The sequence below is a fragment of the Shewanella sp. MM_2022_3 genome, assembly GCF_022557375.1.
GTDB lineage: Bacteria > Pseudomonadota > Gammaproteobacteria > Enterobacterales > Shewanellaceae > Shewanella > Shewanella xiamenensis.
The window spans coordinates 1-46,599 of sequence record NZ_JAKZGV010000034.1; the positions used below are offsets into that span (position 1 = coordinate 1).

General features: G+C 47.3%; 31 protein-coding genes. 14 read left to right on the forward strand and 17 right to left on the reverse strand.

From position 1 onward, the window contains the following. Window positions 1-315: 315 nt before the first annotated feature. From MMG82_RS15340 to MMG82_RS15370, 7 genes are all read left to right on the forward strand, one after another. Window positions 316-1,959 carry an L-lactate permease gene (locus tag MMG82_RS15340; protein WP_047535865.1) on the forward strand — a complete coding sequence of 548 codons (1,644 nt, stop codon included), beginning with the start codon at window positions 316-318 and terminating at the stop codon, window positions 1,957-1,959. Window positions 1,960-2,025: 66 nt separating this feature from the next. Then, a complete protein-coding gene (locus tag MMG82_RS15345) occupies window positions 2,026-4,830 on the forward strand; it encodes an FAD-binding and (Fe-S)-binding domain-containing protein (protein ID WP_047535868.1) in 2,805 nt (934 codons plus the stop codon). 301 nt (window positions 4,831-5,131) lie between these two features. Next, window positions 5,132-5,875 (forward strand): (Fe-S)-binding protein, encoded by a 744-nt coding sequence (locus tag MMG82_RS15350; RefSeq protein WP_037416062.1) that lies wholly within the window; start codon window positions 5,132-5,134, stop codon window positions 5,873-5,875. Between the two features lie 10 nt (window positions 5,876-5,885). Next, on the forward strand, window positions 5,886-7,280 hold the full coding sequence (locus MMG82_RS15355) for a lactate utilization protein B (RefSeq protein ID WP_047535871.1): 1,395 nt from the start codon (window positions 5,886-5,888) through the stop codon (window positions 7,278-7,280). Window position 7,281: 1 nt separating this feature from the next. After that, complete coding sequence (locus MMG82_RS15360; RefSeq protein ID WP_037425853.1) at window positions 7,282-7,851, forward strand: LUD domain-containing protein; 570 nt, start codon at window positions 7,282-7,284, stop codon at window positions 7,849-7,851. 211 nt (window positions 7,852-8,062) lie between these two features. Then, entirely contained in the window at window positions 8,063-8,233 is a 171-nt protein-coding gene (locus MMG82_RS15365; protein ID WP_169547028.1) for a hypothetical protein, read from the forward strand. Window positions 8,234-8,381: 148 nt separating this feature from the next. Further along, window positions 8,382-9,560, forward strand: coding sequence for an AAA family ATPase (locus MMG82_RS15370; protein WP_047535874.1), 1,179 nt, complete (start codon window positions 8,382-8,384; stop codon window positions 9,558-9,560). 246 nt (window positions 9,561-9,806) lie between these two features. Here MMG82_RS15370 and MMG82_RS15375 read toward each other — a convergent pair whose 3' ends face one another. The 3 genes from MMG82_RS15375 to MMG82_RS15385 form a co-directional block, all read right to left on the reverse strand. Next, complete coding sequence (locus MMG82_RS15375; protein ID WP_047535877.1) at window positions 9,807-10,316, reverse strand: hypothetical protein; 510 nt, start codon at window positions 10,314-10,316, stop codon at window positions 9,807-9,809. A 353-nt stretch (window positions 10,317-10,669) separates the two neighbouring features. Further along, window positions 10,670-12,181: a hypothetical protein gene (locus tag MMG82_RS15380; protein ID WP_037416051.1), complete on the reverse strand. Its 1,512-nt coding sequence runs from the start codon at window positions 12,179-12,181 to the stop codon at window positions 10,670-10,672. A 229-nt stretch (window positions 12,182-12,410) separates the two neighbouring features. After that, window positions 12,411-13,757 carry an MATE family efflux transporter gene (locus tag MMG82_RS15385; protein WP_047535881.1) on the reverse strand — a complete coding sequence of 449 codons (1,347 nt, stop codon included), beginning with the start codon at window positions 13,755-13,757 and terminating at the stop codon, window positions 12,411-12,413. 422 nt (window positions 13,758-14,179) lie between these two features. Here MMG82_RS15385 and MMG82_RS15390 point away from each other — a divergent pair, with 422 nt between their 5' ends. Next, on the forward strand, window positions 14,180-15,724 hold the full coding sequence (locus MMG82_RS15390; protein WP_047535884.1) for an MFS transporter: 1,545 nt from the start codon (window positions 14,180-14,182) through the stop codon (window positions 15,722-15,724). 126 nt (window positions 15,725-15,850) lie between these two features. Here the strand turns inward: MMG82_RS15390 and MMG82_RS15395 are convergent, their stop codons facing one another. Beyond that, window positions 15,851-16,372 (reverse strand): DUF3087 domain-containing protein, encoded by a 522-nt coding sequence (locus MMG82_RS15395; RefSeq protein WP_047535887.1) that lies wholly within the window; start codon window positions 16,370-16,372, stop codon window positions 15,851-15,853. 342 nt (window positions 16,373-16,714) lie between these two features. Here MMG82_RS15395 and MMG82_RS15400 point away from each other — a divergent pair, with 342 nt between their 5' ends. Then, the gene (locus MMG82_RS15400) at window positions 16,715-17,491 is read left to right on the forward strand and encodes a transporter substrate-binding domain-containing protein (RefSeq protein WP_047535890.1); all 777 of its coding nucleotides are present in this window, start codon (window positions 16,715-16,717) and stop codon (window positions 17,489-17,491) included. Between the two features lie 10 nt (window positions 17,492-17,501). Here MMG82_RS15400 and MMG82_RS15405 read toward each other — a convergent pair whose 3' ends face one another. The 9 genes from MMG82_RS15405 to malQ form a co-directional block, all read right to left on the reverse strand. After that, window positions 17,502-18,605 (reverse strand): GTP-binding protein, encoded by a 1,104-nt coding sequence (locus MMG82_RS15405; protein ID WP_047535893.1) that lies wholly within the window; start codon window positions 18,603-18,605, stop codon window positions 17,502-17,504. 106 nt (window positions 18,606-18,711) lie between these two features. Further along, a complete protein-coding gene (locus MMG82_RS15410) occupies window positions 18,712-20,082 on the reverse strand; it encodes a DEAD/DEAH box helicase (RefSeq protein WP_047535896.1) in 1,371 nt (456 codons plus the stop codon). A gap of 201 nt (window positions 20,083-20,283) precedes the next feature. Then, window positions 20,284-23,307, reverse strand: coding sequence for an EAL domain-containing protein (locus MMG82_RS15415; RefSeq protein ID WP_047535899.1), 3,024 nt, complete (start codon window positions 23,305-23,307; stop codon window positions 20,284-20,286). Between the two features lie 109 nt (window positions 23,308-23,416). Beyond that, entirely contained in the window at window positions 23,417-25,006 is a 1,590-nt protein-coding gene (locus MMG82_RS15420) for a glycogen/starch synthase (protein ID WP_047535902.1), read from the reverse strand. Between the two features lie 67 nt (window positions 25,007-25,073). Then, the gene (gene glgC / locus MMG82_RS15425) at window positions 25,074-26,336 is read right to left on the reverse strand and encodes a glucose-1-phosphate adenylyltransferase (RefSeq protein WP_047535906.1); all 1,263 of its coding nucleotides are present in this window, start codon (window positions 26,334-26,336) and stop codon (window positions 25,074-25,076) included. A gap of 118 nt (window positions 26,337-26,454) precedes the next feature. Then, complete coding sequence (locus tag MMG82_RS15430) at window positions 26,455-28,968, reverse strand: glycogen/starch/alpha-glucan phosphorylase (RefSeq protein ID WP_047535909.1); 2,514 nt, start codon at window positions 28,966-28,968, stop codon at window positions 26,455-26,457. 2 nt (window positions 28,969-28,970) lie between these two features. Further along, window positions 28,971-31,229, reverse strand: a complete 2,259-nt coding sequence (gene glgX, locus MMG82_RS15435) for a glycogen debranching protein GlgX (RefSeq protein ID WP_173944706.1) — start codon at window positions 31,227-31,229, stop codon at window positions 28,971-28,973. Next, window positions 31,226-33,463 carry a 1,4-alpha-glucan branching protein GlgB gene (gene glgB, locus MMG82_RS15440; protein ID WP_172590694.1) on the reverse strand — a complete coding sequence of 746 codons (2,238 nt, stop codon included), beginning with the start codon at window positions 33,461-33,463 and terminating at the stop codon, window positions 31,226-31,228. The genes glgX and glgB overlap by 4 nt, the downstream gene beginning before the upstream one ends. A 17-nt stretch (window positions 33,464-33,480) precedes the next feature. Beyond that, entirely contained in the window at window positions 33,481-35,886 is a 2,406-nt protein-coding gene (gene malQ, locus MMG82_RS15445; protein ID WP_047532935.1) for a 4-alpha-glucanotransferase, read from the reverse strand. A 508-nt stretch (window positions 35,887-36,394) separates the two neighbouring features. On the opposite strand from malQ, the gene MMG82_RS15450 reads away from it, so the two are divergent. Next, entirely contained in the window at window positions 36,395-37,027 is a 633-nt protein-coding gene (locus MMG82_RS15450; RefSeq protein ID WP_047532932.1) for a peptidylprolyl isomerase, read from the forward strand. A 68-nt stretch (window positions 37,028-37,095) separates the two neighbouring features. Here the strand turns inward: MMG82_RS15450 and MMG82_RS15455 are convergent, their stop codons facing one another. Further along, window positions 37,096-37,572, reverse strand: coding sequence for a MarR family transcriptional regulator (locus MMG82_RS15455; protein ID WP_037416024.1), 477 nt, complete (start codon window positions 37,570-37,572; stop codon window positions 37,096-37,098). Window positions 37,573-37,899: 327 nt separating this feature from the next. Here MMG82_RS15455 and yiaY point away from each other — a divergent pair, with 327 nt between their 5' ends. The 4 genes from yiaY (at window position 37,900) to MMG82_RS15475 (ending at window position 42,399) form a co-directional block, all read left to right on the forward strand. Next, complete coding sequence (gene yiaY, locus MMG82_RS15460) at window positions 37,900-39,048, forward strand: L-threonine dehydrogenase (protein WP_037416021.1); 1,149 nt, start codon at window positions 37,900-37,902, stop codon at window positions 39,046-39,048. Window positions 39,049-39,733: 685 nt separating this feature from the next. After that, window positions 39,734-40,105: a hypothetical protein gene (locus MMG82_RS15465; protein ID WP_037416019.1), complete on the forward strand. Its 372-nt coding sequence runs from the start codon at window positions 39,734-39,736 to the stop codon at window positions 40,103-40,105. Between the two features lie 708 nt (window positions 40,106-40,813). Beyond that, window positions 40,814-42,112 (forward strand): NAD(P)/FAD-dependent oxidoreductase, encoded by a 1,299-nt coding sequence (locus MMG82_RS15470; RefSeq protein ID WP_037416017.1) that lies wholly within the window; start codon window positions 40,814-40,816, stop codon window positions 42,110-42,112. A gap of 74 nt (window positions 42,113-42,186) precedes the next feature. Further along, complete coding sequence (locus MMG82_RS15475; RefSeq protein ID WP_037425550.1) at window positions 42,187-42,399, forward strand: hypothetical protein; 213 nt, start codon at window positions 42,187-42,189, stop codon at window positions 42,397-42,399. Between the two features lie 37 nt (window positions 42,400-42,436). On the opposite strand, the gene MMG82_RS15480 is transcribed toward MMG82_RS15475, so the two are convergent. The 3 genes from MMG82_RS15480 to aceB all read right to left on the reverse strand — a co-directional run bounded on the left by MMG82_RS15480 (window position 42,437) and on the right by aceB (window position 46,286). Then, window positions 42,437-42,805 (reverse strand): hotdog domain-containing protein, encoded by a 369-nt coding sequence (locus MMG82_RS15480; protein ID WP_007646510.1) that lies wholly within the window; start codon window positions 42,803-42,805, stop codon window positions 42,437-42,439. Between the two features lie 374 nt (window positions 42,806-43,179). Then, on the reverse strand, window positions 43,180-44,502 hold the full coding sequence (gene aceA / locus MMG82_RS15485; RefSeq protein ID WP_037416008.1) for an isocitrate lyase: 1,323 nt from the start codon (window positions 44,500-44,502) through the stop codon (window positions 43,180-43,182). A 134-nt stretch (window positions 44,503-44,636) separates the two neighbouring features. After that, on the reverse strand, window positions 44,637-46,286 hold the full coding sequence (aceB, locus tag MMG82_RS15490; protein ID WP_047538100.1) for a malate synthase A: 1,650 nt from the start codon (window positions 46,284-46,286) through the stop codon (window positions 44,637-44,639). Between the last annotated feature and the right edge of the window lie 313 nt (window positions 46,287-46,599).

Sequence of the window (46,599 nt, forward strand, 5' to 3'; positions counted from 1 at the left end):
AAAAAGCATACAAGTTAAATTAATTACTGAGCATAGGAATATACAAACAACTCTTTAAGTGACATTGGTCACAGTTGGAGAAATCCTATGAGAGAAGCCTCCCGCAGCACTGTAAATTAGCATTTCATACAGCAGTCAAAATGATCTAGATCATATAAGTTCAACCCCGAATAGCGTCTAGTACACACCACAGAATGTCGTAACAGTGATTATTAGTAGTGAATACTGCTGATTTATCCACCATAAGTTCTGATATCGAAGCACCAATAAGATTCCTATAAAAAATAAGACAGACCACTTTATGTAGAGGCAAGCATGACAATACTCCAACTCCTCGCCAGCTTGACGCCAGTGCTCAGTGTAATGATCTTTCTTGTATTACTGAGAATGCCCGCGTCAAAAGCTATGCCCATTTCCATGGTAGTTACGGCCATCGCCGCCGTATTTATTTGGCAAATGGATACCACTCTATTGGCCGCATCCGTTCTTGAAGGACTGCTGTCAGCGATCACGCCATTAACCATCATCTTCGGTGCGGTATTCCTACTTAATACTCTGAAATATTCAGGTGCAATGGATACTATCCGAGCAGGCTTCACTAACATCAGTGCCGATGCCCGTGTACAGGTGATTATTATTTGTTGGTTATTCGGCGCCTTTATCGAAGGTAGTGCTGGCTTTGGTACGCCAGCCGCCATTGGCGCGCCACTGCTGGTATTACTGGGAGTACCTCCTGTCGCCGCCGCCGTAGTCGCCTTAATTGCCGACTCAGCCTGCGTATCATTTGGGGCAATTGGTTTACCCGTGCTCTTTGGGATGGAACAGGGGCTTATCCAAGGTGGTGTAAGTATGGCTGCTGAGCAGTTTGCTGCCCATGGTGGAACCTATGCAGGTTATGCTCGATATATCGTAATGCATATGATCACTATCGACTTAATCACAGGTTCATTAATTCCACTGGTTATGGTGACGATGCTGACCGGGTTCTTTGGCCGCAATAAATCCTTTAAAGAAGGCTTAGCCATTTGGAAATTTGCGATTTTCGCAGGTCTTGCCTTTACTGTCCCCGCCTGGATTATTAACTACCTTGCAGGCCCTGAATTCCCATCGGTTATTGGTGCATTAATCGGTATGGCACTGGTGATCCCTGTTGCGCGTAAGGGCTACCTACTGCCTAAAACACCTTGGAATGATTTCGCAGAGAATGACAACCAAGAAGGTGTGAAGATCGAAGCGAAAGCCCAGTTTTCACAAATTGCCGCCTGGACACCTTATATCATCATGGCTGCGCTGTTAGTGTTATCTCGTACAGTCACGCCACTGAAAGCTTGGTTATCGAGTTTCAACATTAGCTGGACAGGCCTTATGGGTACTGAGCTTAAAGCGAGCTTTGCAACCTTATACGCCCCTGGCGCCTTCTTCGTCGCAGTGTGTATTATCGGTTTCTTCCTGTTCAAAATGAAAAGTCCTGCGATTAAGCAATCCATCGGTGTTTCATGCAAATCAATGTTACCGACGATTATTTCATTAGGTGCTTCAGTACCTATGGTGAAAATCTTCTTAAACTCAGGTGCTAATGGTGCTGGACTAGCCTCTATGCCAGTGGCCTTAGCCGATATGTTGGGCCATTCAATGGGCGCGGTATGGGCATGGATGGCGCCTATCGTGGGGATTTTTGGTGCCTTCCTGTCAGGTTCAGCGACGTTCTCAAACATGATGTTCTCAAGCCTGCAATACAGTGTGGCTGATAATGTTGGCATGAACCATACACTGATATTGGCACTGCAAGGTATCGGTGCAAACGCCGGTAACATGATGTGCGTAATGAACGTGGTTGCCGCAGCAACTGTAGTAGGAATGGCGGGTAGAGAGTCGGAAATTATTCGTAAAACCATGCCTGTTGCCCTTGGCTACGCCTTACTTGCAGGCACTATCGCAACACTTTGGGGTGGCTTCTAATCCATCTTGTTCGAAGTCACGCCGAGTGACTTCGACTTTCTTCTATAAGATAAAGAGAGTGATGTTATGTCGATTAACTACAAAGAGGTCATCAGTGATCTCAGAACACAATTAGGTGATCGTCCGGTGACGGATGATCCCGTCCGTCGTTTTGCTTGGTCTACCGATGCCAGCTACTTCAGAATCGTGCCCGAAGTTGTTGTCCATGCCGAGACCTTAGAACAGGTAAAACTCACCTTAGCCGTTGCCCGCAAGCATAATGCGCCCGTCACATTTAGAGCAGCAGGCACCAGTTTATCTGGCCAAGCGATTGGTGAAGGGATACTACTTATCCTTGGCCATGATGGTTTTAGAAAGATTGAAGTCAGTAGCGATGCAAAACAAATTACCTTAGGTGCCGCCGTTATTGGTTCAGACGCGAATGCTGTGCTAGCGCCACTGAATCGCAAAATCGGCCCCGATCCAGCGACGATTGCTTCGGCAAAAATTGGCGGAATTGTAGCTAACAACGCTTCAGGCATGTGCTGTGGTACTGCTCAAAACAGTTACCAAACCATCGCATCGGCAAAACTGTTGTTTGCCGATGGCACTGAACTCGATACTGGCTGTGAAAAATCTAAGGCTGAGTTTGCTAAGACCCACGGAAAATTACTGCAAGATCTGAGCGAGCTCTCCCATCTGACACGCCATAACACCGTATTGGCCGAGCGCATTCGTAAAAAGTATTCCATCAAAAATACCACTGGCTACGGTATTAACTCCTTAATCGATTTTACCGACCCATTTGACATCATTAACCACTTAATGGTCGGGATGGAAGGTACGTTAGCTTTCATTAACGAAGTCACTTACCACACTGTAAATGAAGCTAAATTTAAAGCCTCAGCCATGGCTGTATTCCATAATATGGAAGATGCTGCACGCGCCATTCCGCTGATTAATGGTGAAAGTGTTTCTGCGGCCGAACTCCTTGACTGGCCATCCATTAAAGCGGTAACAGGCAAGCCAGGCATGCCAGATTGGTTGTCGGAACTGCCTGCGTTATCGGCGATTCTATTGATTGAATCCCGTGCGGATGATGCTCAAACGCTCGAACGCTATACCCAAGATGTCAGTACCAAACTGGCTGGTTTTGACTTCATCCGTCCGATGGAATTCAGTACCAATCCCGCGGTTTACGACAAGTACTGGGCGATGCGTAAAGGGCTTTTCCCCATTGTCGGTGGCGAGCGTCCAAAAGGAACCTCAGTTATCATCGAAGACGTGGCCTTTGAGCTTGAACATCTAGCCGCAGCAGCTCACGATATCACTGAGCTTTTCCATAAACATGGTTACCCTGAAGGCTGTATTTATGGCCACGCGCTGGCAGGTAACTTCCACTTCATTATTACTCCGACCTTCTCCACTCAAGCCGATATCGACCGCTTCCATGCCTTTATGGACGATATTGCCGATATGGTGATTAACAAGTACAACGGCTCCATGAAAGCTGAGCATGGCACTGGCCGCGCTGTGGCACCGTTTGTTGAAAAAGAATGGGGACAAGATGCTTACACTTTGATGAAGAGCATCAAACAACTATTTGATCCTCAGGGTATTCTAAACCCAGGCGTTATTCTTAACGATGATGCGAACGTCCACGTTAAAAATATTAAGCCCTGCCCTGTTGTCGATGATTTTGTTGATAGATGTATCGAATGTGGCTTCTGCGAAAAAACCTGCCCAACATCAGCACTTAACTTCTCGCCACGTCAGCGGATCGCGACTCTGCGTGAAATCGAGCGCTTAGAGCAGTCCGGTGATAAAGCTGCGGCCGCTAAAATGCGCGCCGATGCAAAATACGATGTGATTGATACCTGCGCCGCCTGTCAGCTTTGTACTATCGCCTGTCCAGTCGATAACAGCATGGGTCAGTTAGTCCGTAAACTACGTACACCTTATATCAGCACCACAGAGCAAAAAGTATTGGATTTCCAAGCCAAGCATTTTGGCGCGGTAAACCAAGTGATCAGTACGGGCTTTGATGTACTTGGGGTTATCCATAAAATCACCGGCGATGGCATTACTAATGCGCTGATGAAAACGGGTCGGCTGATTTCTAAAGAAGTGCCTTACTGGAATCCTGACTTCCCCAAAGGCGGCAAACTGCCTAAACCGTCACCCGCCAAAGCAGGCCAAGAAACCGTGGTTTACTTCCCCGCCTGTGGTGGCCGCACCTTTGGTCCAACGCCGAAAGATCCGGATAACCGCACCTTGCCAGAGGTGGTTGTAACCCTACTAGAGCGCGCGGGCTATAACGTTGTCACGCCAGAAAAGACCCGCGATTTATGTTGCGGCCAAATGTGGGAATCAAAGGGCGACTTTAAAAACGCCGACGCCAAACGCCAAGAGCTTATCGATGTGCTTAGCAAGATGAGCAATGGCGGCAAGATCCCAGTGTTAGTCGATGCCTTATCTTGTACTTATCGCACCCTCACGGGTAACCCAAAGGTACAAATAACGGATCTAGTTGAGTTTATGCATGACAAGCTGCTGGACAAGCTGACCATCAACAAAAAGGTCAATGTTGCTTTACACTTAGGTTGTAGTGCTCGCAAGATGAAGTTAGAGCCTAAGATGCAAGCCATTGCCAATGCTTGCTCGGCGCAAGTGCTCAAACCCGCGGGTATTGAATGTTGTGGATACGCCGGTGAAAAAGGTTTATATAAGCCAGAAATCAACGCCAGCGCCCTGCGCAATATTAAGAAGTTAATCCCAGTTGAGGTTAAAGAAGGCTATTACGCCAACCGTATGTGCGAGGTCGGTTTGACCCAACACAGTGGTATTTCCTACCGCCACTTAGCGTATCTGCTCGAAGAGTGCAGTCGCTAACACACTGACCAAACGGGGCTAAAGATAGCCCCGTTTTTCTTTAGAAGAAAACTATTCTCATTTATCGACAACTCCGCAAAGTTAACGAAATAAATCTTAAAATAAAAACCCAATTAACCATTTAAAATCATATTGTTAAAAACTTCTCATTTTTGCAAAAATCTAGTAGATCATTTACTAAATTAGGGCTACTTATTTACTTTAGATAAGCCTATATTGGATCAACTACCTTAGCATTTGTGTGGACTTTGGGGCCACAATGCAAGGCAATGTCGTTCACTAACAAGAAAGAGAAAGCACAATGAAAATCGCCCTTTTCATCCCGTGTCTCGTTAACCAAATGATGCCGGATGTGGCCATTGCCACTCTGGAATTACTGGAAAAACTCGGACACCAAGTGATTCTACCCGCAGGCCAAACTTGCTGTGGCCAACCGATGACTAACTCGGGTTGCTTTGATGCAGCACGCAGTACCACCTTGAAATTACTCAATGCTTTCAAAGGTGTAGAATGCGATGCCATTGTTTGTCCTGCCGCTTCTTGTTTAGTGGCCGCCAAAGAAAATTTCCACGAGTTTGATAGCAGCCCAGAAGCTCAAGCCGTTATCGACAAACTCTATGAACTGACCGAGTTCCTCCACGATATCGCCCCCATTCCCGCCTTCAACAAACCTTTTGCCCATAAGATCAGCCTGCAACTAAGCTGTCACGGCATTCGTATGCTGAGCCTTGCCACGCCAAGCGAGCAAATGGGCCCGCGATTCAACAAAGTTGAAGCCGTGCTTGCCAATATCGCTGGTATCGACATTGTCTATCCAGACCGTCGCGATGAATGCTGTGGCTTTGGTGGTACTTTTGCCGTCGATGAAGGAGCCGTATCCGCCAAGATGGGTAAAGACAAAGCCCAAGCCCACGCGGCAACAGGCGCGCAATATGTGGTTGGCTTCGATCCCTCTTGCCTCTTGCACCTCGATGGCATGATCCGCAGACAACAATTGCCGATTGAAATTCGCCACATAGCGCAAGTGCTTAACGCCGCGCTCTAGGAGACCCACTATGGCATATCAACATAATCACGGGGCCACGGGTTCACAGGTTCACGCTCATAAAGCCGATATTTTCTGCCGCGATGAAACCCGAGTTGACTGGCACTCTAAAGCCCTTTGGGTGCTGCGCGAAAAACGCGATCGCGCCGCTGGCAGCTTACCCGAATGGGAGCAACTGCGTCAGTTAGGTTCTGAAATCAAACTGCATACCTTAACCAACCTTGCACAATACCTTGAAACCTTTGAGCAAAACTGTCTTGCCAACGGCATCAAAGTGCATTGGGCCAAAGATGGCGCCGAGCACAACCGTATCGTGCACGAGATCTTAGCTAGCCATAAAGTGAAGAAGTTAGTTAAGTCCAAATCAATGCTCACCGAGGAATGTCATCTCAACCCTTACTTAGAGCAGCGTGGAATTGAAGTCATCGACACCGACTTAGGTGAGCGCATTATTCAGCTCGCGAAAATGCCGCCTTCGCACATTGTGGTGCCCGCTATCCACATGAAAAAAGAAGAAGTCGGTGATCTCTTCCATGAGAAACTCGGCACTAAAGCGGGGGCAGCCGATCCCTTGTATTTAACCCGTGCCGCCCGCGCGCATTTGCGTGAAAAATTCCTCAGCGCCGATGCCGCCATGACAGGGGTAAACATGGCGATTGCCGATAAGGGCGCCGTGGTCGTTTGTACCAACGAAGGTAACGCCGATATGGGCGCTAACCTACCCAAGTTGCAGTTGCATTCAATGGGGATCGACAAAATTGTCCCCGATATCGACAGCGCCGCCGTGTTACTACGCACCCTCGCACGCAACGCAACTGGCCAACCCGTCACTACTTATAGCGCCTTCTACCGTGGACCACAGGTCGATGGAGAGATGCATGTGATCATCGTCGATAACGGCCGTACCGAGATGATGAAGGATAAAATCCTTGCAGAATCATTGAAATGTATTCGTTGCGGCGGTTGTTTAAATACTTGTCCTGTGTATCGCCGCTCTGGTGGTTACAGCTACAACTACACCATTCCCGGCCCGATTGGGATTGCGGTGGGTGCCAAGCATGACGATACCAACTCCATCGCTTGGGCTTGTACTCTGTGTGGTAGCTGTACCTATGTCTGCCCGACCAAGGTGCCGCTCGATAAGATTATTCACCACCACAGACGCCTTAAGGCCAAAGCCGGACAACTCCCCTACGGCAAAAACGGCTATATGCCATTAGTGGGTAAATTTATGGCAAGCACTACTCTGCTCAATTGCTCAATGGGCGCGGCCCGAACTGCACTGCGCATTCTGCCCGGTAGTCTGCTCAAGCCCTTTAGCGGTGCCTGGGGTAAATACCGTGAACTGCCAGTCGCCCCCAACTCCAGCTTCGAAGCTTGGTTTAAGAAACACAGGAGCCTATAAGATGTCTAGTAAGCACGAAATTCTCAATGCGCTCAAACTGTCGGCTTTAACAAACCATCCTATGCCAAGCATCGATGTCGCCCCAAGGGTTGAAGATCTGGTTGGCCAGTTTGAAACCAATCTGAAAACCGTTGCGGGTACACTTCACCGTGAAGGCGGCCTCGCGGCACTGCAAGCCAAAGTGGATGAGCTTGTCGCCCAAGGCTTACAGGTTATCTCCCTCGTTGAGGGCATCACAGCAAACCGTGATGTGCCACCAACGGCTCACGAGCTCAGGGATATCGATTATGCGGTGATCCCTGGGGATATTGGTGTTGCCGAAAATGGTGCCATTTGGGTAAACAATAAGAACTTAGGCCACAGAGTAACGCCTTTTATCTGTGAAAACCTGATCTTAGCCCTGCCAGCCAATAAGATTGTGCCAAACATGCATCAAGCGGCAAAAGAAATCACGCTAGCCTCAGGTGAGTTTGGGGTGTTTATCGCCGGTCCCTCAAAAACCGCCGATATCGAACAAGCCCTCGTCGTCGGTGCTCACGGCGCCTGCAGCTCGAACGTGTACTTGCTGTAATGCCTCAAGATTTAATGTAACCAAGAAACGCAAAGGTTACGGGACAATCGAAACATGAAAGCCGACCTTTATTGGCGGCTTTCTTATTTAAAATTTAGCATAACAATATTTTAAACATTTGATTTATAAGAGTTATCAACCTACAGATACAGGCTTGCCATGGCATTCGCCGCCGACTCGGTGAATAGAGAAATCTAGGATTTCTAAGCTTATGAACGAGAGCCATGGTCGTTCTCACGTATCCCTGCATTGCACGACATTTAGGCGTCCTGCCTATAAGATGGCGAACGGGCTGTTAAACACGGATGTAGTGCAAGTCAATCAGTGGATGCAAGGCCGCGCCGTTCTGCTCTTTGATGAGCGCCGCAGCCTAAAGCAATAGCTTGTACTAGTGATAAGTAAAGGATCTTTATCAAGTCGCTTTAACCAGATGCGATAGCGCAATACTGAGGATACCTTACGAGTATCCTCGACGCGGCTGGTCGTATTATCGACTATATCTATTAGGCATTTATAGTAAAGGTGAGTAAATGAACGAGGTATTACTACAAATAAAGGCGCTCACCAATAGTGATCCTTTGTTGACGGCAGTCATTGTTGGAGTATTAACATTTACGTTAATTGGATTCGTAGGCTACATGCTAAAAGATGTCCCCGCGAAACTGTTAAGTTGGCTCAGTAGCCTGCTATTTGTGCGGCTCACTATAGACGATAGCCATCAGGCACGCACAGAGATATTCAATAAGCTGTCCTTTTTGATCAGTAATACTACCATTCCGTTTTTTTCACGTTCTATCTCTGAGGCTGTTTACTTTGACTATGGTGTGAATTACGACGGGCGTGTCAGTGTTAAGTCTATCGGCTATGGTATGCATCTGTTTAAATACGGTGGTTGTTTTATGTTGGCAACTCGTACTAAGGTCGATAGTTCGATGGCATACGATTCTATTACTGTAAGAGCACCATGGTGGGCAAAAGATAAACTATATCGTTTTTTAGAAGATACTCGTGGAGACATCTCTAATGAGCCGAAAGTGAATATTTTCGAAGAAACCGAATGGTGTCGCTACGGTACATTGAAATCATCGGGTTTTAGTGACTTAGTGCTAGATGAAGGGTTTAAGCAGGACTTGATGAGGGAAGTTGATAACTTCGCAAGTCGGGGAAAATCGGTTGTCAGTAAGCTAACCATACTGTTACATGGAAAAACGGGTACAGGTAAGACGGGTATAGCGAGAGCCTTAGCGGTTGAGTATCATCGCGATCTATACATATTGAATCTATCGACTGTCAATGATGCCACTATTCATAAAGCAATTAGAAAGGTAGCGCCCGGAGCGATGTTGTTAATAGAGGACTGTGACTGTGTAAAGGCCACGGTATCACGTACTGCTGAAAGCAATGTAGATAACCCACCACTCACTTTAGGTGGCGTTCTAAACGCCTTAGACGGAATCGTCCCTCTTGATGATTGCCTTGTCATAATGACCACAAATCATCTTGATAATCTTGACCCAGCGTTAATACGTAAAGGTCGTGTAGATGTCAGTATGGAAGTACCACTTATCAGTGCAAAGCAAGTTAATGAGGACTACTTTGAGCGTTTTGGCGCAGTGCTGAATAGAACTGAGCCATTGTTAGGTTGTGAAGTCTATGAACTCCATCGCAGAGCGAAGTTAAGATATGGTAGTGTCCATAATTCTGTGTGATTTCAGTAAAAATCTGACTATCCATTTTAGATCAACAACATAAGCACTTTTGGTTTGTCTACAACTTGTACGAGCTAAAGCTGAGACATGAAATTGAGCTAACTCATTAAAATATTGGTGTATTTAAGACATATTAACCCACCCAATAAAACCAATGAGCAGTAATTGGTTTGGTTAAGCAAGGTTACAGTGAGTTGCAGGACATGACATCCCATTTTAGAGATTGGCCAGTCAATAATTGATTTTTTACTTTTTATAAGGGAACAACCAAGTGTTGTTGGGCGTTTTTATATTTGGGTTAACTAACCGCAATGCATCGTATAGTTCGCTTCGCTTATATGGATAGTTAGGGCTCAATAAAACTGATGAACCATTATTCATTTTCACTAAAATAAGGCTAGCGTTTGATCCTATATCTGTGCTGTGCTCAATTTCAATAATGTCTTGCGGATTGACACTGAACGTCCATTCTTTAAAAGTAGGGTGAAATGAGCTGAACTCGGAGTTTGTCAGCTTGATATAAAATTTAGCAGGATGAGTAAGCAACCATGCTGTTAGCGATAACAGAGCAAGCTCAGAAACCACAACAATATATTTTACGTAAAATAAAAATTCGTTATAAAAAGGATCACTTTTTGGAATGAATATCAAAATAAGCCAAAGGATAACGGGCAAAAAAAGCATATTAAAAGCGAGCATTTTGGCTTGTTGTTTTCTGTTTCTTTCATAATAAAAAAATGTGCGTTTAATATTCATATAATTAACGCCTAGATTCAGATCGAAAAGCACCGTAGTTGGTTGACGTTATCACCCGCACCTTCTGCTGGCGATAAAATGTGATTATCACAAATCTGAGCATTCATCAAAAACCCGTATAATTGGGATTGTCTGAAACTCCATCTCAACGACTCCATCACTGAGATAATCAAACAACTGGCGATTTTAAATCAACAACATAATGTACTTTCGGTTTGCCTACAACACGCTCAGATTAAAATGGTTTATTAAACGATCGGTTGGGTAAATTGCGTATATAAAAAATGGCAGAGAACAATTGTTTCTCCGCCATTTTGATGAAAAAGCTCAATCGATGTTTCTACAACAACCTGCTACATAAAGGCTTTCGTAAAGGCTTCCTTCGACTGGCGAATATAATTGCGTGCACTTTGAGCATGTTGTTCCCATACCGCCCTATCGCTTGGATCGGTAAAGGGATTTTGCTCGGCGGCAATCGAGCGCTCAAAGCGGTCATAGAAGGTTAACATCGCTGAAGTAATTTGATTAAAACGTTCTTTAAACTCCTGAAACTCATCCATTTTTTCAGTCGTTTTAATCATGTACTGTACCAGTTCAGCATTACTATTAGAGGCAAGTAAGGCTTCGGCTTTGGCACTGATATTGGCATTCACTTCAGCCATGATTTGCGCCCGAGTCTGCTCATCTTTACTCATCACCTTACTGTAATTTTCGGGCGTACGGGCAATGCTGGCGTGTTGCAGATAGCTACGCAGATGTTTGTCTAAATCCTTGCGGAAATTATCTAAGTTCTTCTGCATACTGACTAAATCATTATCGAGTGCGGTCACCTGTTGCAACTCTTTTTCGATTTCAGACATAAAGCGCTCGGCCTGTTGATAAATCTTAAGGCCGTTTTCCTCGGCAAACTTTTTATCACTGCGACTTAAGTCGCTGTTGTCATAGTTTGAGCGGTCAAAGGTGGCCGCAAGGAAGGATTTAAAAGGTTCAGCAAAGGCTGAGTAGGCGCCAGCACTCACTACATTTAAGGTGGCGGTTGCTAAGTCACCAAAGGGCTTGACCATAGAGCCTAAACGCGCCTGTTGAATCGGCGACGCAATCCGCTTAGCGTCAGTTAACACCGACCTAAAGGTGTTATAACCCAAAGGGTTAGACATTTTATTGCGCTCAGAGGTCGCCAGTACAAAGGTGATACTGGAATAAATCGCATTCGAATACTCAAGGTATTGTCTTTGGCTTTCGAGCTGGGCGGCGTAGTTTTTCCCCAGCGTTCTAAAGGATTCGGCCTGAACCTCGTAGTTTTTGTCTTCTTTAAGTTTATCTAAAATGCCGCCGATAATTTTTTGCTCGTTTTTTTGCAGGGCAATATCTAAGCGAATTTTATCGAGGGTTAAATCATCCAAACTGATAGGGCCATTAATCGCTTCAATATCGAGGCGAACATATTGACGACTCGGATCGTCAATCGACACCCGATGGGCTAAATATTCATTTGTGCCAGGAGTAACATCGATAAGCGCCACATGCTGCCACTGGGCATCCAGTTTTAATACTGGCGATGTGAGCACATTAATCCGATATTGGGTTTGGATATTTTGAGTTTTTACCCAAAACTCTAATAGACCCGCTTCCGATACAGGGTATTTACTGACAATACTGCTATTGCCTTCTGCACATAACAACGCACTCTCGCCACTATGGGGCTCAGCACCCTCAAATTGGCACCCCATGATCCAAGACCAAGGTTGTGATAAGCGGTTACCCTCAAAATCGCTAGCAAACACTAACTCATTATCCTTGGCGCTGGCGTTAACACTGGTTAACACGCCAAACAACAGCATAGAGATGACTGCAGCGGTGCGCATAAGAGCCTCTTAAAACTTAAATAACAAACGAAAAGCCAGACAAAGTGGCCCAGAATTTATCCTATCCACCTGCATTACTGTCAGTCGGTAACGGTATTTTATCGACAACACTCATACTACAGACTGAGCTCATTTTAAGCAGGGTTTAAACCAGCGAAATGTATCAGAGCCCATGCCGACACGCCAGTATTAAGTCGGTTTCAAGACTAAGATAATAACTAAACAAAAATTAGGCTTTAATCTTAAGCCGCTGCATGGCAATGAACATCCAAATGACCAATAGCGTGCTACAGGTCGCGAGCGATATCCACACACCGATCACGCCAAAAGCCCAAGCAAAACAGTAGATAATCGCAGCAATCAGTATGAGTTTTGCGCCAGTTAGAATCGATGCTTGTTTCGAACAATTAATCGCTTGGAAGAAGCTCGCCCCCACTAAAATGAGGCCTTCCATCGGCAAGCCCCAGAAATACCATCGCATGCCTTCAATCGCGACGGGCGTAAGGCTTGGGTTATCACCGGCAAACAGGTACACCAACCATTCAGGGCGGGAATAAATCAACAGTAAGCCAAGTGCGGCGGTGAGTAAGGTCATGCCAAAGGCAATATTGCGTGCCTGTTTAACCCTATCGAAGCGCCCTGCTCCCGCATTAAAGCTATAAATCGGCTGAGTACCGAGGGCAATCCCCTCAAAAATCAGGTAGAAAAACGCTTCGGTATAACTGACCACCCCGTATGCTGCCACATGCAAAGGGCCACCAACCCATAAAAATGCGGTGTTATGCAGAGTCAATACAATCGACAGATACAGATTCATTAAAAAGCTTGGCAAACCAACACGGGCGATGTTGATGCAGTTATCAAGCTTAAGCTTCATCTGCTCTAGGTTGATTTTGAGCTGAGTGCACGCCCCAAAAAAATGCTGCAGGCAGAGCAAGCCAGTCACAGCCTGCGACAACATGGTGGCAATCGCCGCCCCTGCTAAACCGAAGGGAAACACCACAATAAACAGCCAATCTAAAAAGGTGTTCAGCACGCCACCTAAGATCAGCACAAAGGTCACCATGGAGGGGCGACCATCGTTACGCAGCAAGGTGGTAAATGTCATTGAGATAATAGGGAAATGACATAAGGCAAAATACCAAAACAGGTATTCATTAGCATTTTCGAGTATTTCTCCCTCAGCGCCGAGGGCGATTAAAATATCTCGCGAAAAAATCCCGCCGATTAAGGCAAAAAATGCCCCTGCCAGTAAACACAAGCTAAAGGCGTTGCCGAGCAATTTACGCGCCTTGGCGACATTGCCTTGCCCCAAGTTAATCGAGACTAACGCGGCGCTGCCCATGCCAATCATGGCACCGACGGCGTAGAGAATCGCGCCCACGGGATAAGCCAGCATCATGCCAGCAAGCCCGGTTTCACCGAGATAATGTCCGACGAAGATACCATCAATGGTGACATATACCCCAGTCACCAGCATGGAGGCGATTGTTGGAATGGTATAGCGCCAGAAAAGCTTCGAAATCGGCTCTTGCAGCAGGCGTTGATCCGTTGCGCTATGGGAAACAGCAGTCATAACCAAATCTCACAAAAATAAAGGCAGGGTGCGCACTCAGATTGTTCTAGCGGTATTCACTTAGATAAATAGAATGATGAACAAAAATGCGGCAATGGATTGTACCTAAATTTTACTTTAATACCAAACCCGATTAGCAGGATAAATTTATAACAAAAACTAATCTACACAATATCTTACTGATGGCACACTTTTACCAACCCATCACGACAAATAAAACACTACTCAATAACAGATGTGGCGAAACTCATCATTTTTCACTACTTTATTGGTATTTACCCCTTAATTAGGTAAAGTGTAGGTTTATATTGCCCGAAATGAGTTAATTATCGAGGCATTATTTGTCTCTGCAATTTAGCTAACCATTTAATTAATAATGAATTAGTGAAATTAAAGTCAATAACAATAATAAAGGGAAGGACATGAGTCACAATAGTCCAAATGCAGAGAATGATCTGCGCGAAGTCAAACAGTTAGGTATGTGGGCCTCCATCACTAGCCTAAGTTATATTTTTTGGTTAGTGGGCGGCATGGAGCTGGTCGAGCGAATCGCCTATTACGGTGTCAAAGCCAGTGCTGGCTTATACGCCAAAGCGCCTGAATCGGCTGGCGGTCTGGGGATCAGCCTCAGCGACTATGGCATTATTATTTCGCTCTGGGCGATTATGCAAACATTTGTACCCGTCTTTACTGGTGGGATTTCCGACCGGGTCGGCTACAAGGAAACCATTTTCGGCTCGACCGTGATTAAAATCATGGGCTACCTGACTATGGCGTTCTTCCCTACCTTTTGGGGCTTTTTATCGGGGGCACTGCTACTCGCCATCGGCACGGGTATCTTTAAACCCGGTATTCAAGGCACCTTAGTGCTCTCCACCAATCGCAATAACACCTCCATGGCTTGGGGGATATTTTACCAAGTCGTGAATATCGGTGGCTTCTTAGGTCCATTGGTTGCCGTGCATATGCGTCAACTTTCTTGGGATAATGTGTTTTATGCCTGCGCTGCGATTATCTCACTAAACTTCCTGTTTTTATTGACATATACCGAGCCAGGAAAAGCCGAGCGCCTCATCCGTAATCAGCAAATTAAATCAGGTGAAGTCAAACAAGAGTCCCTATGGCGCGACGCTTGGCATGAGCTTAAAAAGCCAATTGTAATCTATTACATGCTGGTATTTTCAGGTTTTTGGTTCTTGTTTAATGCGCTGTTTGATGTACTACCGATTCATATTTCCGAGTGGGTCGATACCAGTGTGATTGTCACTTCGCTCTTTGGTAATGAAGGCACCAGCAACGGTATTTTACAATTCTGGCTCGGATTAAATAATGAAGGCACGAAAGTGATGCCTGAGGGCATGCTTAACCTCAACGCCGGCTTGATTATGACGAGCTGCTTTTTAATTGCCGCCCTGACCGCCAAATACCGCATAACTACTGCCATGTTGATTGGCTGTTTACTCAGTATTTTAGCCTTTGTGTTTATCGGTGCCTTCCATGCGGCTTGGTTTATTGTGCTCGCCATCGCCATGTTTTCGATTGGCGAAATGATGATTAGCCCAAAGAAAAACGAATTTATGGGTAACATTGCCCCCGAAGGTAAAAAAGCCATGTACCTTGGCTTTGTGATGCTACCTCAAGGGATTGGCTGGGGCTTAGAAGGTTATTTTGGCCCAAAACTCTATGAAATTTTCGCCTCGAAAGAGTTGTTCTCACGCGACTTATTACTCGAGCGCGGCATGAGCGCAACGGATGTGAATGCCATCCCGCAGGGGGAAGCCTTTACCACCTTAGTCAGCTTTACTGGCGAAAACGCCCATGATCTGACTCAGCTGCTCTACCACAGCCACAATATCGGTATGGCTTGGTATATTATCGCCGCGATCGGCACCATTTCGGCTGTGGGGATTTATATCTATGGTAAGTGGTTACTGACGCTGCAACGTGCGCAGCAGGCAGCGAACTAATACCTTAACTGCGTTATCTAAGCCGCTAATCGATTCCAATTAAAAAGTGAGTGTGCATGCACTCACTTTTTAATTAACGGCCTTGATACGCGACTAAGTCATTAAATCTAGTCATTAAATCTAGCCTTAAAAACCCGCTAACAGTTCGACCTCAAATTGTTCAGCCGATAGCGCTAATCCTAAAACGTCGCATTGTGCCTGTAACTGTGCAAGCTCCTTATCAACCGCTGATAAGGTCAAGGTATTATCATCCAGCAAATACACCTGGCGTAAACTGGTGAAGTAAAATAGCAATGTAATCAACGCATTTATATCATTGTTCGCCGCAGCTGCTTTGACTTTAGCCAGCTTGCGATAAATGTGATTTTGCAGTTGTTTTAACTGCCACACATAATAAATCTCTTTAAAAAAGGGCTGAGTTTTTAGCTGATAGACAATGGCACTACAAAGTAATACCGCCAAAATCACCCCGAGTAAATTCCAGTGGAAATTTCCTGTAGGCTCACCGGGTAAAGCCTCAACGCCAAAGAGCGCAATTAATCCAGCCCCAAAGCCAAGGGAGCAAACGATCAAGGCCAACACTAAGGCCACCATAAACAGGTTCATATTGCTACGATAAAGGGATTTATCAATTTGCTGTAACTTCATGGGTTCTCTTTTAATCAAAATACGCATTGGCGGCGCAGCATAACCCAGTTTGCTTGAGCTTGCCTGAATAATATAAGTCTTCCGCCATCACACCAACCACAAAGGATACAATTTGAAACAAATATGGTTAAGGATTTATATTATAAAATTACCAATCTTTTTATTTAGTTATCTTCCGGTTATTGAGGCACGGTTATCCGCATTGATGACAGGTACGTGCAGATAGGGATCTAAATCAGTGTACAATTTGCTGATATTCAAAGTACGTAACGATTTATTTAACAAACTCCCCTTACTTGCACCACATTCCACTTGGAATGAAGCAACCATCACAGGAATGAAATGGCATTAAAGAACACCTTGCGAAGGTTAGTTTTGCTCACCCTCATTTGCTTAGTCGCCCCTATAAAAGCAGAGGAGCTCTTTGCTGTAGGGACTCGTTTTAGCCAAATTTTTGAACAAAAACCGGACGGCGAATACATCGGTTTAGGGGTAGATATACTTAATCGTTTTGCCCAGCAACAAAAAGTGACCATTCATTATCAAATAGCGCCTTGGCGCCGAGCGCAATCTATGGTTGAGCGTGGCCAAGCAGATATTTTAATTGGCCCCTATTTTTCGGAAGAACGGCAAAAGCACTTAGCCTTCTCGGCCCAACCCTTTTATCGCGATGAAATCGTTTTTTATGCCAGAGTCAATCATCCCACGCCTTGGGATGGTAGTTATGCCAGTATCCATGGATTAAGAATTGGCAAAATGCAAGGCTGGAGTTACGGCTATTTGTTTAACGAACGCACCAAAACGCTCACAATTAATGAATTTGCAGATCTCAAAAGTGGTATTGAACGCTTATCCCGTGGCGATCTCGATTTGCTTGCCACCAACATACGCAATACTCAAGCGGTGCTCGCGCAAATCAAAATTCCACAGGCAATCACCCCTATAATGCCCAGAATTGATATCCAAGATGGCTTTATGGCCTTTCCAAAAGACGTAAAATTTCAACCACTTCAACAACGTTTCGATCTATTTATGCAACATATGGTTGAGACAGGCGAATTGGCTACACTGGCAAAAATACGTGGCGTTACCATTCCGACCTCAATGCTCACCGATTAATCCCCTTCAATTAACTGGCTAAACATTCCATTAAGGCCAGTTCAATGTGGTCCCAATCCAGCTCTTGGGTTGCAATCATTTCGAGCCGAGAATCAACACAATCATCTAGTTCAGTGACAGTCATATCCCCACTGCTCCAATTGATCCCTGCAATACCATCGCTGGTAATCATCACCGCTTTTAAACGCAGTAAAGTAGGACTTGTTTGGGTCTGGAGGGTAATAAATTGCATTAATTTATCAAAATCAAACTCTTGCATAGGTTCAAATACCCAGCCGCAGCTAAAACAGCCCTCCCCCTGATTTTGCTTACGTACTATGCCACGCGCATCAAACTGGTAGACCTGCTCGCTTGCCTCTCCGGTAAACAGCCCCTGCAAACCCAAAGTGTCGGCAGTGTTACGCAACACACTCCGAGATTGGCTCAATGCGTTAATGCTAGCGGCTAGGTTAATGGCCGGTTTAGGTAAATCACGGCGTGGTTGCTTAAGGAGCTCAAGTAATTGAGCCGATAAGCCTTGAGGCAAACTATGCTCCACCACTGGCGTATTATCGAGTTGTAAGGCATTGAGATAACGAGTTAATTCCTGAGCTAATTGCCTGCCCTGCAATGCCTCAAACTCAGGATACAAATCGGTTTTGGTCGCAACAATCACATCTGCTACTTGCAACTGCTGCACAAAATTGTCATGTCCGCGGTAGCGTTCATCCATTAATTTACGGGCATCGATTAGGCATAAAGTGCTTTGAAGGCGGATAACATGTTGATAATGGGGCGCACTGAGGACTTTAATAATTTCATTAGGGTGCCCAAGTCCCGTAGGTTCAATCAGCAAGCGATCAGGCTTAGCACGGGCGATCAGTTGATTGATTGCCACTTGCGTGGGTACGCCCGCCGCGCAGCACATGCAGCCCCCGGCAACTTCACGAATCTGCACGCCACTGTTGTTTGCCTCTAAGAGGCCCGCATCGATACCGACTTCACCAAATTCATTGACTAATATCGCCCAAGTTTCGCCCTCAGGTTTAGTCTTCAAAAGTTGTTTTATAAGCGTTGTTTTACCGACACCTAAAAAACCTGTGATGATATTGGTGGGAATGGCTTTGACGATCATGGACAACACTCGCAGGGTAACGGGCAACGTTTAGGGGCATTCGAGTGTAGGGATATTCTAGTTAAAGCTCAACAAAAAGCGCGCCTTGGGCGCGCTGCGTACTGCGCTATTTTACTTTATTGCCGCCCTGCGGCTTACCACCAGAACGCTGAGTTTGAAATGGGCTAAATTTCGCCTTATCTTTTGAATACTTACCCTCGCGGGTAGGAGATTTTCTTGCTCTAGCTTGGCTCTCACTCGACTTTCCAACAGCACTGACTTTGCCAATAGTGCGATCTTTTGGTGCTTTATAACTCCATTTAGTTTTAGTGGTTGCCGCGGGAGCATCGCGGTAACGTGCAGGCAGTGGCGTGCCCTCCTCGTAACCAGGCTGCACAGTGACAGGGAGTTGCTGGCCAATTAAAGCTTCAATTTCTGCGAGCATTTCATCATCTGCTGGGCTGACAAATGAAATCGCTCGACCTGACAGGCCCGCACGGCCAGTGCGGCCAATACGATGGACATAATCTTCCGCGAGGAAAGGCAACTCTAGGTTTATCACTAAGGGCAGCGCCTGAATATCAAGCCCGCGGGCCGCCACATCGGTTGCCACCAACACGCGCAGTTTTCCGGCTTTAAAATCATCGAGCACACGATTACGCGCCCCTTGGGTTTTATCCCCATGAAACACGCCCGCGCTGATCCCATCGAGTGTTAACTCCTGCAATAAATGCTCAGCGCATTCCTTAGTACTGGCGAACACCAACACTTGGCGCCAATTATTGCGCCCCACCAGCTCAGATAATAACTCTGCTTTGCGGCGCTTATCGACCCGATACACTAACTGTTCTACGGTCGATGCCGTGGTATTTTCGGCAACATTAACCCATTCAGGTTGATTGAGCATCTTATGGGAGAGTTGCTTCACCGCATCGCTATAGGTGGCTGAAAACAACATCGTTTGATGTACTGGGGCAATAAGGCGCTTCACCTTTTCAATGTCGCGTACAAAGCCTAAATCGAGCATACGATCCGCTTCGTCGATCACTAAGGTCGTTACACTGGACAGGTCTAAATTGAACTGGCCAATAATATCGAATAGTCGCCCTGGCGTTGCGACGAGGATATCGACGCCCTGCTCGACTCCTTTACGCTGCGGATTCATATTCGCACCGCCATAAACCGCTAAGGTTTTAAGGGGCAAAAACTGGCTATATTTTTGAATATTCGCACAAACTTGAATTGCCAACTCACGGGTTGGCGTCATCACTAAGGCGCGCAGCAAGGGTTTATCGGCAGGTTGGGCAGCAAGTTGCTCAAGCACGGGCAAGGCGAAGGAAGCCGTTTTACCTGTTCCAGTCTGAGCACAGGCCATAATATCCTTCCCCGTTAAGGCGAGAGGAATAACCTGTTGTTGCACTTGAGTGAGTTGCTGATAGCCACACTCAGTTATCGCATTCAAAATAGGTGAAGATAAGCCGAGTGTGTCAAATTTCATAGGAACTCTTAGGTGTTAGTCGGTGGAATTGCTCAATGCGCAGCAAAAAAGAGACGAATCGAAGAGATGACTTGTTGTACTCTTCAACATTATTAATTTTCTGCATCATGCCCTTAAATGGGGCCGCGGAGTCTAGCAAAATTCGCGGCGGATTTATAGGCAAAACGTCGCACGCCTGATAAACCTTTCTCGCCTAGGTGTTTATGTCAGCAAATACTTGCTGGCAAACTCACTGGCACTGACGGGTTTAGAGAATAAATAACCTTGGCCATAGTCGCAGCCTGCATTGAGCAACACCTGCCGCTGCGCCTCGGTTTCAACCCCTTCGGCGATGACTTTCATGCCCAATTTATGGGCCATCACAATGATGGCTTCACACAAGGTGTGGTCATTTTCATCCGTATCAATATGACGGGTAAATGATTGATCTATTTTCAAATAGTCGATATCGAATTTCTTCAAATAGGCCAGTGATGAATACCCGGTACCAAAGTCATCTAAGGAAACTTGCACGCCCGCATCCCGATAGGCTAACAATTTTTCGGTCACGCCCATGCTAGCATCAAGCAATAGCCCCTCGGTAATTTCCACACAAACGCCAGTACCAGTGACATCTAACTGCTGCAGTAATTCAAGCCAATTGTGTAACAGAGTGCCCTCATCACGGAACTGTATAGGCGATTTGTTAACACTGATCTGAATTTCCACGCCCAACGTCTTGCGCCATTGGGCGCTTTGACGTGCTGCTTGTTCAAATACCCAGTTACCGATTTCAACAATCAGCCCTGTATCTTCAGCAACGGGAATAAATTCTGCTGGCGATACAGAGCCGCGCTCCGGATGGAACCAGCGCAATAAGGCTTCTGCCTTAGCCACTTCCCCTGTCGCCATCGCTACTATCGGTTGATAATGCAGTTCAAATTCTTTATTCAGCACGGCTTGACGGAGATCGTGAATTAATCGCATGCGGTACTTAGCGTATTCCTGCATCGATGGCGTGAAATAGTTAAACCGATTGCGGCCTTGATCTTTTGCCGCATACATAGCCTGATCCGCATGTTTAAGTAAACCTTCAATACTAGTCGAATCATCGGGGTAAAGCGTGATACCAATACTGGCGCTAATATAAGCAGTTTCTTCACCGAGCAGATAGGGCTCGGCAATACGCCTTAAAATATGTTCGGCAACTCGCTCAATCCCCTTATGATCAGCCATAGCACTTAATACTACGGTAAACTCATCACCGCCAAGTCGCGCCACCACATCGGCATCCCGCACACAGGATTTTAAGCGACTGGCGGTTTCGATCAGTAATTGATCCCCCATGGCGTGACCTAAGGTATCGTTAACCTCTTTAAAGTAATCGAGATCGAGGAACATCAGCGCAAAGTGATTGCGATTACGGTCAGCATTCTTGATTTCGGCACTTAAATATTCGAGCAACATGCGTCGATTAGGCAGGCCAGTCAAGGTATCGTAGTTGGCTTGTTTCCAGATTAAATGTTCACTTTGTTTTTTATCGGTAATATCAGAAAAAAGCGCAACACGACGATAAGGCAAACCCTCGGCATTATTAATCGTATTAATGGTTAGCCAAATGACATACTCTTCATTATTCTTACGCCGTTGGCGCATTTCACCCTGCCACTCGCCTTTTTCGCGAATGTCATTATTCATGCGCTGATAAAAATCGTGATCATTAAGGTCGCAATACATCATACGAATATGCTGTCCACGAATTTCAGACTCGCTATAGCCAGTGATATCGGTAAATGCGGCGTTTACGGTAATAATCACTCCGTTTTCATCGAGTACACTCATGGCTTCGGAGCTATTGTTATAGACTAATGCAGAGAGTTTTAAAGACTCTTCAATCAACTTAGCATCGGTGATATCGGTATAAGTACCGCACATTCTGAGCGCATTGTTATTGGCATCACGGCTCACCACTTTACCGGTATCTAAAATCCAGCGGATGTCGCGGTTAAGGGTTTTTAAGCGATATTCCATCTTATGTTGCGGCGTTTCGCCACGAATATGGGCCTCGATAGAATGCAATACTTTGGGCCTATCCTCAGCCACTATCGAGTCCATCCATTGGCGACTATTGGCATTGAGCATATCGATATCGCAACCTAAAATATCGGCACTGCGGGCGTTTCGCTCGATATGGTCATTACGAATATCCCAGTCCCATACCCCAAGATCGCTACTGCTCAGTACCAACTCAAGTTGCTCACGACTGGCGAGCACCTCCATGTCAGCTAATGTTTGCGCCGTGACATCCAAAAAGCCTGCAATCACTAATAATACCTGATGATTTGCGCGCTTACAGGCTACTGTCATATGGGTGTAAACAATCGAGTTATCCTTGGCAATAAAGCGTTTATCTAATTCGTAATTATCGATTTTGCCTTCAAGCATTAGCTCAAACTTTAATAGATCAGCTTCAACATCACCGGGGTGAGTAAGCTGCTTCCAAGTCATATGCAGCAACTCATCCTCTGAGTATTTAAGCATCTGGCATAACCTTGGATTCACCTTGATCCACTTTTGATCGACGCCAGTAATGGCAATCCCAATATTGCCGACGTTAAATTGGCTGCGGAATAAAAAATCATCTTGCAGGCGAATTTGCTCGTCCCGCTCTAGCTCAAAACGGCGAGATAGCAAAAGACTTAGCAGCCAGGTAGCAAGGGGATAAATCAATAATATTGGTAAGGCGATTTTCGACAATACGGGCAATGCAAGCTGGTTAGGCAGCAGAAAAAACCATGACAACATCACTAAATGCACTAAAAAAGCAAAACCAAAGACTTCTTTACCGGAAATATTGGCAAGATAGGACTTACGATAATGCCGCCATATCACACCGATAAGACCGGAACTGATAATTACGCCAACGCCAACCCACATGGCGACACCGCCAATACTGAGTCGGTACAGCGAAGTGATAACAACGGCAATCGCCGTCGGCAAACCACCAAAAAACAGGCCCGAAACACACAAGATTACAGAGCGGGTATCGAAGATAATACCGGGTTCGTACATCCATGGGGTGCTCATAATCGCGACACCAATGCCACCGATAAATAAGCCAATCCCCAGTCGCCATAGTAAAAAATACTGCCGCTGATGCTTTTTAGGAATCGCATCGTACAAAAACACTAAGGCGAGCAGTAACGCTGCATTTTGTACTAAGGGTAAGAAAATGCTTTTATCCATGGATGTGGAAGCAACTCCAAAAATGAGGAAATGGTCTATCTTACGAAAACTCTCCCCCAAAAGTGTAGCAGAATTGCTTACAAATCATGATCTAATTACATGGGGTAATTCACAAAATGTTGTAAAGTTGTTTCTTGTAATCAAAGGCGATGCTATGCCAATCGAAGCGCCGCGCTTTCGCCTTGCGTTTTAATTGCGTCCAATCACGCGTATTAAATTTATCGAGTGCTTCAGCCAGCTTTGCCAGCATAGCCTCGCCCTGGCTTTTGATATCTTCGCCATAAAACACAAAACCATCGACATTGTCCTCGACCGTATCCCTTAATCCGCCCACGCCATGTACTAAGCAAGGCTGACCGCTACGCATGGCGAGCATTTGGCTAATACCACAGGGCTCAAAAGAACTCGGCATCAGGAACAAATCACCCACTTGATAAAGACACTGGGAGAGTTCCTCATGGTATCCCTGCAGAAATACAAAATGGGCATACTTAGCCGCAAGGGTTTGAAAAAACAGCCCTATCTCTGGGTCGCCGCTGCCAAGCAGCACAAATAGCGCCTTGGGCTGCGTCAGCTGCAACTGTTGCAGTAATGTCTCTAATACCGATAAGCCAGAAGGTAAAATATGGCGCAGGATCAATACTTTTTGATCGGTAAGCCGACCAACAGACGTCAACAGAAAGTTCGGGAACTCCCCCACAGAGGCTTGGCGCCACAGGGCTTGCAGCCGCGTAAAAGCAATCATATCGACGCCACTCACCTGAGTTCGCCCACCCTGCCACAGGGCTAAAGCTGACTCGATGCAACTCAGTAGCTTAGTAAAATCCGTTAATTCCATACGTTCGAGGGAGGTTTGAGCTAAAGCCTCTGGGTATTCGCAACCGTTTAAAATCCCCAGTACTCGACCTTGATCAGCTTTATGTTGCAAATCGGCCTCAAGCCCTTCTCCACCGAAAAAGCCCAACTCTGGGCGAGAGGGAAGCAAGACTTCCTTCGCGTAGGTAGGTGAGACGAGATGCACCTTATCCGCCAGCCTAATCCCCATCCGCATCGGATTAATGCAATGGGGATAACGGGGGTCGATAATCTGGGCGCGTTGGCCCTCATCCAACTGGGCAAATAAGTGAGGAAACCAAGCTGCAAAGCTTGACGAATCATGGCTCAGCGGCCTAATGCCCTGCAGCGCAAGGTTATGAATCGAAAACACACATGCAATGCTTTTTAACGCTTGATACTCAGGCGCCAGCGCTCGCAGCATGGCTAAACATCCCGTGTGCCAGTCATGCAGATGTAGAAGCTGAGGCATAGGCACAAACCCTACCACTAAGGCTTTGGCTACGCTTGCACACAACAGCGCAAACTTAGTCGCATCATCGGCAAAGGGGCGATCACTTGTGCCTTGGCTATAAATCTGCCCGGGGCTCGATTGCCACAGCCCATGCTCGAGCAAGTAAATATTGGCGCCCTGCACCTTGGGGTGCGCCAGCCAATACAACTTAATCGGCTCCTGTCGCCCGGCAAAACTCACCTCAAACTCATGGATAAGTTTGGCCCCAAGGCCCGTTAAAAATCCGTAGCTTGGCATAATGACATCGGCTTGGATCTCAACACCCACGAGGGCTTGGGGCAAGTCATGGATCACATCCGCCATGCCGCCCACTTTCGCCCCTTTCAGCGCCCCATTTTCGGCCGCGACCATTAATATGCGTTTCACCTAACTTCATACTCCAACAGGGTTAATTTTCAAGCTAATTAATGGGTTGGCCTTACTCGTAGCCCACCGGCAGTCCTAACATATCGCGGGTGACTAAGGTAATGCCTTTCTCGGACACCCTAAAGCCTTTTGCCCTATCATGGTCGTGGTTATAACCGATCACTGTGCCTTCGGGGATAATACAACCTCTATCGATGATGGCGTTTTTAATCTTGCAGTGGCGCAGCACCACCACATCGGGCAGCACGACTGAATCCTCAACCACGGAGTAGGAACAAACCCGCACCTCGTTAAACAGCACGCTGCGGCGCACGGTCGCGCCCGAGATAATACAGCCGCCGGAAATAATGGAATCCACCGCCATGCCGCGTCTATCGTCATCGTCAAACACAAATTTAGCGGGAGGTAATTGCTCCTGATAAGTCCAAATCGGCCATTTGGCATCGTAGAGGTTTAAGGCAGGCGTGGGCGATAGCAATTCCATATTGGCCTGCCAAAAAGAATCCAAGGTGCCCACATCGCGCCAATAGGCTTGCTCATTCGGGAAGGCGCTCTTAAAGGGATAGGCAAACACTTTATGTTTTTCGATGATCGAGGGAATAATGTCTTTGCCAAAATCCCGATCGGAATTGGCGTTTTGCGCGTCTTTCTTCAACTGTTCGAACAAAAACTCAGTGTTAAACACATAGTTGCCCATCGAGGCGAGGCACTTCTCTGGATTGCCTGGGGAATGTTTAGGGTATTTAGGTTTTTCTTCAAAGCCTAGGATGCGCATCTCGTCATCGACTTCCATCACCCCAAATGCGCCCGCTGCTTCGGCCACGGGCACCTCAAGGCAGGAGACTGTCATATCGGCGCCGGATTCGGCATGGGCGGCCAGTAAGCCAGCATAATCCATGCGATACACATGGTCACCCGAGAGCACCATCACGTACTTAGGCAACTCATGGCGGATGATGTCGATATTTTGGAATACCGCATCGGCCGTGCCTTGATACCAATTCTCAGAGTAACGTTGTGAGGCGGGCAGAATTTCCACCGACTCACCTAATTCCTTTTTAAAGTGGCCCCAACCACGCATCACATGGCGAATTAACGAGTGCGACTTATATTGGGTCACCACCCCAACACGGCGGATCCCCGAGTTGATGCAATTCGACAGCGGAAAATCGATGATCCTAAACTTGCCACCGAAATACAGCGCGGGTTTAGCGCGCCAGTCGGTGAGTTCATGTAAACGCGAGCCTCGGCCACCAGCCAGAATCAATGCATAGGTTTCACGAGTTAAATTACTGATATAACGTACATTAGACATAGGCTCTACTCCCCAAATAGCACATCAGTGCCGATTGCTTCACAACCACTCTTCCCTGCCGCCCTAAGGCCGCAGGATTGCATACAACTGCGTATTCCTTCGCTCATTAACGACTCCCTTACAGTTTCCAAATTTCATCCCGATAGCCTGCAATCGTCACATCACTGGAGAAGCGACCACTGGCCGCCGTGTTGCGAATGCTCATTTGCGTCCACTTTTTCGGATCTTTATAAGCCTTAGCCACAGCCTCTTGGGCGAGGCGATAACTATCGAAATCCGCCGCAGTCATCCACTGGTCGTCCGCGCTTTCAATCGAGGCGATAATCGGGTCGAAAATTCCCGGTTCCAGTAGGTTAAAATGGCCGCTCTTCAGTAAGGCCATGACTTCGGATAAGGCGTGGGACTCGGCGATAATGCGCTGAGGTTGGTAATCACAGCGCATTTGGGCCACTTGATCGGCGTTGAGGCCAAAGAGGAAGAAGTTATCCTCGCCTACCTCTTCGAGCATCTCGATATTGGCGCCATCTAAGGTGCCTATGGTGAGTGCGCCGTTCATCATAAACTTCATATTGCCCGTGCCAGAGGCCTCCTTACCCGCGGTGGAGATTTGTTCGGAGACATCGGTGCCGGGGCAGATTTTTTCCATCGCACTGACGTTGTAATTGGGCAGAAACGCAAAGCGCAGATAAGGCGCCACCACAGGATCGCAATTGACCATATGGGCAACATTACTGGCGAGTTTGATGATGAGCTTCGCCATAAAGTAACCGGGCGCAGCCTTGCCACCGATCAGCACACAGCGTGGTACCAGATGCTCTGTATGCCCCTGCTGGATTTGATGGTAGAGATGGATCACATGCAGAATATTGAGTAGCTGACGCTTGTACTCGTGGATCCGCTTGACCTGCACATCAAACAGCATTGAAGGGTCAAACTCGACGCCACATTCCTTAGCAATCATCTTGGCCAGCACCGCCTTGTTGGCTTGCTTCACCTCCCGCCACTTTTGGATAAAGCTAGGATCTTGGGTTAAGGCATTGAGCGCCGTCAGTTGGCTTAAGTCCGTCACCCAACCTTTGCCTAAATGGTTGGTTAACAGTTTGGCGAGCGCGGGATTGCAGTGGGCTAACCAACGTCTTGGTGTCACCCCGTTAGTACGATTGTTAAACTTCTCCGGCCACAGGCTATAAAAATCCTTAAACAGACCCGACTTTAACAATTGGGTATGTAATCCAGCGACACCGTTCACCGAAAAGCTGGCCACTATGGCTAAATAGGCCATGCGCACATGGGGATCGGGGCCATCTTGAATAATCGACATGCTGGCCAGTTTGGCACCATCCCCCGGCCAGTGGTGGGCAACTAAATCGAGGTATCTGGCGTTGATTTCATAGATGATTTCTAAAATACGCGGCAGCATCAATGCCATCATACGCACAGGCCAGCGCTCTAATGCCTCGGGTAGCAGCGTATGATTGGTATAAGCAATGGTTTGACTGGTGATCGACCAAGCGGCATCCCATTCGAGACCATATTCATCCACCAGCAGCCGCATTAACTCGGGAACCGCAATACTTGGGTGGGTGTCATTCAATTGCATCACATTTTTTTCAGCAAAATGAGTGAAATCATTGCCATGGTGATGTACCCAACGTTTTAAAATTGCCTGTAAGCTAGCGGAAGACAAAAAATATTGCTGACGCAGCCGCAGCTCCTTACCGTTTTCGCTGGCATCGTTGGGGTAAAGCACCATAGTGATCTGCTCGGCGAGGTTTTTACGCGCCACGGCCTCTGTGTAATCGCCTTGGTTAAATTCTGCTAAGTCAAAATCATCCGTCGCTTCGGCCTTCCAGAGTCTTAAGCTATTCACGCGACCATTGCGATAGCCAGGAACAGGCATATCGTAGGCAACAGCGAGCACATCTTGGGTATCGACCCAAATCATGTGCCTGCGCCCTTGTTTATCGACATAGGATTCGGTGTGACCAAAGAACTTTACCGTCACATTATGGTGCGGAACACGCACCTCCCAAGGGTTGCCCTCACGTAACCAGCGATCAGGGCGCTCAACCTGATAACCATCAACTATCTTTTGGGCGAACATGCCGTATTCGTAACGAATGCCATACCCAGTCACGGATAAGTCCATGCTGGCGCAACTATCGAGAAAACAAGCTGCAAGCCGCCCAAGGCCACCATTGCCTAAGCCCGCGTCATGTTCGGCCTCTTCTATCTCCTCGAGTGAAACAGAGTAATGGCTTAACGCCTCGCGGCTATCTTGCTCTAACTCTAAGTTTAACAAGGCATTGCCCAGTGTCCTGCCCATTAAAAACTCGAGTGACAAATAGGCCACTTGTTTGTTGTCGTAACAGCTATCTTTGATGCGCGTCTCACGCCAATCATCCAGCATTTGCTCTTTTACGCTGAGAGCCAGCGCTTGAAATAATTCACCACGCGCCCCTTCGCCGCGGCTTAATCCATAGCGAACATGGCGAGTAAAAGAAGCGGGTAAGGCATCACAGGGCTCGCAGGGTTCGGGTGCTGTTTTGCTCTTACTTTCAACCGTCTTTGTTGAACGTTTTTTGGGAGTAACGCCGCTGGTATTTGGGCTCAGCTCACTGTTATGACTCATAGTTAATTCCTTATAAAATCAGCATGAAACAGCATAAGACTGCGATCCTGTAGCAAGTACCGCGTCGGTGAGGACTGAGCATCCAGCGGCTCAGTGGGAGTTAAAAATTGTGGGTCCGTTTGGGTATGCAGCAGGCATTGCCACGGTCCTAAACCGTCAAAAACCGGCAGGGTAAAGGCCAAAGGGTGCTCATCAGCATTAACCATCAACAGCAGTGCTTGAAGGTTGTCACCCTGAGTCTGCGGCTGAGTGGCAGTTAAATTGCCTGATAACACCACACTAAGACTGCGCCCAATGGACTCGCTCCACAGGCTTTTGCTCATAGGTTCACCTTGACGGCTAAACCAATCCAGCCTCACCCCCGCACGGGTTGAGACAGGGCTTGCAGCTTGGATTGCAGATGCCTCAGGTGACCAATTGAAGGCATTGGCCACTAGCTGCTCATGGATAAAACGTTTGGCGCACAGCAGCGGGAAGCGTTTACGCAAGGCAATCAGCTGTGAGGTGAAACTCAGCAATGAGCTATCCATGCCATCCGCTGACCAATCGAACCAATTCAAGGGGTTATCTTGGCAATAGGCGTTATTATTCCCGCCTTGGGTGCGGCCCGCCTCATCACCACTGAGTAACATAGGCACCCCTTGGGATAAGAATAATGTGGTCAATAGATTGCGTTGCTGGCGGGCGCGCAGCGCAAGAATGGTGGCGTCGTCAGTTTCGCCTTCTACCCCATAGTGATAGCTGAAGTTCTCATGGTGGCCGTCGCGGTTTTCTTCACCGTTGGCCCAATTGTGCCGCTCGCAATAACTCACTAAATCTTTGAGGGTAAAACCATCGTGACTGGTTAAAAAGTTGATACTGGCGGCAGGAGGCCGGCCGCTATGCTCAAAGAAATCCCCCGAGCCATGAAACCGCCGCGCAAACTCGGGCAACATGCCGTGATCGCCGCGCCAAAAACGCCGCACGGTGTCGCGGTATCTGTCATTCCACTCGCTAAAAGCCACAGGGAAATTACCCAGCTGATACCCACCAGGGCCAATATCCCAAGGCTCGGCAATCAGCTTCACCCGGCACAACACAGGGTCTTGCAGCAGCGCATCGAAAAAACCACTTCCGGGGTCAAATCCATAGGCTTCACGGCCAAGGCAGGCGGCTAAATCGAAACGAAAACCATCGACGCCCATCACTTCGACCCAGTAACGCAGCGAATCTAACACCAACTGCAACATGCGCGTGTGATTGAGGTTTAAGGTATTACCGCAGCCAGTATCATTGATATAAAAGCGTTTATCATTTGGATGCAGGCGGTAATAACTCAGATTGTCGATACCGCGAAAGCTAAAGGTCGGCCCGAGGCGACTACCCTCGGCGCTGTGGTTATAGACCACATCGAGAATGACTTCGATACCCGCGCCATGCAGTGCATCCACCATGTTACGAAACTCAGCGATATCCTCACTCGAGAGATAACTCGGCTCAGGCGCAAAAAAGCCAATGCTGTTATAACCCCAATAGTTAGATAGCTGTTTTTCAAGCAGAAATGGCTCGGAGAAGAATGCCTGAACCGGCAGTAACTCGACACAATTCACGCCGAGATTGACTAAGTAATCTATCGCGGCTTGGGAGGCAAGCCCTGCAAAAGTGCCACGCAGCGGCGCATCTATCTCAGGGTGCAGCGCGGTAAATCCCTTTAAGTGCATCTCATAGATAATGCACTGCTCAAGCGGCAGTGGCTCACGCATGCTTGCAAGCGGCCGAATAGTATGCGCCTTAGCGGCATTAAAAAGAGGCCGAGTATCGACCACTTTACACTTAGGGACAAAGTCCGCGTTATCTAAGGTGCTGAAAGATAAGTCTTCACTGGGATTATCAATCTCATAACCAAAGTTGGCAATATGGTGGTGATAACGCCCCACAAGCTGGCGCGCGTAGGGGTCTAACAACAATTTATGTGGATTAAATCTGTGCCCTAATTGCGGCTCGTAGGGACCATAGACACGGTAGCCATAAAGCTGGCCAGCACTCAGTCCATGCACATACAAATGCCAGATTTGCTGGGTCTGCTCCGTCAAGGCGATGCGCTGAATTTCCACCTCGCCTTGAGCATCGAACAGACATAACTCCACCCCAGTGGCATGGGCCGAAAACAGGGCGAAATTCACCCCGCCATCATCGACCGTCGCCCCCAAGGGAAAAGGCTGTCCCGCGCTTAGGTTATAAGCGGTTGAGCCATCAGCATTTGCAGGCACGGGATTCATCATAGGCAGGTATCTCTTGGCGCATCCGTCGCGGGCCCGAGAATTAAGCAACCCAGAGGCGGCACAGTGATCAGTGCGCTCGATGCCATGCCCTGCCAAGGTAAGTCTTCGGCAATTACCTTGCCCGCATTCCCCTGATTGCTGCCACCATAGAGATGGCTGTCGCTATTGAGGTACTCACAGAACTCCCCGCCTTGGGGCAAGCCTATACGAAATCCTTGGTGCAGAGTGGGCGTCATGTTCACCACAAACACCAAGGGCACATCACTGCCCTCGCCATAGCGAACAAAGCTAAAAATACTGTCGCGACCATTGTCACAATCGAGCCAGCGAAAACCCTGCGACTCATAGTCGAGCACAGATAAAGCGGGGAATTGGCGATAAAGCCGATTCAGATCCCGAAGCCAGCGCTGCACGCCTTGGTGGGGTTCAAAAGCAAGCAAATGCCAATCGAGGCTATGGTTATGGTTCCATTCGTCGCGCTGGGCGAACTCGCTGCCCATAAACAGTAATTTTTTGCCCGGATGCCCCCACATAAAGCCGTAATAGGCCCTGAGGGTGGCGAATTTTTGCCAATCATCGCCGGGGATTTTATGCAACAAAGAGCCCTTGCCGTGCACCACTTCATCGTGGCTTATCGACAGCATAAATTGCTCCGAATAGGCATACATCAGGCTAAAGGTCAGCTGGTTATGGTGATACTGGCGATAAATAGGATCGCGGCCTAAGTAGCTTAAGCTGTCGTTCATCCAACCCATATTCCACTTAAAACCAAACCCCAGCCCGCCGCTATCCGTCGGCTTAGTCACCCCCGCAAAGGCGGTTGACTCTTCGGCTATCATGCAAATGCCGGGGAAGGCTTGATACAAGCGTTGATTCAACATTTGCAGAAAATGAATCGCCTCTAGATTCTCCCGTCCGCCATAGGCATTGGGCAGCCATTGCCCAGGTTCGCGGCTGTAGTCGAGGTACAACATGGATGACACCGCATCGAGCCTTAGGCCATCGAGGTGAAATTCCCGCAGCCAATAACAGGCATTGCTGAGCAGAAAACTGCGCACCTCACCGCGATCGTAGTTATAGATCAGGGTATCCCAATCGGGGTGCGTGCCTTTGCGCGGGTCTTCATGTTCATAGAGGCAAGTGCCATCGAAACGCACAAGGCCATGGGGATCCTTAGGGAAATGCGCCGCGACCCAATCGAGTAACACGCCAATCTCGGCCTGATGGCAGGCATCGATAAAGGCCTTTAAGCCATTGGCATCACCAAAACGATGGGTCGGCGCATACAGACCAACGGGTTGATACCCCCAAGAGCCGTCGAAGGGATATTCACTGATCGGCATCAACTCGATATGGGTAAAGCCTTGCTCTTTCACATAGGGGATCAACTGCTCGATTAAGTCTTGATAATCAAAATATTGCTCACCAAACTCGCCTTTTCGGCGCCAAGAGCCTAACTGCACTTCGTAGATAGACATAGCGGCGCGATGCCAAGCCGTGGTCGCCCGTTTGTCCATCCATTGTGTATCTGCCCAAGGGTGTTGGTGTTTTTTCGGCACTATGGAGGCATTGTGCGGCGCACATTCCATTTGGGTCGCCATAGGATCAGATTTAGCGTGACGCTCGCCATTTTGATAAATCAAATCAAACTTATAGTGCGCGCCTTCGGTAACATCAGGCAGAAAAATCTCCCATAAGCCGTTGGCCAGATGTTGGCGCATCACATGGCGAGTATCGTCCCAGTGATTAAAATCCCCCACCACAGAGACCCGCTTAGCATTGGGCGCCCATACGCAAAAATGCACGCCTTCTACGCTATCGATTTGGCGCCAGTTCGCACCTAAAAAGCGATAGGCCTGCTCAGCGCTTCCTTCGCCGAAGAGGTATAAATCTTCACTATTGAGGAGTGAACCAAACTGATAAGGATCGATAATATCCAGCTCGCAAAGGGGATAAGTCACCCGTAGCGCATACAAAAAGGGCTTAACCCGTCTGCCTAGCGTACCCGCAAACAGCCCCGCCTCATTGACCCGCTCAAGGCTCGCCACCTTACGGCCATCCTTAAGACTTATCACATCAACCTTTTGGGCGTTGCGTAAAAAACAGCGCACCACCAAGGCCTTGCCCTCGTTGATGCTGTGCATACCGAGCAGGGAAAACACATCCGTATATTGACCGTTTAACAGCGCGACATCGCTACCGTCATAGAAGTAAGTCTGGGCTTGAGTCATCATTTGGCTTCCATTTTTAGTCAAAGGGTATCTGTATGCGCAGCCGTTTCTGGCAAATGTCTTGCCGCAGCAATGAGTTGCAAACGCTTAGCCAGCGTAGGTTTAACCGCTGCCTCGCTTAGGCTGATTGGCAATCGCCGCTGCCAATTCGGGTACTCGAGCCAAGTGCCGGGGATATTCACCGCATGGCGGTCCCCCAGCAGATCGCACCACTGCACGCTATAAAGCGCGCTGTTGCCCGAGGCGCCAAAGGGCATCCACGCCGTTAATAAATCTTCAATATCAATCTGTTGAATATCTGTCTCTGGCAATAAGCCCTGGGAGATTAAGCACTGCGCCAGCTGGTGCTTTTCCTGCTCACGTCCGGCTAAGGCCTCACCTAATTGCTCGTCGGAATTGAACAGTTCGAGTTGTCGCCTCAGGTGCAAATCGCTGCCCGTCCACCAAGCGACTAAGGTCGGCACATCGTGGTTTGCCAGCATCATCAAACTCTGGAACTTATACTGGCTCGGCGGCTTAAAGCCTTGATGGTCTTTGCAGAAGTAGAACAGCTCGTTGGAATAGACCCCCGCCTGATACAGGCGATGAATAATATCGGGCGGCACTAGGCCTAAATCCTCACCAATCACCACACAGCGAGCACGTTGACTCTCAAGGCAGAGAATCGCCAACAGGGTTTCGACCGGGTAATACACATAGGCGCCATGGCCGAGGCGCTTATCTAGTGGCCACCACCAGAGCCGCAGCAGCCCCATCACATGGTCGATTCGCAGCGCACCGCAGTGGGTCATATTGGCGCGGATTAACGCAATAAAATGGCGATATTGATGCTGTTTAAGCTTGACGGGATCGAGGGGCGTAAGGCCCCAGTTTTGTCCCTGTGGCGCGAAGGGATCCGGCGGTGCGCCTATGCTAGCGTTTAAGCAGAACTGCTGCAAATTAGCTTGAACCTCAACGCCATGTAGCGCAGCGCCCACGGCCAAATCGCGGATAAGCCCTATGCCCATTCCCGCTTCTTTAGCTTTGAGCTGGCACAATTGCAGTTGATCTTCGGCCACAAACTGCAGGTACAAATAAAAGCCTTCATCCTGTGCTATGGCCCTTGGGCTGCGTAGCGATTCGGCTTGGGCAAATTCCCTGAGCGACGCGCCCTGCTGTGCTACAAAATCCTCAAATCGCTGCGCCCTTGGTGTGTTTGGCTGTAAATGGTGTTCGCAAAAGATTGTGTATAAACGTGCAAAGGCGCGGTACTTAAGCTCACTCACCTTGGGATAATCGAGCCAGTTCTCCGCATTGAGTAGGGCAATGGCTTCTTGCCATTCCTTCGCCGCAAACTCCGTCTTTAATGGCTCAAATTCAGGCACACTAGGTAAATGAATATACAGCGGATTCAGCCTTCGACGATCGCATGGACTATAAGGGCTCGGATGTTCCGGCGCGGCAATATCTAAGGCATGCAATGGATTAAGTTGAATAAAATCGGCGCCATATTCGGCCACTAAACCAATCAGTTGCTCTAAATCGCCAAAGTCGCCGATACCCCATTGGCTTTCGCTGCGCAGACTATAAAGCTGAAGACTCACTCCCCACGGTTTATGGCGCTTTCCTTGCGCCACAGCGCTCATCACCCCTTGATAGGCGGTTCTCGGTGCCACCATAAAAGTGCCATGGAACTCAGTCGCCTTACTTGCTACAGAAATGCTTGCTGATGAGTTGCTTGCTGCTGAGGTACTTGCCGATGCTAGGCCGTGCTGAACATCTGCCAGCCCAAGCAAACTGACGCTCAGAGTGTGGTAGCCCAATCCCAAGCAAGATAAATCACTTAAGTTGTCTTTATTGTCAGATGTATTTGGCGCGGTGCTAACATTTTCCCATGAACGGCGAGTCTCTGAATCGATATATGGCTCACTGGTATCGTCCACATCACGGCAATAAAACTCATGACCTAAGAGGTCGAGGCGGTATTGCAGGAACTGACACTCATTGGCAAAGGGGCTATTGCCAAACGGTGCCAACTCCTGCGCCTGAATCCGATAATCCCCAATCGGTTTTAGCGCCCCAAATGGCACCTCAAGAATAACCCTCTCCCCTTGCTCACAGGTAAAGGTGAGCAGCAGATCGCCACGGTAAGATTGAGGTAAATACAGGCAGACCCAAGGTTCATCGACATAACACCAATGAAACGCCGGCAACACTTGTGTCCAATGGTGTGCATCGAGTTGATACACCTGAGCGTCAAGCTCGTCGCCACAGGGTAAACTCGTTAACGGTTCATCCTTTGCCTCGCAGGGCTGAGTATTTTTTTCCTGCAACATACAGGTCAAAATCCCTTGCCTGTCAGCCTCGGGAATGCGGATGTACTGGCCAAAGCAGTCGGTAAAGTCTGCTCCCACGCCCCGCAAATACAGCAACTTCTCCAGCCCCATATTTGTCGCCCCCGCGACTGCTCATCCATAGCCTTAGATAGGCAGTAACCATGCCAGCGCAAAATAACAGCATGAAGACAGATTTGTGTCAGCCAGATGACAACAAAGAAAACTTATAAATCAGCATCTTGAACAAAATACGTGCCTTTATCACCCAAGCCTTTGCCCACCGAGCCATCTCGCAAACGCACTAGTTTGAAGCAGGGAGTGATTAAAAAAGGTGCAACGCGCTTAAATGGCGCAAGCAAAACAACATCTTATCTTTGAGTACATTAGTGAGCTTTATCCCTTAGGTTGAATGCCTCTCTGGCACGGGGGTGATTAGATTGGCAACTAGCTGCAACACTTTGTATCAATTACATTTTTCATCTTGAAATCCCCTTCATCGCTCTGTCACTATGCGCGCGCAAAACAAAAACAACACTTAATCGCAACATTTACCCATGCCCGCTTACATTATCCAAGCAGGCAAAGGCGTGGCGAACAACGCAAAAATAAGGAAATTGATATGAAAAGAATCACGGGACTTTTACTCGCCAGCAGTTTGAGCATGGTCCTCAGTGCCTGCGGCGGTGGCGAAGATGATCTCACTCCCAATATCCCCAAACCCGACCCAACTCCACCGAGCTTAAGTGCCGATGTCTGTTATTTAATGAGTACCACAAAGGGGGATTTAACCTTAGCCATCGACCTCACCCATATGCCCATCACGGGTAAGAACTTTAAACAATATGTCGATAAGTCCTTCTATAACGGCACCTTATTCCACAGAACCATTAATAACTTTATGATCCAAGGCGGCGGTTTCACCACGGGATTACAGAGCAAGCCAACGAGCTCGCCGATTAAAAACGAGGCCGCGGTCGGCATCAGTAACAAACGAGGCACTATCGCGATGGCGCGTACCACAGTGCCAGATTCGGCAACATCACAGTTCTTTATCAATGTGTTGGATAATCCCCAGCTCGATGCTTCGGCGAGCAGCTATGGTTATGCTGTGTTTGGTAAAGTCATCGAAGGGATGGATGTGGTCGATCAGATAAGCATTGTGCCGACCAAAACCAGTAACGGTTTTAACGACACACCAGTGACTGAGATTTTGATTAATAGTGTGACAGAAACCAACTGCCCCAAAGCTTGATAAATACTCGGGGTTAAATAAAAAGCACTGATTTATCAGTGCTTTTTATTATTCTCGGCCCAAGGAGATTATTCATCCCCTTGAATTTTACCCACTAACAACATAGGTGCTGCGTCGATTTTATCGGCGTCCATCATGGCCGCAATTCGCTCCACCGATGAGAGTAGCTGACTCTGCTCCCACTCTTCAAGATTTTGATATTGCTTAATAAAGTGTTCCTGAAGTGGTTTAGGAGACGCCTCTAAAAGTGCGCGCCCCGCATCACTTAAATACAAATGGACTTTACGCTTATCGGACTCGCTGCGTTTGCGGATCACTAATCCCCGCCCTTCGAGCCTATCAATAATCGTCGTCACAGTGGCTGGGCTGAGGGTGATTTCTTCGGCCACCTGCTTGGCTAAGGGAGCGCCGAGTTGGGCAATTTTCTGCATCACCATCAACTGTGGTCCCGTCAAGCCGGAATGCTTATTGAGTTGCCGCGAATGAATGTCGATAGCGCGGATCACGCGGCGCAGTGAAATCAGCAGTTGTTCATATTTTTCCATCGTACTTCACATACTCCTCATCAACTCAACGGCCGCACCTTACCAGAAACTCAACCACAACTCACCTTGGCAGGCAATTTTATCGCGTAATAATCTGAGTTTAACTAAACAAGCAAAAGCTGAAAAAAGCGTTAAAAAACATAGCGTATGCAGCCCTTAATCTCTGTCATAAAAATTCATTATTTAGTTATCTAGTTCCAACTTTAGTGCGAATTTCACCTCAGGAATCTATCTAAACCGATCTAGATCACAACTTGGCTACCCCTTAATTGGTAGTTTGGTCACCAGAAAGAAACAAATTTAATATACAAGCAAATAGGTGGATATATGGCTGCTAAATTTTTTATTCCTTCCGTCAACGTATTAGGCAAAGGCGCAGTAGATGATGCTATTGGTGATATCAAAACCTTAGGCTTTAAACACGCGCTAATTGTGACGGATAAACCTTTAGTCAATATTGGTCTAGTCGGTGAAGTGGTCGAAAAACTCGGCCAAAATGGTATTACCTCAACCGTGTTTGATGGCGTACAACCTAACCCAACCGTCGGGAACGTTGAAGCCGGTCTGGCACTGTTAAAAGCCAATCAATGCGATTTTGTGATTTCACTCGGTGGCGGCTCACCACACGATTGCGCTAAAGGTATCGCTCTTGTGGCAACCAACGGCGGCAGCATCAAAGACTACGAAGGCTTAGACCAATCCGCTAAGCCACAACTGCCATTAGTAGCCATTAACACCACCGCCGGCACCGCCAGCGAGATGACCCGTTTTTGTATCATCACTGACGAAGCTCGCCATATCAAAATGGCAATTGTCGATAAACACACCACCCCATTACTGTCTGTGAATGACCCAGAGCTGATGCTGAAAAAACCAGCAAGCCTCACTGCTGCAACGGGCATGGACGCGCTGACCCACGCGGTTGAAGCCTATGTGTCTATCGCTGCGAACCCAATTACCGATGCCTGCGCCATTAAAGCCATTGAACTTATCCAAGGCAACTTAGTGAATGCGGTAAAACAAGGCCAAGATATTGAAGCCCGTGAGCAGATGGCCTATGCGCAATTCTTAGCGGGTATGGCCTTTAACAACGCCAGCTTAGGTTATGTGCATGCCATGGCGCACCAATTAGGCGGTTTCTACGATCTGCCCCACGGTGTGTGTAACGCCCTCTTATTACCCCATGTGCAAGAATACAACGCTAAAGTGGTACCGCATCGCTTAAAAGATATCGCCAAAGCGATGGGTGTCGATGTTGCCAATATGACGGATGAGCAAGGTGCTGCGGCTGCAATCACCGCGATTAAAGCCCTATCCGTTGCGGTAAATATTCCAGAAAACCTGACGTTACTCGGGGTTAAAGCGGAAGATATTCCAACGCTGGCTGAAAACGCCTTGAAGGATGCCTGTGGTTTCACTAACCCTAAACAGGCAACCCATGAAGAGATCTGCCAGATCTTCACGAATGCGTTATAAGTCATACAAGCTCTAACGCCTATCAGCGCGCCAATTGACAGGATGTTGTTCGGCTAGCGCAAGCTAACGACATAGAATCGGCCCAAACAAGTTCCCTTGTTTGGGCCTTTCTTTTTATGCATCAAAGACACCTTTAACACCACATCATCACAGCAAAAACCGCCGTAACGCCTTAATCTTCGGCAATTGAGATCGCGCAGATCGAAAATTCCATCAAATAGCGCAAAAACGTGATCTTGGTGGGTTACATGCTGTTACAAATCCGCTAGACTGGTTCCAGTTCGCTTTTTCCCTGCAAAAGATGAAGCCAGCTGAGAGGCCCGTTTTAAGGAACGGGCCTCTGTCCATTCAAGCCCTCATCAACCATGCACTTCCCTCATATTTTGCTAATGTTAAATAGCATACTCATCAAAACATTTTTATACCTATCATTAATTGGTGCTTTATTGCGCAGTAGTTAAGCAAAAACGAATTTGAGTGCAAAACTGAGAGATAGCCCAAAGTTATTCGTTAAAAACTCATGCTAAATAACAGCTATGGCAAATAAATTAACTCGCTCATTTTTATATAAAAACACTTGTAAAAACGGTGATTTATCTAGGACGGTATCAGCGTAATTAATGATTGACCGAATTCAAAAACGATGCCTATGATGGCAGCAACATCCTCTACAGGTAGGTACGCTATGACAGCAATTACTCATGTATATAACTACACAGTTAGATGTCCGCATTACAAAGATCCCGAACATACCGCAAGTTGGTTAAACCACATTGAATTAAACCAATCGAGTGAAATTGCATTAAACCGTATCACCAAATGGCATGAACTCTCAGGCACTAAATCCTTTGAAACCAGTAAGTTTGTCGTCCGTAAAGCCGAAAATGAAGAAGCCTATTTTTCGATGCAAAGCGATAGACTTAAAAATGATGGTCATGCGCTCGTCACCTTTAAAATTTTCCTCGATACCTGTTGCGACAAGGCCGCTCCTGAAGAAATTATGCAGCACCTAATCCAAGACTATCAGCAACGTTTAGCCAAGCTAGAACAGGCATAGAACACCATTCGCCGTGGGCATGTAGCGTCAAATGCCCAATTATCCCAAAGGCCAAACCAACGTTTGGCCTTTTTGTTAAGTACTTTAGTCAAAGCTGCAGCAAGCAATTGTGATCTCATGCCTAGGGCGTGTTGACGTTTCAGTTTTTTGGAGCAATTTGGCTGGTGTTTATACAAGGCAAAATCCGTGCTGTGTAATCATCCGACATAAACGGAGAATAACGCAGCAGAAACGCTGCCCGAAGAGTTCGTCAGACAAGCACATGCTCTTACTTTCTGTCATTAAGAGCGCATGTCATTTGAGTAGAATAACTACGCATTATTCTTCGTTTCGCGAGCACTGGCTTGTCGGAATGAAATGTAATCTCGATACATCAATGCGCCCTAGGATTTAGTTAACTGATGACGATGGTGCTCACAAGCGGCATAAAGCGTTTCAGTTCAAAGAACTCTCCCGACACAAACAGGTGAGCCAGCGCACACTTCACCCAAAAGTGACACGACACATATCACAATTTGCGATCAGCATAATCATACACTCAACCCCCATAAAAAAATAAGACTAATAAAATCAATAAATAATCATTATTCCTGACTCACTTCCCAACATATGGCCTCATTGCTTGAGACATAAAGCTAAGGTTAATATTTTGTTTCACAACCTTACCCTCTGCACAATCTAACAACACAACGAATAGGAATAAGCGGCATGGCTATAGCAAACATTGTTATCGTGGGTGGTGGTGCTGGCGGGATGGAGATTGCGACAAAATTAGGCCACAAACTGGGGCGCAAAGGAAAAGCAAAGATAACGTTAATCGATTGTGCTGAAAGCCATATTTGGAAGCCACTACTGCATGAGGTTGCGACTGGCGCACTCGATGTTGGTATCGACGCTTTAAGCTATCGAAGCCATGCAGCCGCCCATGGCTATCACTTTCAACAGGGCGCTATGACGGATATCGATAGACAAAACAAACAAGTAGTGCTGTCTGCGATTTGTGATGATAAAGGTGATGTACTACTCCCATCTCGTCATATTGATTATGACTATTTAGTGGTCGCCATTGGCAGTATCGCTAATGACTTTAACATTCCAGGCGTACGTGAACATTGCCAATTTCTTGATAATACAGAGCAAGCAATGGCAATCCGCAAAATTTTGCTGAATAAGTTTCTCCGTTATGCAAGCCATAGCCTGCTGGCCGATAAAATTAAAATTGCTGTTGTAGGTGCAGGGGCCACTGGAGTAGAAATGTCTGCGGAAATGCACCATGCCGTGGATCAGTTGCGCGGATTTGGCTATAACATCGATTCACGTCTTTTGGAGGTCACCCTCATTGAAGCTGATAAACGGATTTTACCTAAAGTAGAAAAGCGCGAAATTTCAGACTCAGTGACCAAAGAATTAGCCGCGCTCGGCGTTAAGGTCATGACTGAAACACGAATTAATCAGGTGGATGAAACGGGGCTGACCACAACAGATGGGCAGATGATCCCCGCCGATTTAGTGATCTGGTCTACAGGGGTAAAGGCACCGGATTTTCTGAAGGAAATTGGTGGACTAGAAACCAACCATATCAACCAGTTGGTGGTAAAACAGAATATGCAAACCAGCCGCGACCCGCATATTTTTGCAATCGGTGACTGTGCTGCTTGCCCACAACCCAACGGTACTTTTGTTCCACCAAGGGGGCAATCAGCACGGCAAATGGCACTCATGACGGCCGACAATATCATGCTACTGCTTGCAGGACAAGACGCCCGTCATCAGTATGTTTATAAAGATCTTGGGTCGCTCGTTAACTTGTCGAAGTTTCATACCGTAGGCAACTTGCTGTCATTTATCGGCGGTGGAGTGATGGTCGAAGGTAAAATCGCTCGCTTTGTTTACACTTCTCTCTATCGGCGACATTTAATTGAACTGCACGGTGTGGTAAAAGGCAGCCTTTTAATGTTTGCTAAAGGTATTAGTCGCATTATTCATCCCCATCTCAAATTGCATTAGCAAGATTATTAAGGCGTTTTGCGTAACTATTTGGTATCTTGCGAGGCAACCGTTAGTTTTCAGGATGAATAACCATGAAAAAAGCAACACTCCTCATACTGCCATTGCTACTTGTCACCACGGCCTGCGCCGATTTAAAGGATGCGGGGCGCGCTATCGGCACCACCACTAAGGATGTCACCAAAGAGATTGGTCATGCCACCCGCGACACCACCAAAGCCATTGGTCATGCTTCAAGAGATGCAGTGAAATCGGTCAAAGAAGATCTTACTAAAGACTCAGAGTGACGCCCATGCGTCACTCTGCTTTATCGGGGCTCAATCCTTAGGCCGCATTAGCACGAATACCATGGGGAACCGGTAATCCCTGCGCATTCACATTTACAAACACCATCTTATCGATACTCACCACTGGCGCCTGCGTCATCTTATTACGCACTTGGCAACTGACCGTAATGGAACTGTGCCCGAGGCTGACAAGCTCTAAGCCAAATTCCAACACATCCCCTTGGCGCGCCGGCGTCATAAAATTGATTTCAGAAATCAGCTTAGTCACATGGCTGGTGCTTTTCATCTGGCATGCAGCAAAGATAGCCGCCTCCTCGTCAATCCAACTCAATAACTGGCCGCCAAATAGGGTATTTGCAGGATTTAAATGTTCAGGTTTGACTAAACGACGACTGTAATATTTCATGACGGTGACCTCACTGTGAATGCTAAGTTTTACGGCCAATTCACAGCATTATTTAGGCCAAGATAAATAGCCATTGAATAACAATGAGATAGTATTAAGTCTTTGTAAAACGGTTAAAAAATTGCACCAACTCGAGTCAGAGTTGCACCAGAATAATCAATTAGATAAAAAAATAGCGACTCAGAGAGTCGCCAAGCACAGGCAAGCAAAGTATTGACTGGGTGGGAAGTTAAGTCACAAGAGTTGACTTAAAAACCCGTGCAGCACATGTAGGCGAACTGCACGGGGGACAACAGCTGCAATGCAGCTAAACACAGGGTTTACGGGTACAACATCTTACGGGTAGAACCTATTCGCGATACAACAGACTTCGCTTAAAACTGCTCTTCTTCAGTCGAGCCAGTCAGCGCAGTCACCGATGAATGACCACCTTGGATAACCGTAGTCACTTGGTCGAAATAACCTGTGCCCACTTCCTGTTGATGCGCCACGAAGGTGTAACCTTTCTTCGCTGCCGCAAACTCAACTTCTTGAACTTTCTCAACATAATGCTTCATACCTTCACCACGAGCGTAATCGTAAGCTAGGTCAAACATGTTGTACCACATGTTGTGGATACCCGCTAAAGTAATGAATTGGTACTTGTAGCCCATGTCTGATAGTGCTTGTTGGAAACGGGCAATCGTTGCATCGTCCAAGTTTTTCTTCCAGTTGAACGAAGGTGAACAGTTGTAGGCCAGTAATTGGTCTGGGTACTGAGCATGGATTGCCTCAGCAAAGCGGCGTGCTTCTTCTAAGTCAGGCTTAGCGGTTTCACACCAAATTAAATCCGCATAAGGGGCGTAGGCTAGACCGCGAGAAATCGCTTGGTCGAGACCTGCGTTAACGCGATAAAAACCTTCATTGGTACGCTCGCCAGTCACAAAGTCACGATCGTACGGATCGCAATCAGAGGTTAATAAATCCGCTGCGTTCGCATCGGTACGGGCAATAACCAGCGTTTCAACACCGCTTACGTCGGCAGCCAGACGTGCTGCAACCAGTTTTTGTACCGCTTCTTGGGTTGGCACTAATACTTTACCGCCCATATGGCCACACTTTTTCACAGAGGCTAATTGGTCTTCAAAGTGCACACCGGCGGCGCCTGCGTCGATCATTGACTTCATCAATTCGAACGCATTCAGTACGCCACCAAAACCGGCTTCCGCATCGGCAATAATCGGCAGGAAATAATCGACAAAGTTTTCATCTTCCGGATTAACCCCATTGCTCCACTGGATTTGGTCAGCACGGCGGAAAGAGTTGTTAATACGTGAAACGACCGCTGGAACCGAGTTAGCTGGGTATAAAGATTGGTCTGGGTACATAGTGCCCGCTAAGTTAGCGTCGGCCGCCACTTGCCAACCTGACAGGTAAATCGCTTCGATACCGGCTTTGGCTTGCTGTACAGCTTGGCCGCCAGTCAGTGCACCTAACGAGTTCACATAACCTTTTTTTGCGCCACCGTTGACTAAATCCCACAGTTTAGCAGCGCCGCGTTTGGCAATGGTGTTCTCTGGAACAATTGAACCACGAAGTGCCACGACTTCTTCTGCAGTGTATGGGCGACGAACATTTTTCCAACGTGGATTCTCTGCCCAATCTTTTTTGATCGCGTCAATCTGCGCCTGACGTGAAGTCTGTGTTGCCTTAGTCATAGTGTCACTCCTTTCTGTATGATGTTGTAGCAAGTGACGCTGCCCCACCGCGTCACCCTGCCCATTGGTTTAATTGACGGTTTCACCGCCATAACGCATTCCATAGGACGCATTAAGTGTTAACGCATTTATAATTAAGCAGTTAGCATCTCGTAACCGGGTAAGGTTAAGAAGTCGACCAACTCATCCGAAGTGGTAATATCCTCAAGCAATACCGCCGCTTGGGTAAATTTGCCGTGAGTGAATCTGTCACTGCCCACTTCTTTTTTCACGTTTGCTAACTCTTCCACCAGCATGTCTTTAAACAATTGTTTCGTGACAGGTTTGCCGTTTGAGAGTGACTTGCCATGTTGGATCCATTGCCAAATCGAGGCGCGGGAGATTTCCGCCGTTGCCGCATCTTCCATTAATCCGTAAATCGGCACACAACCGTTGCCACTGATCCACGCCTCAAGGTATTGCAGAGCGATGCGAATATTCAGGCGCATCCCTTGCTCAGTGCGCTCGCCATCACAGGGCTTTAATAACTCAGCGGCGAGAATCGGTGCATCCACATCACGGGTGATATGCAATTGGTTTTGATGATCTTGGCCGATATATTCGTTAAAAATCCCCATCGCCGTATCCGCAAGACCAGGGTGAGCGACCCAAGTCCCATCGTGACCATTGCGAGCCTCAAGCTCTTTATCCTTACGCACCCGTTGCAACACGGTTTCGTTCTGAGCGGGATCCTTCGCTGGAATAAAGGCCGCCATGCCGCCCATCGCCAGTGCGCCACGTTTATGGCAGGTTTTGATCAGCAGTCTTGAATAGGCACTTAAGAAAGGCGTATCCATAGTCACTGCTTGGCGGTCAGGTAACACGCGGTCGCTATGGCGCTTTAATGTTTTGATATAACTAAAGATATAGTCCCAACGACCACAGTTCAGTGCGACGATGTTTGAGCGTAATTCATAGAGAATTTCGTCCATTTCAAACACCGCGGGTAAGGTCTCAATCAAACAAGTACATTTGATGGTGCCAGGCTTCAGGCAGAATCTTTCCTCAACAAAAGCAAACACTTTTGCCCACCAACGTGCTTCGATATGGCTCTCGAGTTTAGGGATGTAGAAGTAAGGACCACTGCCCTTCGCCAGCAATTGGCGATAGTTATGGTAAAAGTACATTGCAAAGTCGAATAACGCGCCGGGAATGGACTGCTGGTTAAATTCAACGTGCTTCTCTTTTAAGTGCAGGCCACGCACACGGCAGATTAATACCGCAGGATTTGGGCCTAACTTGTAGTGTTTACCGGTTTCAGGCGCTGTGTATTCAATCTCACCGCGCACGGCATCACGCAGGTTAATCTGACCTTCCACTACTTTCTGCCAGCTCGGTGCTAAGGAGTCTTCAAAATCCGCCATAAACACTTTGGCATTGGCATTAAGTGCATTGATCACCATCTTACGTTCAACGGGACCGGTGATTTCGACACGGCGGTCAAGTAGGTCGTTCGGAATACCGCGGATCTTCCATGCGCCGTCACGAATAGCGCGAGTTTCAGGTAAAAAGTCTGGCAAAGCCCCTTTATCGATACGCGTCTGTCTGTCTTTACGTTTGGCGAGTAAGGTGGGCACTTCAGCTGCAAATTCCCGGCAAAGTGACTCAAGCAACGCCAGCGCACCTTCGGTAAAAATCACTTCTTGGCCAGGGATAGTATTTCCCACTATGGTCAGCGTGCCATTCGCAGTGGTCTTATTCTGTGCCGAATTCAATTGCTGCTCACTTAAAGTTTGTTCCGTCATCTTCTCACCCTCCCAAGAGGCAAAACTCTTGCTCGTTTACGACTCATTACCAGTAAAGACATGGGTAACATGTACAAACATTCACCGCAAAACATTCAAATGTTAGTTTAGAACCAAAACTTACAGACAAACATTTGTATTTGCAACTATCCAAAAGTGTCATGACAGCTAAAAAATTTGACCAAAAACCGTGACAAAATTGGTCTGACCAAAGTGATTTTTAAAATATAAATGCATGATTTAAAATGACTTTAAATCAAAGCGATAATTACTATTTTGGTAGTAGTGAAATTTGTCTGACAACTTTACCACT

What these genes read in the sequence shown, in the direction of transcription:
- MMG82_RS15340 (WP_047535865.1), top strand. Translation starts at nt 316, where the DNA reads ATGACAATACTCCAACTCCTCGCCAGCTTGACGCCAGTGCTCAGTGTA.
- MMG82_RS15345 (WP_047535868.1), top strand. Translation starts at nt 2,026, where the DNA reads ATGTCGATTAACTACAAAGAGGTCATCAGTGATCTCAGAACACAATTA.
- MMG82_RS15350 (WP_037416062.1), top strand. Translation starts at nt 5,132, where the DNA reads ATGAAAATCGCCCTTTTCATCCCGTGTCTCGTTAACCAAATGATGCCG.
- MMG82_RS15355 (WP_047535871.1), top strand. Translation starts at nt 5,886, where the DNA reads ATGGCATATCAACATAATCACGGGGCCACGGGTTCACAGGTTCACGCT.
- MMG82_RS15360 (WP_037425853.1), top strand. Translation starts at nt 7,282, where the DNA reads ATGTCTAGTAAGCACGAAATTCTCAATGCGCTCAAACTGTCGGCTTTA.
- MMG82_RS15365 (WP_169547028.1), top strand. Translation starts at nt 8,063, where the DNA reads ATGAACGAGAGCCATGGTCGTTCTCACGTATCCCTGCATTGCACGACA.
- MMG82_RS15370 (WP_047535874.1), top strand. Translation starts at nt 8,382, where the DNA reads ATGAACGAGGTATTACTACAAATAAAGGCGCTCACCAATAGTGATCCT.
- MMG82_RS15375 (WP_047535877.1), bottom strand. Translation starts at nt 10,316, where the DNA reads ATGAATATTAAACGCACATTTTTTTATTATGAAAGAAACAGAAAACAA.
- MMG82_RS15380 (WP_037416051.1), bottom strand. Translation starts at nt 12,181, where the DNA reads ATGCGCACCGCTGCAGTCATCTCTATGCTGTTGTTTGGCGTGTTAACC.
- MMG82_RS15385 (WP_047535881.1), bottom strand. Translation starts at nt 13,757, where the DNA reads ATGACTGCTGTTTCCCATAGCGCAACGGATCAACGCCTGCTGCAAGAG.
- MMG82_RS15390 (WP_047535884.1), top strand. Translation starts at nt 14,180, where the DNA reads ATGAGTCACAATAGTCCAAATGCAGAGAATGATCTGCGCGAAGTCAAA.
- MMG82_RS15395 (WP_047535887.1), bottom strand. Translation starts at nt 16,372, where the DNA reads ATGAAGTTACAGCAAATTGATAAATCCCTTTATCGTAGCAATATGAAC.
- MMG82_RS15400 (WP_047535890.1), top strand. Translation starts at nt 16,715, where the DNA reads ATGGCATTAAAGAACACCTTGCGAAGGTTAGTTTTGCTCACCCTCATT.
- MMG82_RS15405 (WP_047535893.1), bottom strand. Translation starts at nt 18,605, where the DNA reads ATGATCGTCAAAGCCATTCCCACCAATATCATCACAGGTTTTTTAGGT.
- MMG82_RS15410 (WP_047535896.1), bottom strand. Translation starts at nt 20,082, where the DNA reads ATGAAATTTGACACACTCGGCTTATCTTCACCTATTTTGAATGCGATA.
- MMG82_RS15415 (WP_047535899.1), bottom strand. Translation starts at nt 23,307, where the DNA reads ATGGATAAAAGCATTTTCTTACCCTTAGTACAAAATGCAGCGTTACTG.
- MMG82_RS15420 (WP_047535902.1), bottom strand. Translation starts at nt 25,006, where the DNA reads ATGGTCGCGGCCGAAAATGGGGCGCTGAAAGGGGCGAAAGTGGGCGGC.
- glgC (WP_047535906.1), bottom strand. Translation starts at nt 26,336, where the DNA reads ATGTCTAATGTACGTTATATCAGTAATTTAACTCGTGAAACCTATGCA.
- MMG82_RS15430 (WP_047535909.1), bottom strand. Translation starts at nt 28,968, where the DNA reads ATGAGTCATAACAGTGAGCTGAGCCCAAATACCAGCGGCGTTACTCCC.
- glgX (WP_173944706.1), bottom strand. Translation starts at nt 31,229, where the DNA reads ATGATGAATCCCGTGCCTGCAAATGCTGATGGCTCAACCGCTTATAAC.
- glgB (WP_172590694.1), bottom strand. Translation starts at nt 33,463, where the DNA reads ATGATGACTCAAGCCCAGACTTACTTCTATGACGGTAGCGATGTCGCG.
- malQ (WP_047532935.1), bottom strand. Translation starts at nt 35,886, where the DNA reads ATGGGGCTGGAGAAGTTGCTGTATTTGCGGGGCGTGGGAGCAGACTTT.
- MMG82_RS15450 (WP_047532932.1), top strand. Translation starts at nt 36,395, where the DNA reads ATGAAAAGAATCACGGGACTTTTACTCGCCAGCAGTTTGAGCATGGTC.
- MMG82_RS15455 (WP_037416024.1), bottom strand. Translation starts at nt 37,572, where the DNA reads ATGGAAAAATATGAACAACTGCTGATTTCACTGCGCCGCGTGATCCGC.
- yiaY (WP_037416021.1), top strand. Translation starts at nt 37,900, where the DNA reads ATGGCTGCTAAATTTTTTATTCCTTCCGTCAACGTATTAGGCAAAGGC.
- MMG82_RS15465 (WP_037416019.1), top strand. Translation starts at nt 39,734, where the DNA reads ATGACAGCAATTACTCATGTATATAACTACACAGTTAGATGTCCGCAT.
- MMG82_RS15470 (WP_037416017.1), top strand. Translation starts at nt 40,814, where the DNA reads ATGGCTATAGCAAACATTGTTATCGTGGGTGGTGGTGCTGGCGGGATG.
- MMG82_RS15475 (WP_037425550.1), top strand. Translation starts at nt 42,187, where the DNA reads ATGAAAAAAGCAACACTCCTCATACTGCCATTGCTACTTGTCACCACG.
- MMG82_RS15480 (WP_007646510.1), bottom strand. Translation starts at nt 42,805, where the DNA reads ATGAAATATTACAGTCGTCGTTTAGTCAAACCTGAACATTTAAATCCT.
- aceA (WP_037416008.1), bottom strand. Translation starts at nt 44,502, where the DNA reads ATGACTAAGGCAACACAGACTTCACGTCAGGCGCAGATTGACGCGATC.
- aceB (WP_047538100.1), bottom strand. Translation starts at nt 46,286, where the DNA reads ATGACGGAACAAACTTTAAGTGAGCAGCAATTGAATTCGGCACAGAAT.